The organism is Synechococcus sp. H70.2 (assembly GCF_047462275.1).
Classification (GTDB): domain Bacteria; phylum Cyanobacteriota; class Cyanobacteriia; order Thermostichales; family Thermostichaceae; genus Thermostichus.
In genome coordinates this window covers 1-57,671 of sequence record NZ_JANSIU010000009.1, presented here as the reverse complement: position 1 = coordinate 57,671, position 57,671 = coordinate 1, and the positions used below count along the sequence as shown (strand labels likewise).

Here is a 57,671-nt window from a genome sequence, read left to right as displayed (position 1 = left end):
CCAGCAGAGCTTCCGTTGCCCCCGCAATGGCATTGCGAAACCCTTGCTCAATCCCAGCTGGGCAGTCAATCAACACATAGTCATGGCTACTGGCCAGCTTCTCCATCAACTGCCGCATTTGCTCTGGGTTGATTGCTGTTTTGTTGCGGGTTTGGGCCGCCGGCAGCAAGACCAAGTTGGGGGTGCGCTTATCCTTCACCAGCGCCTGTTCCAGTCGACATTCCCCCGCTATGACCTCCAGCGCTGTGTACACCACCCGATTCTCTAGACCCAGCAGCAGATCCAAGTTGCGCAAGCCAAAGTCGGCATCCACCACCACCACCGAGCGATCCAAGTGCGCCAAGGCAGTGCCCAGGTTGGCCGTTAGGGTGGTCTTGCCCACTCCTCCCTTCCCAGAGGTTATGACGATAACTCGGCCCATGCTCTTCTCCGCAGAAACTCCTGAAGGCTGACAATGCAGATGACACCCTCCTGCAAGTAAACCACCTCCGGCGTGTTGGGGGGGGATCCTCCTTCCGGCGGGCGGGCCACCTGGTCGGCAATGCGCAATTGGGTAGGCTCCAACTGCAAAGCAAGGATCACCGCGCTCCTATCCCCCTCAGCGCCGGCATGCACCAGCCCCCGCAGCCGTCCCCAAACCCAAATGTCGCCGCCAGCAATGATCTCGCCGCCGGGGTTGAGATCTCCTAACAGGAAGACAGAACCGCGGTGGCGTACGGACATGCCCGAGCGCACGGTTGAACGCAGGTACAGAGGGGCAGTGTCGGGGGGAAGAGGGGGAGCCGCCTCTAGAGGGGAAAATTGCTCTACAGAGTAGCCTAAGGTCGCTGCAGCGATGGCGGTTGCCCGGGATCCGGTTTGGACGCGCCACAGCTGCAGCCGATACTGCGCTAACAAGACAGCCAGAGCCTGTAGGGTGGGTAGATCCAGCTCGCGCTCCTGGCACCACAGGGTTAGAGGAGCTATCCCCCTCCAGTAGGGTCGGCGGCTGCGCAACTGCCAAACCAGATCGTCCCAAACTTCTTCCCAAGCTAGGGTGGCAGGCAAGTGCAAATGGATCCCATGGGCATCGGAGCGAAAATAGACCCCCCCTTTGGCTGCTCCTATCCCGGCGGGGAAGATTGGCGAGTTCCACGCTAGGGATCCCATCCTGCCTGCCCAGTCCCCCCTTGCCCAAATAAGGAATCAGTCAAAGTAGAAGAGCGTCACCACCTTGTGTTGCTCCTCGGCGTGTCTGCAGGCCTCCAAAAGCGTGACGCTGTCGTGAAAGGCAAAACAGATCAATTGCTGGCACTTGCTAATGATTTCCAAATTGCAGAGGCGACTGGCCTCCGCTAAAGGCAGGTGGTCGTTTTCAGGGTGTTCCACCAGATGCAGCACTTGCTCCAGACTGGCCCGCGACTCCGCCGGCTGTCGCTCTAAGCTTTGGGGCAGGATCACCGTCAAGGACTTGACATCTGCCCGCATTGCTCCCCGAATCACCGCTAGGTTGGTACCAATAGCGCCGGACGTGAGGATGCGGTTGCCGGTAAGGGCCAGAGCGTAGCTGAGGGTCTCGATGAGGTACTGGTGGGTGATGGGCACATGGCGAGTGCCCAAGATGGCTATCCGCTTAGGCCCCACTTGCTGAATGGCGGCCAGCTCTTGCAAAAACGTATCGACGCTGGTGGGGAGATCAATGGACTGGGTCAAGGGGATCCCTCGGTAAACTGGATGAGCTAGGTTATGCTAGCAGCCTACACTGTTGCTGGGGGATCTAGCTAGAGGGTTGGGCCTTCCCTCTTCAAGTAGCTAGACCTACCAGCGCAGCAGCGCTGCCGCTCCCTGGAACTCCTGGAGGAGGCGATCTTCGGCCTCGCCACGGACAAACTCCAGTTTAGCGCCAAAATCGCGGGCTAGCACCCACACGAGATCCCGCAGGGGCACTGGTTGCGGCTCGGGGCAGAGGAGCTGGGCCATCTCTGGGGTTCCTCCCACCGAGCCGTCTGGACAGCGCCAGATGGTGGCCTCTAGCCTCCAGGGCAAGACCAAGATTGCCACCCGACCTAGCTGGAGGGCGTCTAGCACTGCATCTAGGCCCCAAGCGCCGGGCTGCTCTCGAATCCGCTCCAACAAAGCCAGTTCCCCTCGGCGCTCGGCGGCCTCCAGGACGGGCAGCACCCGCTCGAGGATGTCTTGGGGTGTGGGGGCGTGGAGGTTGGCGGGGTGTCCTACCCGGGCGACGATGCGGTTGCGCAGGCCGCGGTTGAGGTAGCCCTCGAAATGGGATACCTGCCAGACTTCGCCCATGAGCACCAGCCGCTCAATGCCCAGCCGGTCCACAGCTTTGTCGAGGGCTTGGGCCAGGCGCTGGTAGAGCTTGTGCATCCAGAGGCTGACCTTGGCCGCCTCCCGCTCCTTAGGCGAGAGCTTGTCGAAGGTGCCGCCGCTGCGGGCCCGACGCTCGGCAACGGCATTTTCGATGCGGTCGGCTAGCTCCTGGAGTTCTCGCCACTCGTCGGCGCCGATGTTGGCAAAGATGTCCGTGTCCTCCCGCAGTTCTCCCAAAAAGAGTTCGTAGAAGTGCCACCTGGCTCCGGACAGATGCAACACCCCGGCCCGCTCATATTCATCGAAGGCGAAAATCAAAGGGGTCAAGTACGGCTCACCCCAGCGGGCTTCCACCCGCCCATGGGCCAGATCCACTACCGGCAGCTCCACCTGCAGGTCGATGCGGCGCACCACCAGCTTGCCCTCTGGGCTGCGGCTGGCAAACAGAGCCAAGGTACGGGCAGAGGGGCGCTCCTGTTCCACCAGGGCAAGAACTTGTTCGTAGAGGGAGGGATCCTGCTTGCTCTCCTGAAGCTCCGACAGCTCCTTGATGGCGTTTTTAATGCGTCCCACCCAGGCACGGCCGGTATTTTCGGGACGGGCAGGGTTGATGTCGGCATATATCGAGAGCACTGGCGTGCCACCGTCGCCAAAGGCAGCTTGCAGATCCTGGATCAGGGTGTTGAGCTCGTTCATGGTTTTCAAGAAAGGGCTTGGTTAGAGCCAGTAAGATATCACAGCAAGTAGGGAGGCTGACAGGGCTCTCAAGGATCCCCCGACTTTAGCTGCTGGGGTACGGGGGTGGAGTTCCGCCCTGTCCTTGCAGAGTCACGGTCGGGAGGCAGACACCCCTGCGAAGATAGGATGGCCTCGGTTGCAACCCTGCGGTGGGCCATCGGTGCTACAAGCTCCCGTTGAAGCGGGAAGCTCGCCCTCTATGCGCTAGCAGGAGGGCAGGGGGTTGACGGCTGGCCTAGGCGTTGTCCGATCTGGGGAGGGAACCCTTTGGAAAGCTCCCTTGCGGGGATCCCTGTAGCTGTCTCCTGCTCCAGCCACTAAACTGCTCCAGAAGACTGGGTTAAGCTTTGGCTTGAGGAGTTGGGGGGGTGGCGCAGCTTTCCTCTCACTCAAGCTGGACTTGCCCTTCCAGCAAAGCGAGGATTAGTCGGTCAATTGCTTCCAGATCCAATTCGTCGTAGAGCCCCTCCTGGAGGAGGTGGCAGATTTGGGATTCTTGCTGGCGGCTGAGGTAGGTGCTCTGGAGAACCGATTCGACAATGAGGCGGATGGACATGGGGCAGCGCTCTAACCCAACTGCCCCAATGAAATGCGAAACAAGGGGGAGGCAGCGGTGATCTGGGTCAAATGGCCATCCTTAGCCGGCAACCTTGACCTGGGCAGCCTAGCCAAGCAACGTCACGGCGGGCAAGGGCAGTTCAGCTGCCGCCGCCGTATCCAGCAGCCACAGCAGCCGCCCTTGGGGATTGAGGCGCTGGCAGGGCAGGTGGGCCTCCGTTGTCAGCGCCTCCTTGACAATTGCAGCCTTGCCGGCTCCAGTTACCAAAACCACCACCTGCCTGGCCTGGTTGAGAACAGGATAGGTGAGAGTTAGGCGTGGCTCCTCTCCCTTCTGCCCCACGGTTACCCAGCGATGTTGCACCTGCAGGGCGGCTGTGCCGGGGAACAGGGAAGCCGTATGGCCGTCTTCTCCCACTCCAAGCCAGATGAGATCGAAGGTGGGACATTCGTTGCCGAAAATCTGCCGTAGGGTCGCCTCGTATTCCGCCGCATCCCGCAAGGGATCCCCTGCCTGGGTGGGCATGGGAAAGACCTGAGAGGCGGGAACTCCAACCGTCTCCAGCAGGATCCGCCGTACCATGCCGTAATTGCTCTCAGGGTGATCCGGAGGAACGTAGCGCTCATCCCCCCAGAACAGCCAGGTTTGCTGCCAGGGGAGCCCCGGCGTCTGGGTTAAAGCGGCATACAACTTTCGCGGCGTATTTCCCCCTGCCAGCGCCACTGTAAAGCGGCCCCGCTGGCGAATGGCTGCCGCGGCCTGCTCTTGCCAAACCTCGACCGCTCGCCGGAAAAAGGCTGTTCCCTCCGGCCAGACCTCCAACTGGAATCCTTGCATTGCTCGCCCTCTATCGCCGCTTGCCCAACTGCCCCAGCCAGGCAGAGGGATCCCCCTCCAGCAGAGGCAAAGCCTAGGAAGCTACTGCCAGCTTCTTGGCTTCCATCTGGATCTTCTCGTAGAGGGCACGCAGCTTTAGGCCTACGATGACCTGGATAAGGCCAGAGCCGTTGCGGGATCCCGGATACTCTGGGTGCTTGCGCAAAAGCTCTGTCAGCTCGCCATAGTAGCGGGTCGATAGATTACTCAGGTGGTTCTCGATGTAGATAACCTCCTCCAGCTTGTCGAAACTGCCATCCACTTCCAACACCGAGACCGGCTGGTCAAAGTAGGTAGAGGGGCCATAGTGCAGACGAATGCCGGGGTAGGAGCAAGTTAGCTTCTTGCCGCACGGGATCCAGTCAATGGTGGAGCCTTCGTCAAACAAATAGACGTGGTCAAAGTACTTCACCCCCTCCCGCTGGATCATGCGCACCCGCAGCACCTTGTGCTCGGGATCCAGCTCCGGCAGCAGCTTAGTGGGCAGCACCTCGATCACCACGTCGGCATAGCGCTTCTGCACATCGACGTAGGCCTCAAAATCAGGCCGGCGGGCTTCGATGGAGCGCAACACGTCCTCATAGGTGTGGCCCCGCTCCGCCATGTCCCGCTTCACCTTCCAGGCAATCTTAATTTCCGGTGCCAGATCCAGATAAATCTTAAAGTCCAGCAGCTCCCGCACCCGCTCGTCGTACATGGGGTGAAGGCCCTCCAAGACAATGATGGGGGTGGGGTCTACTCGCTCGGGTGGGTCAATGAGCCCCGTCTCGTGGTTGTAGATGGGCTTCATTACGCTCTGGCCATTTTTGAGCGCCTTGGCCTGCTCGTACATTAACTCGAAGTTGTTGGCACGGGGATCCAGCGCCGTGATGCCCTTTTCCTTGCGCTGGTAGCGGTCCAAGGAGTGATAGTCATCCAGACAAATGGTGGTAATGAGATCCCGGCCAAACAAGTCCTCCAACCGCCGCAAGAAGGTTGACTTGCCACAGCCAGAATCTCCAGCAACACCAATCATCACAATACGTTCGGGATTGCTTGCCATGGGAACTCCTTGGGGATAGGCGGGGCAAAACTGCAAGGAGGCTTCTGAAAACGTTATCTTTATGGCTTTGCATGTTACCACAAGACGCTCCATTGCAAGCAATCCTGGGGCTAGAGAAAGACACCAGACCCTTCCCTGCGCGGCGGGGGCGTTTTTCTGGATGGCCGAGGAAGATCCCTGCCAGTTGTTCCCTTCCCAAGAGGCGGCCTGCTAAGGTGTTTGCTATAGCTACGACTCCTAGGAGCAGATCCCAGTCATGGTTGCCAGCGCCCAAAAGCGAGAAGTGGTTGTCAATCTCTACCGCCCCAACGCCCCTCTTATCGGCCAATGTTTGGAAACCTACTCCCTTGTCGAGGAAGGGGCACCTGGCCTAACCAAGCACATCGTGCTTGACTTGCCAGATCCTAACTTCCGCTACCTAGAGGGCCAAAGCGTTGGCATTATTCCCCCTGGCGTCGATGCCCAAGGCAAGCCCCACAAGCCCCGCCTCTACTCCATTGCCTCCACCCGCTATGGTGACGATGGCGAGGGGCGCACCGTTTCTTTGAGCGTGAAGCGGGCCGAATATGTGGATAAGGAGACAGGCCAGCCGGGGGTGGGAGTCTGCTCCGGCTTCCTCACTGATCTCAGGGCTGGGGATGAGGTGATGATCACGGGGCCGGCCGGGAAGACTTTCCTGCTGCCGGAAGATCCGAACGCCAATCTGATTCTGGTTGCCACCGGCACTGGCATTGCTCCTTTTCGGGCCTTCATCAAGCATTTGCTGGAGGAGGATCCCAACTACCAGGGCAGGATCTGGCTATTTTTTGGGGTACCCACCACTTCCAGCCTGCTTTACCGGGGCGACCTGGAAGCCTGGAAAGCCGAGCATGGGGATCGCTTCCGCGTCGATTACGCCATCAGCCGCGAACAGCAAACCTCCGACGGCAAAAAGATGTACGTGCAAAACCGCATGGCCGAGTACGGTGCCGAGCTGTGGGAGATGCTGCAACAACCCAACACCTACGTCTACATCTGTGGCCTCAAGGGGATGGAGGATGGCATCAACAGTGTCATGGCGGCCGTGGCTGAACAAGCCGGCCAGGACTGGAACAAGTTTCAGAGGGAGCTGAAGAAAGCCAGCCGCTGGAATGAGGAAACCTACTGAGGGGATCCCGCCTGTTCTCCTAGAAACCCCCAGGATCCCTGAAGCGGCCAAAGCATGCCAAAATGCTGATGTCTAGACTCCCCAAAGGCAAGAACTGTTTTCCAGGAGTCCTAAACCGTGGAGGCGCGCTACAATCCCCAGGCCATTGAAAGGAAATGGCAGGCCCACTGGCGGTCCATTGGGTTGGATCGCACGCCGGAGCTGACGGCGGAAAGCCGCAAGTTCTACGCCCTGTCGATGTTTCCCTACCCCAGCGGCAGCCTGCACATGGGGCATGTGCGCAACTACACCATCACGGATGTCATTGCCCGCCACAAGCGCATGCAGGGGTACGCAGTGCTGCACCCCATGGGGTGGGATGCCTTTGGCTTGCCGGCGGAGAATGCGGCCATTGACCACGGGATCCCGCCAGCCAAGTGGACCTACCAGAACATTGCCCAGATGCGGGATCAACTGCAGCGGCTGGGGCTTTCCTACGACTGGGAGCGGGAGATCACCACCTGCGCCCCCGACTACTACAAGTGGACCCAGTGGCTGTTTCTGCAGTTTTTCAAAGCGGGCCTGGCCTACCAGAAGGAAGCGCCTGTGAACTGGGATCCGGTGGATCAGACCGTCTTGGCCAACGAGCAAGTGGACGCCGAGGGGCGCTCCTGGAGATCCGGGGCCCTGGTGGAGAAACGCCTGCTCAAGCAGTGGTTTCTCAAGATCACGGCCTACGCCGACCAACTGCTGGCCGACCTGGAGAAGCTCTCCGGCTGGCCGGAGCGGGTGCGCACCATGCAGGAGAACTGGATTGGCCGGTCGGTGGGGGCGAGGGTCGTCTTCAAAACCGAAACAGGGGAGGAGCTGCCGGTCTTTACCACGCGGCCTGACACCCTTTGGGGAGCCACCTTCATGGTGCTGGCGCCGGAGCATCCCTTGGTGGAGAAGCTCACTACCCCTGAGCAACAGGCTGCCGTCAAGGCCTACCAGGCCGAGGCTGCTGCCCGCAGCGAGATGGAGCGCAGTGCCGAAGATCGGGAAAAAACGGGCGTCTGGACAGGATCCTACGCCATCAACCCCGTCAACCAAGAGCGGATCCCCATCTGGATTGCCGACTACGTGTTGATGGGCTACGGTACGGGGGCCATCATGGCTGTGCCTGCCCACGACCAGCGGGACTTCGAGTTTGCCCGCAAGTTTGGCCTGCCCATCAAGCTGGTGGTGCAGCCGCCCCACGCTGAGGTGGAGAGTGCTGAAGATCTGCAGGCGGCCTGGACAGGGGAGGGGGTGTTGATGAACTCCGGCCCCTTGAACGGGATCCCGGTGGGCAAAGGCCCAGGGCAGAGTGTGGAAAGGGCCATCGCCTGGCTGGAGGAGCAGGGGCTGGGAGAACGACAGGTCAACTACCGCCTACGCGACTGGCTCATCTCGCGGCAGCGCTACTGGGGTTGCCCCATCCCCGTGATCCACTGCCCCCACTGTGGCACTGTGCCGGTCCCAGAGGAGGATCTGCCGGTGCTGTTGCCGGAGGATGTGGAGCTGACGGGGCGAGGGGGGTCTCCCTTGGCCCAGCGGGAGGACTGGGTGAAGGTAAAATGCCCCACCTGCGGCGCCGAGGCCCGCCGCGAGACCGACACGATGGACACCTTCATCTGCTCCTCGTGGTATTTCCTGCGCTTTAGTGATCCCCGCAACGACCGCGAGATCTTCCGCAAGGATCTGGTCAACGCCTGGCTGCCGGTGGATCAATACGTGGGCGGCATCGAGCACGCCATTTTGCACCTACTTTACTCCCGCTTCTTCACCAAAGTGCTGCGGGATCTGGGGTTGGTGAATTTTGACGAGCCCTTCTCCCGCCTCCTGACGCAGGGAATGGTGCAGGGGCGTACCTACTACAACCCCAACAAGTCCGGCAAGGATCGCTGGATCCCAACGGCTCTGGTCAAGGATCCCAACGATCCCCGCGATCCCGAAACCGGCGAGCCCCTGCAAGTTATCTATGCTGCAATGTCCAAGTCTAAGGGCAACGGCGTAGATCCGGAAGAGGTCCTGGCCCACTACGGAGCCGACACGGCCCGCATGTTTATCCTCTTCAAGGCGCCGCCGGAAAAAGACTTAGAGTGGGACGACGCCGATGTGGAAGGGCAATTTCGTTTTCTCAACCGCATCTGGCGGCAGGTGTACGAGTTTGTCGTTCGCGCTAGCGGGACGGAGTCCTTGCAAGGCAAAGCCGCTGAGCTGCTGCAGGCCAAGATTGAGGTGGGATCCCTAACCAAAGCGGAAAGGGATCTGCGCCGCGCCATCCACACGGCCATCAAAGAAGTCAGTGAGGACCTGGAAGAGTACCAGTTCAACACCGCCATTGCCGAGCTGATGAAGCTGAGCAATGCCCTAGCTGAAGCTGGGATCCCTGACTCGCCGGTCTACGCGGAAGGGATCCGCACCCTCATCCTGCTTTTGGCTCCCTTTGCTCCTCACATCGCTGAGGAGCTGTGGCAGGCAGTGGGCGGTACAGACTCGGTGCATCGCCAGTCATGGCCCAGCTATGACCCGAGGGCGCTGGTGGCCGACACGGTAACCATTGTGGTGCAGGTCAACGGCAAGCTGCGGGGCTCCTTTGAAGCCCCTGCTGATGTCACGCCGGAGGAGCAGGAGCGGCTGGCTTTGCAGTCGGAGGCGGCCCAAAGGTATCTGCAAGGGGCAGCGCCAAAGAAGGTCATTGTGGTGCCGAAGAAGTTGGTTAACCTAGTTGTGTGACCTACCCCCGTCCTGATGCTGACGCATACCACCAGCCTCGGTGTGGAGTTGGCGCACCTTCCTGGGGGGCGGCCTTCCGGCTTTGGAGCACGAGCACTGGACACTGCCCCACTGGCGAACTAGTTTAAAAGCAACTTCTCTTTCCAAGCTGTTGCGTGGGGGGATCCATGCTGAGATCCAGTCTTTTGTTCTCCGGGTCGGCCTTGGTAGGCCTACTGTCTTGGCTGTGTTTGAGCGGCGAATGTGGCGGGTTGGCCTCGCTGCGCAAGGGACAGGGCGCTGTCTTTGAGCCTTTGCTCCTGCGACAGGCTCAACTGCAGGCCAAGCTTCAACAGCTTGAGCAGCGCTCCCAAGCCCATCAGCAACAAGCCGAACAACTGCTGCTGGCTTCTCGGCAGGCTGGCGAGGGTTTTCACCTAGATCCTGCCTATCTGGTGCAGCTGGGCCAGGCCATCCAACAGGAGCCAGGGAACGCGCAGCTCTATCTGCGGCGGGCGCAGTACCTCTGGGAAGCCCTTGCTTTCCCTGAGCCGGAGCGGTGGTTCTGGGAGCCCCTTGCTTTCCCTGGGGCAGTGCAGGCGGCTGCCCTCAACCCCCTCATGGCTAGGGCGCTGCAGGATCTGGATATTGCCATTGCTTTGGATCCCTACCTCCCAGAGGCCTACTTGCTCAAGGCCAGGATTCAACATGAGTACTTTGGAGAGCAGGAACAGGCTTTAGCAACTCTGTCCCCCCTAGATCGCATTGCCTATCGCAACCCCCAACTCCACCTGTTGCGCTCCCGCATCTGGGCCCAACAGGGACATCAGGAATCGGCGTTCGACGTATTGCACCTGGCCATTGAGCTGGCCAAGCAAAACCAAAACTCTGCCGATCTCTTCGATGCCTACGTTCACCGCGGCATGATGTGGGCTAGCATTTGCGACTTCAACTTGGCCGTTGAGGATTTCAGCCGAGCGATTGAGGTGCAGCCTCAAGAAGCTAGGGGCTACTACTACCGTGGCCTAGCGCGCGCCTATCAGGGAGAGGACCTGGCGGCTGCCGCTGCCGATTTGGAGCGTGCTTTGAGACTGAGGCAGGAGGCAGGCACGGGATCGCCGAAGCTGCCGGAACTGCTGCAGGCTTTGGCAGCAGTGCGAGGGGAACTTTTGCCCCAGCGGTAGGGAGCCTCCACTGCTCCCAGAGCTGCTTCGGGCCGGGAACAGGGCGGCGCCACTAGCTTTCCCGGAGTTGATAGGGAAAGGACTAGCCCGTCCTTTTCGGTAGGGAGTCTGGCTTTAACCGCTCTTGGGCAGCAAGAGGTTCGGAGAGATCCAAGGGGTTAAAGCGGTTCATCGCCGCCCCCAGCCCTTCCTGCAAGCAACACTCCACTGCTTCCACCGCCGCCTTTAGAACCCGCTCCAGCACTGCCTGCTCGGCGGGTTCAAATCTGCCCAAAACATGCCCCACCATGTCTTGGTTGCCCTTGGGCTTGCCCACGCCCAGGCGTAGCCGGGGGAAGGCTTCGCTGCCCAAATGCTGAATAACGGACTTCATGCCGTTATGTCCGCCAGCAGAACCAGATCCCCGTAGCCGCAGGCGGCCTAGGGGCAGATCTGTATCGTCGTACACCACCAGCACCGAGCTGGGAGCCAGCTTGTACCAATCCAGGACCGCCCGCACCGCCTCGCCCGAGCGATTCATGTAGGTCTCCGGTTTGAGCAGGCGCCGCTTGCCCCCCAGGGCAAGCCCTTCTCCGTAGGAGCCCTGGAAGCGCTTTTCCAAAACCAACGGGATCCCCCAGCGCTCCGCTAGCCGATCCACCACCATAAAGCCGCAGTTGTGCCGGGTGTTGGCATACTGCGGGCCAGGGTTGCCCAAGCCGACAATGAGCTGGATGGTAACCTCCTCTGGCGGCTGGCTCTTGATCTGGGTCACTGCATCGTCTTTTGCCTCCACAGGTAAAGTAGGGTAGCAGAGTTACTCTGGATAGGCGAGCCCCAGCCTCCCCCCTCGGGGCGGCGGTGGGAACGCCCGTAGCCCAGTAGAGGATAAGCCATGTCCCTTAGGCCTGCCCCCTTCGAGCTCTCCCTTGGCGAAGCTAAATTCGAGCCTGCTGCTGCCTTGCGCCTGAGTCAGCGGCTGATCCAGGTGGGGATTGCCCTTTCCTCAGAAACGGATTTAAAGCGGCTGCTGGAGCTGATTGTTGCCCAGGCGCGCGAGCTAACCTGCTGCGATGGGGCCAGCCTGTTCCTCCGCGAAGGAGATGAGCTGCGCTTTTTCGTGGTCAAGCGCAACGAGGAGCTGCGGGATCTGCGCCTCCCCCTCAGCCCTTCCAGCATCGTGGGCTATGTAGTGCTTACCGGGGAGAGCTTGAATCTGCCGGACGTTTACCAACTGCCCCCCAATCTGCCCTACGCTTTTAATCCCCAGGTGGATCGGCAGACTGGCTACCGCACCCGCTCTCTGCTCACGGTGCCGCTGCGGGATCCCTCAGGAAACATCCTCGGAGCCTTGCAACTCTTAAACCGCCTCAGGCCGGATCGTCCTGCTGAGCTAGCGCCCAACCAAGTGGCCGAATGGAGTCAGCCGTTTTCTGAGCTGGAAGTCCAGGTGGCCGAAGCCCTAGCTTCCCAGGCAGCTGTTGCTTATCAAAATGTGCGCTTGCGGGAAGAGCTAAAATCGGCTCACCTGGAAACGATTTTTTGTCTAGCTCAGGCCGCTGAGTATCGGGATCAGGACACGGCTTTCCACCTAAAGCGCATGAGCCACTACTCCCGCATCATTGCCCAAGAGTTGGGCCTCTCCGGCCATGAACAGGAGCTGATTTTCTACGCCAGCCCTCTGCACGATGTGGGCAAAATCGGGATCCCGGATGCCATCTTGCACAAGCCAGGTCCCCTCACCCCCGAAGAGCGACAGATCATGAACCGCCACCCTGAGATTGGCTATGAGATCCTCAGCAAATCCGACTCAGAGCTAATGCAAAAAAGCGCCCTCATCGCCCTCACCCACCACGAGAAGTTTGATGGCAGTGGCTACCCGCGAGGCCTCAAGGGAGAAGAGATCCCGCTGGAAGGACGGATCGTGGCTTTGGCGGACGTGTTCGACGCCCTGGCCAGCCGCCGCCCCTACAAAGAAGCCTGGGATCTGGACGAGATCTTTCGCTTTGTGGAAAACCACAGCGGCAGCCACTTCGATCCGCAAGTGGTGGCAGCTTTTAACCGCGGGCGCAGTGAAATCCTGGAGATCTACCACCGCTATCAAGAGCCTCGCTAAGCCCAGCTTCCCCTAGTCCTTGGTTTTATCCCCAAGGAAAGCTGGTCATGCAACACCTCGGGTGGCTAGGCAAAGTAGGGCTCAGTACGGCAGCAAACCAGTCCGAGGGCTGGCCAGGCAGGCTGCTAGGGAGTAACCGCTATTGCTGGGAGTGCTCTAGACAGCGCTGCAGTTGGTGCTGCCAGTGGCCCTCGGTTTGTTGCCATAGACGAAAGCTTGAGCAATGGCCGCTTCCAAAGTAGCTTGGGCTCCAGGGGTAACCTCCACCTAAGCTCCTTCCAGAACAGGGGAAGGATTCCCCGGGCTAGGTGTGCAGGCCGCACTCGGTCTTGGCCATGCCCTTCCAGCGACCCGAGCGGGGATCCTCCCCCGGCTCCACTGGGGCTGTGCAGGGTAGGCAGCCGATGCTGGGATAGTTGCGGTCGTGGAGGGGGTTGTAGGGGATCCCGTGGTCGAGGATGTATTTCCACACCTGACCGCTTGTCCAGTCGGCAAGGGGGTTGAGCTTGAGACGGTTGCGTTTGCCATCCCACTGCACCTTGCCAATGTTGGCGCGGGTGGGGGCTTGTTCCCGACGCATCCCCGTAATCCAGGTGGTGCAGTTGGCTAGGGCGCGATTCAGGGGTTCCACCTTGCGGAGGTTGCAGCAGAGGTCAGGGTTGGTGCGGTACAGCTCTGGCCCGTATTGCGCCGCCTGCTCTTCCGGCGTCAGCAGAGGCTTAAAAACCTCCAGTTGCAAATGGGGATAGCGGGCCAGCACTTGTTGTTGCAGTTGTAGGGTTTCCGGGAAGTGAAAATCGGTATCCAAGAAAAAGGCACGCACCTGCGGGCGAATGGCCGTGAGCAGATCAATCAACACCAGGTCTTCCGGGCCAAAGCTGCAGGCCAGCACTAGCCCATCCCCGAACTCAGACACCGCCCAGGCCAGCAGGTCGCTTGCAGAAAGGGGCTCAAAGTGCTCGCTCAGGGCAGCTACCTGGGACTGATATCGCCTTTGTACCTCCTGGGCTGCCCATTCCCAGGGGGTAGAGGAAGAAAGGGTTGTACTCATAGGGGGAAACGCCGAATCCACCTGCTTTGCCTTCTTAATCTACACTAATTCGGTCGAGCTTTAGGATTTTTATTGGGCAGCAGCGGCTGGCAGGGTAGATCGGGCTCCTCCAGCGCGCAGAGGGATCTGTCCCCAGCGATCCCGACGTGTCCCCATTACCAAGCCATGCCAGAGCGGCCTGGGTCCTGGGTCCAGGGGGTAAACCCAGTGGTAGCGTAGGATCCCTCGCCGGGGGTTGAGATCCACCTCGAACAGCCGCAGGGCCGAGACTGGCCCCACCAGAGGAGGTGCTGTCAGATAGGGGATCCCGTCTCGCACCTGGACCTTGGGCACATGCAGATGTCCACTCAACACCGCCACCACCCGCCCGTGACTTGCTAAGAGAGCATGGAGGGCGGCAGCTGGCTCCCTGTGGAGCCGGTAGTTGCGGAATACAACCGCATCCACTTGCGTAGGGGCAATAAAAGGTGGTTGGTGGATGAGCAGGATCAGCCATTCCTCTGAAACTGCTTGCAGATGTTCGCCCAGCCAGCGCAGTTGGGAGGGGCGCAGCACCCCCTGGGGCAAGGGAAAAGGCCCCAGGCTGGCATCAAGGGCAATTAGGCGGATCCCGGGCAGAGGGGAAAGACTGTAGTCGACATAGCCAGTGGGGGCTGGGAAGAGGGGAAATTGGCTTTGGCACCAGCGGATAAACTGCTCTCGATCAAAGCGCCCCTTTCTCCTCAGAGTGTCGACATCGTGGTTGCCAAGGCTGAGGTAGTAGGGCACCCGCAGTTGGGCAAGAATCTCCCGAAACAACTCAAAGCTTTCTGGGTCGGCCTGGTCCACCAGATCGCCGGTGAACACGACAAAGTCCAGCTCAGGCACCTGGTTAAGGTGGGCAACGGCAGCTTCCAACTGGCGGCGAGGGGAATCGGACATCCACCACCAGCGGCACCCCGTCTCCGGCATTAGGTGAACATCTGAGACTTGGGCAAAGCAAATCCTTTGGGTCGCCATCACCTAGGCACTTATTCACACCTCACGCCCGCATCATAGTCAATAACTAGCTGGAGGGCTATGGGCTTCTCTTAACCTCTGCTGCGATGACCTCACCCCCCGCCCCTCTCCCAGCAGGGGAGTTGGGGTTGCTTTGATTTGGAATCGCCACAAATTGAGTCTGATTCTTGTTCCGGCGCCGCTGCCGAGCAACTGCTAGGGTATAGCGACACGGATCTTCGACAAGAGGATCCCTCAGTTCAAGCAAGGAGAAAAAATCATGTCTGCTACCACCCTTGTTCGTTGCGCCTGTGACCACTGCAACTGCAGCTTCGAAAGCAGCCAAGGCTATCGCTACGAAGGCCAACTCTACTGCAGCAAAGCCTGTGCCACCCATGACCACGCCCACCCCTCCCCTTGCTGCGTGGCCTCTCACTGCTGTCAATAGCAGGTTGGCAGGGATCGCTCACCCCGGCTTTTGCTTTCCGGGATTTTCTCCCTGGGCAGTTTTTGATACGCTCCTAAGGAGCTTTATCCCTGTCGGCCCGGGGGCCGGCCCAACCCGTTGGCATGGAATACCGCTGGGATCTGCTGCCCACTCCACCCCAGTTTGATCCGGAGCTGAGCCGAGAATACGGCAAGTATGCAGCCAAGGTGCTGGCCTTGCGCGGGCTGCACAGCCGGGAACAGGCGCGGGCCTTTGTCGATCCTGACTGCTATTCCCCCACCCCGCCGGGATCCCTGCCGGATCTGGAGCGGGCGGTGGCGCGGCTGCTGGAAGCCAGGGAAAGAGGAGAAACCCTCTGCATTTGGGGGGACTTCGACTGCGATGGCGTCACCAGCACCAGTCTTCTGCTCTCAGCTTTACAACCCTTGGGCTTCCAAGTCCAGTTCACCCTACCGCTGCGCAGCAGCGAAGGCCATGGACTCAATTCCCAGCGGCTACAGCAGGTGCTGGCTCAGGGCTGCCAAGTGCTCCTGACGGTGGATTGCGGCATAGGCAATGCTGCCGAGATTGCTTTGGCCCAAGCCCAGGGGGTGGATGTCATCGTGGCGGATCACCACACCCTGCCAGATCCCTTGCCCCCTGCCTATGCTGTCATCAATCCCTTGCGTCTGCCAGAAGACCACCCGCTGCGCTTTCTGCCAGGGGTGGGAGTGGCCTACAAGCTGGCGGAGGCCCTCTACCAAGCGCTAGGGATCCCGGGCGTAGAGGAATACCTGGATCTGGTGGCGGTGGGGATCGTAGCCGACGTGGCAGTGTTGCAGCGGGAGTGTCGCTACTTGGTCCAGCGGGGGCTACCCGTACTGGCCAAGACGCGGCGCCCAGGGCTACGGGTTCTCCTAGATTGGGTAAGCAACGGCTCCTCTCCAGGAGCGCTAACAGCTCAAGACATTGCCTTTGGCCTTGCCCCCAAGCTGAACGCCATTGGCCGCTTGGAAGATGCCAGCTTGGCAGTGGAGCTGTTGACCACCTCCGATTCGCAGCGGGCCCAGGCCCTGGTGGAGCATTTCCTTGCCCTTAGCGAAGAGTGTCGCCAGCTTACCCAACAAGTGCTGCAGGAAGCCACTCAGCAGCTGGAGAGCCTAGATCTGGCCCGAGAGCGGGCCATTGTCTTGGCCGGAAGCGGTTGGAAAGCGGGGGTTTTGGGAATTGCGGCGGCGCGCTTGGCGGAGCAGTACCGTTGCCCAGCAGTGTTGATTGCCAAAGACGAGAGCACAGGGCTAGGCTACGGGTCGGGCCGCTCGATTCCAGGGGTGAACCTGCTAAGGGCCATTGAGGCGGTGCGCCCCCTCCTGCAGCGGGGAGGGGGGCATCCTATGGCTGTTGGGATCCAAGTAGATCTGGCTTGCCTGGCTGCTGTGCAACTGGCGTTGCGGCGAGAGCTAGCTGCGCAGGTTAGCCCAGTTCAGCAAGCTCGCGTCCTAGCAGTGGAGATCCTCCTCGACTGGGATCGGCTGGCCGCCCAGGGCCGGGATGGGGTGGCGGAGCTAGACGAAGTGTATCGACAGCTGCAGCTTCTCCAGCCCTTTGGCCACGGCAATCCCAACCCTGTGGTAGCCTTGATGAACTTCCGCCCCAGTAGATCTACTCTGAGAGTCTCTCGCGATGGCCGCCATCTTAGGTTTCAACTCCAAGGCAAGGCAGGATCCCGTACCCTCTGGTTTTGGGAAGCTGGCGAAGAGCTGGAGCGTTGGCAGAAGTGCCCGGCTGTAGACATTGCCCTCTGCTTGGAAGCAGAGGAGCGGGGCAGACAACCCTGGTGGGGCAGAGTGCTGGCGGTGCGTCCTGCGGGAGAGTGGCAGGCCCCCACCGTTTCCGCCCCTCGCCTCCAGGTTGAGGACTATCGGCAATGCCCCCTACCGGATGCTCTGGAGAAAGCCCTCTACTACGATGGGCAACCCCTTCCTCTTAGGCAGCAGGTGCTCCCCTCAGCCAAAACAGCTCTTGTACTGGCCCGCTGGCCCTGGTTGCCGCAAGATCTGGCCCAGCTGCTGCAGCAGGTGCAGCCGCAGACTCTGGTACTGGCTGCTTCTGCCCACCCCTGGGAGCACCTCCCTCAGCAACTTGCCCAACTGCGGGAACTTAGCCAGGCAGAGCCCTGGGATCCCGCTGCCCTGGCGGCAGCGACTGGCCTGCCCCAGCAGTGGCTAGCGGCGTTGAAGGGGCCAGAACAGATCCCCACGCAGCTACTTAGCTGGATCCGCGAATCCCAAGCCTTCCACCGCTGGCTGGATGAGGCCAGCCCAGCCCAGATTGCGCAGCTGTGTCAACGGCTGTTGCAAGCGGAGCCCAGGCCCGCGGCTTTTTCCCAGCCACCGCGGTTTCCTGGGGTGCTCGATGGGTGAAGGTAGAAGATAGACTCTTGCAAAGGAGGATCAAGCAATTTTGTCGTTGCTCAAGGCACAGCAATTAACCTGATCCAAGCACACCTTTCCCCACTGCAGCGCCCATCGCACCAACGCAACGCGGTTTGTCGTCCGCGTCTTGCTTAAGATGTTGCTGATGTGATTGTCAACAGTGCGCTTGCTGATTTCCAAGCGCTTTGCAATGTCCTGATTGGTCATGCCAGCTGCGATTAACTCAAGGACCTGCAGTTCCCGTTCCGACAGCAAGTCCGCGGAATGATAGTCTGCGCCCATTCCCAATGCCTAAGGTGCGAACTGTAAGGATTACCTAGAGTAATTCTAGGGGATCGCTTCCCGGCTGGATAGTCCTAGAGGAGGAAATCTCAGCCTTCCCCCTTGGATTGCAAAAAGCAGGGCTAGCCGTTTTCCTTATAAGCCCTCGGGGTGCTGGCGGGGCAATTCCACCTGAACCCACAGCCCACCAGTTTGCGGGTGATTGCGCAGCTGGATCGTGCCCCCATGAAGTTCAACGATCTGGCGCACAATTGCCAAGCCTAGGCCCGTGCCGCCTTTGCTGCGGGCCCGTGCCGCATCGGTGCGGTAAAAGGGTTGAAAGACCAGCTCAAATTGATCCTCCGGCAGGCCAGGGCCATGGTCGTAGACCTCCAGCCGCACCCGGGATCCCTGGTCTGAGACCATCACGTAGATGGGAGAGGCAGGCCCGCTATATTTGACGGCGTTATCCAAAAGGTTGAGGATGAGGCGATAGAGGCGCTGCTCATCCCCCCAGAGATAGAGCTGGGAAGGGCTGGTCAGATACAGTTCCTGCTGGCGGGACTTGGCCAGCGGTTCCAGACTTTGCCAAGCTTCGCGCACCAAAGTTGTGAGATCCACCCAGCGCCATTGGGAGCGGGATGCGGCCCCCAACTTGAGGGTGCTCAGTTCCAGCAAGTCTTGCACCAGCTGGCTAAGGCGCAACGTCTCATTGAGCAATCGTTCCACCCAAACTGCCTGCGCAGCATCGACTCGGCTTTGGAGGGTTTCCGCCAGCAGGCGAATCGAGGTGAGAGGAGTCTTCAGCTCGTGGGCCACATCCGAGGCCCAGCGATCCCTTTGCTGCACCAGTAGAGTTGCCTCCAAGCGGTCTTCCAAAAAGATGGCCACATGGGCCTGGGGTAAGGGCAGACCCCAAGCCCGCAGCGGAACCGGTTTGTCCTCGCCACCGGGAGGGTAGAAGATCCATTCGCGGCTCTGGATGGGCGTGTTGGCTTCCTGGCGGCGGGTGGCTTCAATGAGCTGATCCAACTCGTAGGAGCGCACCCATTCCAGCAGGAGCTTGATGCCCGGCTGCCACTGATGAATGCGCAGTAGGCGCTGGGCGGCAGGATTGCACTCTAAGACAACATTGTTCTCGTCCACCCGCAAATACCCCCAGGGCAGATGTTGGCTGAGATACTGCCAGTCCTGGAGATATCGTTTTTGGCTAGCCCACTCCAGCTCTTGGTGGCGGAGGTGGCGACTAAGTCGGCTGAGCATCTGTTCAGGCGGCTGCAGAGGCAGGGCCACGTGCAGCAGGGATCCCAACTGTTGCAATTGGCGGCTAAAGCGGCGCCGGCTCTGCCAGAGGGAAATCAGCGTAGCGAGTAGGCCAATGCTTAACCCAATGAGGATCCCGCTTTCCAGTCCCATGGGCCCCACCCCCTTTCCCCCATTGTCGCCCAGGGATGGGGGGTGAGGGCCGAACAAGCGAACGGAGAGAGAACCCGCCCTCTGGATCTTTACCCAGCAGAGTAGCTTGGTAACCCTCCCTCCTGCTAGCGCGAAAGGACTCCGTCCCGCTTTGGGATTGGTTGGTGGGAGTGTCAACCCTAGCGGCGATGCACCATTGTCGTGGTGGCCTGGTCAGTGGGTACCAGCAGGACTTCGCTGAGGTTGACGTGGGGGGGACGCGTAACGGCAAAGAGCACTACTTCAGCCACATCCATTGCTGTCAAGGGGGTGAGGCCCCGATAGACCGCTGCTGCCCGCTCCTGGTCACCGCGGAAGCGCACCTGGCTAAACTCAGTTTCCACTAAGCCAGGCTGGATCTCGGTAACGCGAATAGGGGTGCCGAGCAGGTCCAGCTTCAGCCCCTCGGAGATAGCCCGCACAGCGGCTTTGGAGGCGCAATAGACGGCGCCGCCAGGATAGGTCTGTCGACCGGCAATTGAGCCAATGTTGACCACATGGCCCCGCCCCCGTTCCACCATCCCAGGCAAGACGGCGCGGGTAACGTACAGCAAGCCCTTAAGGTTGGTATCGATCATCTCCTCCCAATCTCGCACATCCCCCCTGTGGAGTTTGTCCAAGCCGCGACTAAGGCCAGCATTGTTGATCAAGATGTCAATCTCAGCCCAAGCTGGCGGCAAAGACTGGAGCGCCTGCTGCACGGCTGTTGCATCCCGCACATCCAACGGCAATAGGTGGGAGGAAGTGCCGTAGGCCTGCTGCAACTCTGCAGCCAGCGCCTGCAGCCGCTCCTGACGGCGGGCCACCAGGATTAGTTTGGCTCCAGAACGGGCAAAAAGCGTGGCACAGGCTGCACCAATACCGCTGCTGGCGCCGGTGATTAGCACAATCGCGTTTTCAAGCATAGTCAGCTTGGGATCCCTCCTGGCAGGACTGGTCCCCCTTCTCAGATTGGCCGCCAGGCTCTACTCCGTCCCACCTTGGGTCAGGCGCAGGATCCCATACCCAAGCGCCAAACCTGCCAACGTTAAGACAATGGAGATCCCAGCAATGGTCAAGATCTCGCTAGCCATGGATTTGCCTTAGAAAAGTGCCCTGTCCTTAGGATATCGGATTTTCCTCTTGGACTTTACCAGCAGTTGGGTAGCCCCTCCCAAGCGCAGGAAAGCTGCAAAGATTACGCTTTGTAAAGATCCCGGTCACTATAGACTTGCTAAGAGCGGGCTCCCTGCTTCTATAATGAGAGCAATTTACAAGTCTTTACTGGCCCAGGCTTAGTCCTGCCAAGGGTAGAAGGACTTGTCCGCTGGCTCTGGGGTAGCTTGTGGGGATCCCTGTAGCTCCCCAAGGGTTTAGGTTTTTATACCTAGGCCGCGGTCTTGCCTCTAGGAAGCAAAGTTTGTAGCTTCATTAGCGTTCTCATCAATTTTTAAGGAGAAGATCGTCCTATGACCATAGCAGTGGGACGCGTACGCCAGGAGCGAGGATGGTTCGACATCGTCGATGACTGGCTCAAGCGCGACAGATTTGTCTTTATCGGCTGGTCGGGGCTGCTGCTGTTTCCCTGCGCCTATCTGGCCCTGGGCGGCTGGCTGACTGGCACTACTTTTGTAACCTCTTGGTACACCCACGGGTTGGCCAGCTCCTACCTGGAAGGGTGCAACTTTTTGACAGTGGCCGTTTCCACCCCAGCCGATAGCATGGGGCACAGCCTGCTCCTGCTCTGGGGCCCAGAAGCCCAGGGGAACTTTACCCGCTGGTGCCAGATTGGCGGCCTGTGGACCTTTGTGGCCTTCCATGGGGCGCTGGGCTTGGTTGGCTTCATGCTGCGGCAGTTTGAGATTGCCCGTCTGGTAGGGGTGCGGCCCTACAACGCCATTGCCTTCAGCGCACCAATTGCCGTATTTGTGAGCGTGTTCCTGATTTACCCCCTGGGGCAGAGCAGCTGGTTTTTTGCCCCCAGCTTTGGGGTGGCCGGGATCTTCCGCTTTTTGCTGTTCTTCCAAGGGTTCCACAACTGGACGCTAAACCCCTTCCACATGATGGGGGTAGCCGGCGTTTTGGGTGGAGCGCTGTTGTGTGCCATCCATGGGGCCACGGTAGAGAATACCCTCTACAAGGATGGGGAAGCAGCAAGCACGTTTCGTGCATTTGAGCCGACGCAAGCGGAAGAAACCTACTCTATGGTGACGGCTAACCGCTACTGGAGCCAGATTTTTGGGATTGCCTTTTCCAACAAGCGGTGGCTGCACTTTTTCATGTTGTTTGTACCGGTAACTGGTCTGTGGATGTCGAGCATTGGGGTAGTGGGGTTGGCGCTGAACCTGCGCGCCTATGAGTTCATTAGTCAGGAAACGCGGGCGGCAGAAGACCCCGAGTTTGAGACGTTCTACACCAAGAACATTTTGCTCAACGAGGGGATTCGCGCCTGGATGGCGCCGCAGGATCAGCCGCATGAGCACTTTGAGTTCCCCGAGGAAGTCCTCCCCCGCGGCAATGCTCTCTAAATCCACCCAGTTTGCTTGACTTGAGCTGCAAACGTTCTAGGGACTAAGCACCTGCCCGCGGGATCCTCCCAGTGGGCAGGGATCCCAGCAGCAGGTGCTTATCCTAGTTTTGTTCTGGTCCTGATTATTGGAGGTTGGTCTCTGTGACCTCGACAACACTTGGTTCAGTGGTGGTGCAAGATCGCACCCAAGGCGGGTTTGCCTGGTGGGCTGGGAATGCCCGCTTAATCAATCTCTCCGGTCGGCTTTTGGGCGCCCACGTAGCTCATGCTGGCTTGATGGTCTTCTGGGCGGGAGCGATGCTGCTCTTTGAGGTGGCTCACTTCACGCCGGATCGGCCCATGTATGAACAGGGCCTGATCCTGATGCCTCACGTGGCTACTTTGGGCTGGGGAGTTGGCCCAGGCGGCGAAGTGGTGGACACCTACCCCTACTTTGTCATTGGTGTACTGCACCTCATCTCCAGTGCTGTGCTAGGGTTTGGGGGTGTTTATCACGCCATTCGCGGCCCAGAAACCCTGGAGCAGTCTTTCCCCTTCTTTGGCTACGACTGGAAAGATAAGAACAAGATGACCACCATCCTGGGAATCCACCTCATCCTCTTGGGGTTGGGGGCTTTCCTGTTGGTGGCTAAGGCTATGTGGTTTGGCGGTGTCTATGACACCTGGGCTCCTGGCGGTGGGGATGTGCGGGTAATTACCAACCCCACCCTCAACCCGGCAGTAATCTTCGGCTATCTGTTCAAGTCTCCCTTTGGTGGGGAAGGCTGGATCATCAGTGTGGACAACATGGAGGATGTGATTGGTGGCCACATCTACATCGGCATCATCTGCATTGCCGGTGGCATCTGGCACATCCTCACCAAGCCCTTTGGCTGGGCCCGCCGTGCCTTCATCTGGTCGGGAGAGGCCTATCTCTCCTACAGCTTGGCGGCGGTCTCGCTGATGAGCTTCATTGCCACCTGCTACATCTGGTTCAACAACACCGTCTACCCCAGTGAGTTCTACGGACCCACGGGACCAGAGGCTTCGCAGGCGCAAGCCCTTACCTTTATCGTGCGCGACCAGCGCCTGGGGGCAAACATTGGCCAAGCTCAAGGTCCCACCGGTCTGGGTAAGTACCTAATGCGCTCTCCCACGGGCGAGATCATCTTTGGGGGTGAGACGATGCGCTTCTGGGATGTGCGGGCTCCCTGGAAAGAGCCGCTGCTGGGCCCCAATGGCCTGGACTTGGATAAGTTGAAGAACGACATCCAACCCTGGCAAGCTCGCCGTGCGGTGGAGTACATGACCCACGCGCCACTGGGATCCCTGAACTCGGTGGGGGGTGTGGCGACCGAGATCAACACGGTGAACTTCACCAGCCCCCGCACTTGGTTGGCGGCCCACAACTTCATCTTGGGCTTCCTGTTCTTCGTTGGCCACCTGTGGCATGCCGGTCGTGCCCGTGCTGCCGCCGCTGGCTTTGAGAAAGGGATTAGCCGTGAGGACGAGCCGGTTTACCGGATGAAGCCAATCCGGTAAGGGCATCCGTCTCCTTGGAATAGACCTTTGGCCCCCTCTAGGGGGCCTTTTTGTGGGATCCTCCCCACCAGGATTGGCAAGAACGGAGGGGAGGGTAGAAACTGGGGAAGCCGAATCCTTAGGGAAGATGCACAAAGTCCCGGTTACCGTCATCACTGGCTTTCTGGGATCTGGCAAGACCACTGTCATCCGTCACCTCCTCCTCAACAGTGGCGGTCGCCGTCTCGCGGTGTTGGTCAATGAGTTTGGCGAAGTGGGCATCGATGGCGAACTGCTGCGAGACTGCCAACTCTGCGCGGGAGAGGGTTCCATCCCGATTTTGGAGCTGGCCAACGGCTGCCTCTGCTGCACAGTGCAGGAGGAATTTTTGCCTGCCATGGAGACCCTGCTGCAACGGCGGGCGGAGCTGGACGGCATTCTCATTGAAACTTCAGGATTGGCCTTGCCTAAGCCCCTGGTGCAGGCTTTCCGCTGGCCCACCCTACGCACTGGCGCCACGGTGGATGCGGTGATTGCGGTGGTGGACGGCCAGGCCCTGGCCTCTGGACAACTGGTGGGGGATCTGGCGGCCCTGGAGGCGCAGCGGCAGGCAGACGAGAGCCTGGATCACGAGACGCCCATTGAGGAGCTGTTTGCGGATCAGTTGAGCTGCGCCGATTTGGTGCTGTTGAGCAAGGTGGATCAGATCACGTTGTCAGAGCGAGCGCGCGTGGAGAGCTGGCTGCGGCAACAATTGCGCCCTGAGGTTCGAGTCCTCCCCTGTGAGCGGGGCCAGGTGGCCCCAGAAGTGCTCTTGGGCTTCAACGCAGCCGTGGAAGACCAACTTGAACGCCGCCCCAGCCACCACGATCACGAAGAAGACCACGAGCACGAGGCCTTCGAGTCTTTTTACCTGAGCCTGGAGGGGAGCTATGAGCCGGGATCCCTAGTTGCCCAACTGCGCCAACTGGCTCAAGAGGAATGCCTCTACCGGGTGAAGGGGTTTGTGGCCGTGCCCCACAAGCCGATGCGGCTGGTGCTGCAGGGAGTGGGAGGGCGATTGGAAACCTACTACGACCGGCCCTGGCGCCCGCAAGAGCCGCGGTTGACCCGCCTAGTGTTCATCGGGCAGAGGCTTAACCGGGAGCGCATTGCCGCTCAGCTGCAAGCCTTGGCTATTGGAGAAGTGGCCGCCCCTCCTAGCTAATCCCTTTTGAAGTCCGGTGAACCCCACCTCCTCTGGGAGAGGGAAAAAGCGGCCTAGAGGTAAGCATCCAGAAGAGAGGCTACAGTGGGGAAGTGGCAGGGCAAACCCAGGCCTGCTGGCGAGAGGGCCGGATAGACAAAATGGCGGTGGCGCAGACAGTACTCGTCCCACGCCGAAAGCCGCACCCCAAACAGAAAAGCCAAGCTGCGGAGGAGTCCGAGGGGCAAGGGCAGGCGGAAGTAGATCCGCTTTCTGAAATGGGCGCACACCTGTTCCACGCACTCATCCACAGACAGAGGGGGGTTGCCCAACACCCAATCGCCGCCACCGGGCGGATGGGCTACCCAGTAGGCCACCATCTCTGCCACATCGGCAGCGTGGATGAAGTGGAAGCTGGCGTCTATCCGCAAAAAGCGGATGAGATCTAGCCAGCGGAGCACATCCTTAAGGCCAGCGGTGATGTGGGAATAGGGGTGGTGGGGACTGCCGCCAAACAGTAGGGTGGGGTAGAGCGTCAGCAGCCGATCCGGCCAGAAGCAGCTTTCCCGCCGCCGCAGCAGCATCACATACTTGCTGCGGATGTAATCTGTGCCCACCTGGCCAGCAATGGTCAAGGGTTGTAACGCCTGATCCAAAAGGCTGGCGGTGGAAAAGTAGATCACCTGCTGGCAGCGCCGGGGATCCAACAACTGAAAGAGCTCCAGAGTGTGGGTAACGTTCACCGCCCAGGCTAGGGTGGGATCCCCCCAAGCCGCCGCCATGTGGATCAGACCATCCATCTGCTGCAGCAGGGCAGCGTGCTCGCGGATGTGCAGCAGATCGCCGAGCACCAGGGTGATGGGGGCGGGCAGCCGTTCCAAGTTCAGCCGCAGGCGGCTGGGATTGCGGATAAGGAGGTAGAGGTGGTAGGCGGGCCGCTCTGGAAACTCGGGATCCCTTTCCTGGGCCAGGCGCTCCAACACATAGTGCCCCAGACAGCCGCTAGCGCCGGTAAGAAACAGGTTTCGCAAGAGATCTTCCCAACGGCAACTCATCGAAAAAGCTTTTGACTAGTCTACCGCCTTGGCTTGCGCCTGCCGGAGCGGCCTAACCCCCAATTCTCCTGCTGCACCCTGTTCCAAGCCGGGTAGCAGGCTGGAAATCTGGGCCGAAGAATGGCAGCATAGTTCGACAGGAACTCCACTCCGTTGAGATTTGAACCCCGCTCAACCCGACTTCTGTCTGTGGCCGTAACCTCCTCTTCCCCTGGCGGGCGCGCTTTCGGTCTGTGGCCACCGCTGGCTTTGGTCTTGCAGCGGCTGGCCCAAGCGGTGCCGGTGCTGCTGCTGATCACGGTGCTCAGCTTTTTGCTCTTGCAACTGGCCCCCGGCGATTTTTTGGATCCCTTGCGGGCGGATCTTATTGCCCAGGAAGAGGCACGGCTGGGCTTGGATAAACCCTTGGTTGGGCAGTATTTGACCTGGCTGGGCAATCTGCTGCAGGGAGATTTTGGGCTGAGCTACACATACCGCGTGCCGGTGGCGCAACTCATCCTCTCCCGCGCCGGCGCCACCTTGCTGTTGGCAGTGTGCTCTGTTTTGCTGACTTGGCTAATTGCCGTTCCTCTGGGGATCCTGGGGGCGCTGCGGCAGAACACCCCTTTGGATCGGGCGTTGCAGTTGCTCAGCTACCTGGGGCAGGCCATGCCCAGCTTTGTGCTGGCCATTTTGCTGCTGATTGTGGCTCAAAACGTGGGCTGGCTGCCGGTAGGGGGAATGACCAGTGTTTATTTTGCCGAGCTCGGTTGGGGGGAAGCTGCTGGATCTGGGCCGCCACCTGCTCTTGCCCACGCTGGCCCTGAGCATTACCAGCTTTGCCGGGCTGCAGCGGATTACCCGCGGCAACTTCTTGGACGTGCTGCAGCAGGAATACATCCAGGCGGCGCGGGCACGGGGCATTCCTGAATGGCGGGTGATCTGGCTGCATGCAGTGCGCAACGCCGTCAACCCCTTGATTACGATCTTGGGCTTTGAGTTTGCCAATCTGCTCAGCGGCTCCTTCATTGCTAAGTTTTTCTTCAACTGGCCGGGGCTGGGCAAGCTGCTCTTGGAAGCCGTCCAAAGCTTTGACATCAACGTGGTGATGGCTGGGCTTTTGCTGGGAGCGGTGATAACCTATTGGCCGATCTGCTCTTGATGTGGGTGGATCCGCGGATCCGACCTGAGTCTTTGCTATGAACTACCCCACCGCGTAGGCGGGTGGGGTTTCCTCACCCGCTTGACAGCAGAGCTTTTGTCTCTTCCTCTGCCCCAGTTGCTTCATAGATCCCGTGTACCGGGTCTCTGAAGTAGAGCTGAAGCATCCAAGACTCACGAGGCTGGTTCCCAGCCCCGGTTGCTGATTAGTAGCAACGTTGTACAGTACCATCACCGTTCCCCTGTCCCGCGGTATCGCAAACCCACAGGCAGAACAGACATGGTAACGGTTACTGAGCTCTGCCCACTCCTTGTGAACAGCACCGCACTTGGGACAGCGCTGAGACGGCTTGAGGGTTTGCGTGGGAAGAAACAAGACCAAACCGCCCTTCTGCTCAATTTTGTAGGTCAGCATTTGGTTCAGCGTACCAAACCCCACCGACAAAATAGACTTGTTTAGTCCGGCCTTATGTTTCTTCCCTTTACCTTTAGCTTTATGGGTCATGCCCTTGACGTTGAGTTTTTCGGTTACCCCGATGTCATAACGACTTGCTATCTCTGAGGTAACCTTGTGTTGCCAATCTCTACGCTGACGGGCAACTTTGGCTTTGAGCTTAGCCTCCAGTCGGTTGATTTTCTTCCATCTCCTAGAAGCCTTCACCCCCTTCCTAGGTGCACGCTTCCGCCGTTTGAGCTTGGCAACCTTGCGAACTTTCTCCTCACTCCTCTGCGTAAACCGAGGATTAGCAACCTCATAGAACTCACTCCCGTCATATAAGGTTATGGCCGTTTCGGTACCCAAATCGTAGGCAACGATAGATTCATACTTCAAATCTGACCAGGAACCAAACTTAGACCGAGGTACTTCTACCTCTACGGTGAAGGAAGCATACCACTGCCGTAAAGTTGGCTTGTAGACAATAGTTAGCGTGGTAGGCCTCCCCCACTCCTTGGCTTTGCCCCGCATCCTCAGGGTGAGGCCCAGGTCATTGAGGGTAACGCTACCGTGCTTACCGTTGCTGGCTACTTTCCACCCCGAAGTGCTGGGATAGGTCCAGCCGGAGTACCGCTGGATTGACTTGAACTTGGGCTTTTTACTCAGCCCTTGAAAGAAGCGCTGATAGGCAAAATCTACCCGCTTGACCGTAGCTTGCAGAGATTGGGAGTTGAGTTGTGCAAACTCCGGCCACGCCTGCTTGAACTCTGGCAGAAGGTTCTGCTGCTCAAGGTAAGTAACCGTCCGGCGGTTGCGTCGGTACTCATAGCGCCGATGAGCAACGCAAGCGTTGTAAAGGTAACAGTGCAGACGGCGGGCAGACAACAAAGCCCGCTCTTGGGTTTTGTTGGGGTACAGCCGAAAGGTCTGCCGCCTGATTACCAGTACAGTTTCAGTCACCTTTTGTGACTTAGTCGAAGCCCCAGTAAGTGTAGCATCGAGAAGGGCAGACTAAGAAGCGACGCTGACGCAGTTTTTAGAATTCACCTGCACGTAGTGTTTGTAACAAAATACTGGTCACTAAAGTGTATTGGGAAGGGCTAGGCTTTGGCATGATTTGCTCCCTAGAACCAGAATCAGTCAGAGGGTGCTATCCATCCCCACCGTATAGACGGTGGGGAATTCCGCACCTTACGTTAAGGGCCCTGGATCCTTCCCCAAGAGCTCAGGTTTCCTGTTGTACACTGGGTTCAAGTTGGAAAATGAGGGATCCCCCATGCACTTTCAACCCGACGGCGCTCTGGATGACAGCTTGCCAGGAATAGCTGCGGAGGCGGCGGTTTGGAATGCGCTGCGGCAAGCCCTGGCCTCTGATCCCGGCTACCTCCTCCATCAGTTCAGCATTTATGACCCTCAGGGCCGCCCCAAGGCCAAGCCCGACATTCTCTTGATTCATTTTGAACTGGGCTTTTGGATTTTCGAGTGTAAGGGCTGCAACCTTTACAATATCGAGGCCATCGACGGCAGCGAGTGGCGCATGCGCGAGTGGCACAGGGAAACCGAAACCCCTCTGGCGCAGGCCGATAATCAAATGTTTCAGATTAAGAATTGGCTGCAGCAAAATCTGGAAACTCGGCCTCTCCAAGCGCGCGTTGCCTGGCAATATCGGCTGGCTTTGCCTCGCATTCGGCGCCAAGAATGGCAGGAGCGCTTCGGGGATCCCCCTTTTACCGGCGCGCTACTTTTTGCTGACGATTTGGAAAACCCAGAGCAGTTGCGGCAAACTCTGTATGCGGCCAAGCAGGTCAATGGCGCTCCTCTCAACGCCACAGAATGGGAAGTGATCCTCAGAACGTTGGGGATAAAGCTGGGGGATCCCGGCGAAGACCCCGTATATGACTACGATCCGCAGGCGGTGATCCGGCGCGTCCAAGAAGGGATCTTCAAACTCGATGAAGACCAACGCAAAATTGCCACCCAATATCCTGAGGGGCCGCAGCGGTTGCGGGGCCTGGCGGGGACGGGCAAAACCGTAGCCTTGACTCGCAGGGCAGCCAAGATCCACGCTGACCACCCGGATTGGGACATCGCCGTAGTTTTCTACACCCGCTCTCTCTATGAGCAAATTCGCAGGCAAATCTCAGAAGTCTGTCAGAGCAAGTTTGACATCGAGCCAAATTGGGAAAGGATTCAGGTGATGCATGCCTGGGGATCCAAAGATCAGCTTGGGTTTTATCGCTTGCTCGCCAAAGAATGTGGCTTGCTGCCCAAAAGCTTGGAGCGGGCAAGGGCAGAGTTAAGGGATAAAAATGACCATACAACGGAGCCTTTCGACTATGTCTGCCAAGAGTTAGAAAAAGAAGCCAAGGAGATCCCTCAACTTTTTGACGCCATCTTGATCGATGAAGGTCAAGATTTGCCGCCCGCCTTTTACCGTTTAGCCTATCGAACTTTACGGGATCCCAAGCGGCTCTACTGGGCCTACGACGAAGCCCAGGGCATTGGCTCGCTGACAGTGCCGGGGGCAGCCGAGCTATTCGGGCGGGACGAGACGGGCAAACCCAAAGTGCAGTTGGGAGGGCGAGCCATCGTACTGCGCCATTGCTACCGCACTCCAAACATCATCCTCATGGCTGCCCATGCCATCAACATGGGTCTTCTGCGTGGAGGCCAGCCTTTGCAGGGGGTTACTCAAAAAGACCAGTGGGAAAACTTGGGTTACGAAGTGGTAGAAGGTGATTTTCGTAAGCCCGGATCCCCAATTACCCTCACCCGCAAGGCTTGCCATCCCGTCGATCAAGAAAACTTTGATCCCAAGGTGGATCCCCAGTCGTTGCTGGTCTGGCGTACCTTTCCTTCTGAGGAAGAGGAGCAGAAGTGGATTGCCCGACAGATCGAGCGCGACCTGAAGCAGTGGAGTTTCCGGCCGGAAGATCTTCTAGTGACAAGTGTAGCCAGCTTCAGCGCGAACAAACCCTACTGGGAAAGCCTAAAGGCCAGGCTCAAACAAAGAGGAATTAGCGCCCTCATTGCTGGCGAAGATGCCGATCGGGATATTTTCCGCTTGCCGGGGCATGTCACTCTAGCGGGGATCTTCCGGGCCAAGGGCAACGAAGCTTGGAAAGTCTACGTCTGCCAGTTTCAAAACGCCACCGAGCCGGGGCTAAGTGTAGAGGAGCAACTGCGCCGGCGCAATCAAGCTTTTGTGGCTCTGACGCGCACCAAGATCTGGTGTGTGGTTACAGGGATCTCCCCCAAAGATCAATTGGCTCCCGCCTTCCAAGAGCTGCGGCAGGCCAAGGAGCAGTACCCCTACCTACGCTTCCCGGCTTTTAACAAGGGATCCCTGCGGCGGCTTCTGGATCTGGAGGCAGAGGGTGCCTGAGAAACTCACAAGCTATCGCTTAAGGTCGGCTCTGTCACTATCCCCTAGGTTGCAAAGGTAGCCAAGGTGGAGGTGGCGAGAGGCGAAGGCTTTGACAGCCATGGGCAATTGCTTAGCAAAGTTGCAGGAGCTTGTCGGTTGACGAGCTGGATGTAAGATAGGGGATCTCAGTTTGAGCGGAGCCCATCGAGTCTAGTCATTCATAGCGTGATAGGTAGCCACTGCTGATGGCGATACACGGTTTAAGTAGCGGAAGATCCAGTACTTAAAGAGCGTGTCTAGAAAGACTGGAAAGGTAGCGATAAAGCCGTAGATGAAATTGCGGTTTTCAGGCAAGCCCAGGTGCTCGGCCAAACTACTTAACAAGACTTCCCAACCATGGGGAGAGTGGTAGCCAACAAATACATCGGTGAAGAGAATAATGATAAAAGCCTTGGCACTATCGCTCAGGCCATAGATGAGACGATCTAGGAAGGACTTAAGAACCTCAATTTCCTCACGGCCAACAAAGACTAGCCAACCAAATACCGCCAGAGATAGCAGATCAGCCAAGATATTCTTTAGGCCTTCTGAATTCTTACGGCTGTATTTTTGTAATAGCTCCTCTGCTTTCATGGAAAGTCGATCCTTTAGCTCTAAGTCCATATCTTCTGGGGATTGGTGGTGTAAAGCCCGCTCAAACTCTATTTTTTCCCTGAAAAAATCAAACTCTGAAACAGCTCTTTCTTGAAATTCGTAGCTCAAGGCCAAGAGAGTAGGCTGCTGAGGCTGCAGCCGATCCACCAATGGCCCAAACAGAAATTGCTTCGAGAGAATCTGGACAAGCAGTGGCAAGATGGCCAGTAGTAACAAGAACCGAACTGCCACCAGTGTTTGCGTGCGTTGGCTGCGGTACTCCTGGACCAGCTCTTCTTCTGCCTGCGAACTTAACTCTCGGAGGATTTGCTTAGCTGTGGACAAAATGGAGCGAGGCAGGAGGGCCGTTTTAGAAGCAACTGGGACCCCGTCATCGGTCAGATTGGTCTGAGCGGGGTTAGTCTTGATGCTTTGAGTTGAAGAGATTGACTCAGCTTGCTCTTGAGGTTTAGGTTGGGTGACGCTGGGCTTGGGTTGAGTGGCAGGGCGCTTGTAGCGAGAGATTACCTGATCGATAAACTCTAGTTTCTCCAAAATTGAAGGATCTTGACTTTGCCGTCTATTTTCAGACTCTTTGCCCCTGTATTTTACTTCTGCAGGAAAGTGAGGGCTCCTGCCATCTGATTCGGGATCAGGCAGGCGGGAAAAGATACTACTGGCTCTAAATTCTGCTAGACTAAGGTTAATCTGACGCAGGTTCTGGCGCAGTTGGATTTGGAAGTAGTGGCTAGTAACTTGGCCGTGGCTGCCGTTGCTACCGATGGATCCCCCCTGAAAGTAGCGGTCTTCAATGGCTTTGATGCGGAGGGCAGCCTGATAAGCCCGATCAAGAGAGCGAAGGGGAGTATTCGAGATCCACTGGCCGAGGCTGCTCAATACGGATTCCCTCATTGGTGGTTTTTCTCAGGCTTAATCTAAGTCTATTAAATTGTATAGGCAGGGATCTTTGGATTGGAAACGCATCCAAAGGAGCAGCGTTCAGGATCCCTTGAAGTGCTTGAGGGCAAAGGCACAGATCTGCAGCAGCCGCAAGCCATCCCGCAGATGGTGGATATTGGAGCGGCCATAGGTTCTGGGGAAATAGCGCACCGGGATGTCCAGGATCTTAAGGGTGCGCTTGGCAGCCCCTAGCAACAGGTCAAAATCGCCGAAGGGATCGAAATTCCCCCACTCTTGCCGCAGCTTGGCAATCTGACAGTAGTCCTCCCGCCAGAGGGCCTTGGTGCCGCAGAGGGTATCTTTGATGCGGATGCCAAGGATGTAGGAAAGAAGAGCGGCAAAAAAGCGGTTGGCCCACTGGTTTAGGCGGGGCATTGCCTCCGGCTTTAGAGGGTAAATCAGCCGGCAGCCATTGGCAAAATCACAGCGCCCGGAGGCCACCGCCCGGAAAAACTTGGGGAGGTCTTCCGCTTGGACAGTTAAGTCGGCATCGAGAATGATTACCACATCGCCGCTGGCTGCAGCAAACGCCTGGCGCACAGCATCTCCTTTGCCCTTCCCCTCCTGTTGCAGGGCGCGGAGGGTGCAGCTCCCCTGGTATTCGGCCTGAGTGCGCTGGATCTCGGCCCAAGTATCGTCGCTAGAGTGCCCCTCCACAAAAATAATCTCAGTGTGGGATCCCATCAGGGGCACCTGCTCCACGCAGCGGCGAATGTTGCCGGCTTCGTTGCGAGCTGGAATGATCACTGTGCAAGAGGGCTGTTCCGCAGGAGGCGGATCCCAGTTGGGATCCGGCTGGAGACGGGCAATGGTGTATTCCGTTAGGCAGAGGGCGTTGATCCCTGGCAAGGGGGCAATCAGGCGGTTAACCAGCGTTGAAAGCAGCGGGATCCGCCGCGGCAACAACAACCGCTTGCCCTGCTGGATAATCTCGTACCCCGCTAGGTGGAGCAAATTGGCTACATCTGCTGCCGAGAGCCAGTTGGCTGCCGGCAGGGGCCTGCGCTGCTTCAGAAGGGTTGCTAGGTTCAAAAGTGGCTCCCAAAGGGGATTGTGGTGGGAAAGAATGAGGCGAGTGCGCGGAGTGCAGAAACAGCGCAACTGCTCAAGAACCTGTTGAATATCCCTCAGGTAACTGAGAGTATTGACAAGCAAAATAGCGTCAAAAGGCTGGGCCAGGACGGGATCCCGCCTGTCCAACTTATGGAGGTCCTGCACGCGAAAGTGGAGGTGGGGAAATTGCTGCTGGGCCTGGGCAATGACCTCTACGTCTTGGTCGATCCCTACCCCGAAACTAGGCTGCAAAGCGTTGAGCAGCGCCCCCGTACCACAGCCAATCTCCAGAATACGGAGACCCGGAGGCAAGAAGAAGCGGTGCAGCCGCTCCAGATCCTCGTAGTAGTAGCGGTTCTTCTGTTGCCAGTAGTAGAGAGAGTAACTAGAGGCTGGCAATAGACTCCTTACCACCTCCGCTGCAGCAGTTTGCTGGCCGTCGAGTACGGGGATCAGCAGGGGGATAATCTTTGGCCAAGGCTTTAGCGGCGACGCACCCTATCTCTGTAGCTAACAATCACGATGGCGCCAAAGAGAAGACCCAGCACTACAGCACCGTATACCAGGCTCCAGAGGAAGCTAGCTAGTGAGGGAGTCATAGGAGAGTTTCCTCCGCGGGCAAACAGGCATTTCCAACTGCTTTTCGATTATACCCAGCTTTCTCCTAGCCATTACGGGCTAGGCTCGGTATTCTAGAGGGACCTCCTCTAGGGTTTGGCTGGTGCCGGCCAAGGGGTTGTCCGGAGTTAAAAAGAGCATACAGTGACATTCTTTCCGCTCCCGCATGGGTACGCAGGGACAGTTCCAATAGCCAGCCTTCACCTCTGCTTCTTTATCTTCGTAGAACCGGCAAGGACAGAGGGGAGCGCCTAGTTGCTCTTTGTGTAGAGCTAGGCCCTCAATTACTGCGGTTGTAATTGTTGGGTCAGAGCAGAAAAAGGTGCCGGTACGTCTAGCGTAGGTTTCTGCGAAATGCCGCATTAGATCGAAGGTTTTCTTCGAAGCCTTGTTGTAGCCACGACTTTGACTTTCCATAACAATTCCCAAGAGTGTAACCAGTTAGCTGCTGTCAGCCATTGGGTCTATCCTGCTCTTCGTTGTACAGCAGCCTTCTGGTCAATACAAACAAAAACGGCCCTACCGTTACACAAGGCAACATTTTGAGACAACTTCAACACATTCTCCAGAATAGAGAAGGCCGACTCTTCAGGGCACCACCAGCACAGGGCAGGGGGAGAGGTCGATGACGCGGTGGCTGACGGATTCGTTTTTCCGGCCTTCGGCTAGGGGATTGCCGCGGGATCCCATCACAATCAGGTTAATCTCTAGCTCGTCTGCCACGTCGCAGATGACAAAAGGAACCTTTCCCTCGCGATACTCGCTCTTGACATTTTGGATGCCAATCTGCTGGAGACCAGTCTCAGCCTGCTTGAGCAAGTTGTGGATACTTTGGCGGGCTTGCTCGACTTGCTCAGGGGTTAGTTCTGTAGTGTCTAGGACGGAGAGCAGATATACCTGGCTCTTGTAGCGCTGCGCTATGTCGGCCACCAGTGGCAGGGCGTGGCTGGTCTCCCGCGAGTTGTCGATGGGAAAGAGTACTTTTTCAAACATAACTACAGACCCCCCTTCCCCCTAGCTTCTCTCTGGGGCCGGAACACCTTACCTAATTCTACTTCCACTGGGGAGCTGGGTGGCCTCTTTCTTAGAGAGCCAGGCGGGATCCCTGACGCTCCACCAGCCTGGGCCGAGTCAGCCGTTAAAGTTTTCCGGAAGCCAAAGGGATCCGGGGGCGAAAATCCACTACTCTATTGGCGATCTGACCTTGGCCAGAGCTGTCTAATTGAGGTGCAACTGTGGAAACGGCCATCGAGTGGATTACCGCCCATGAGATCCTCGACTCACGGGGGCAACCGACCTTAGAGGCGTTGGTGGGCTTAGCCAATGGGGCCACCGGCCTGGCCCAGGTGCCCAGTGGCGCTTCGACCGGCACTTTTGAGGCCCACGAGCTGCGGGACGGGGATCCCAAGCGCTACGGCGGCAGGGGTGTGCTGAGGGCGGTGGAAAACATTCTTGGCCCCATCCAGTCGGAGCTACAGGGAGAAGATGCCCTCAACCAGGCCCGCATCGACCAGTTGATGATTGATCTGGATGGCACCCCCAACAAGTCGCAACTGGGAGCCAACGCCATCTTGGCGGTCTCTTTGGCCACGGCTAAGGCGGCTGCTAGTGCAGTGGGTCTGCCCTTGTACAGGTACCTGGGTGGACCCTTTGCCAACCTGCTGCCGGTACCCCTGATGAATGTGCTCAATGGCGGTGCCCACGCCGATAACAACCTCGATATCCAAGAGTTCATGCTGGTGCCTATCGGGGCACCCAGCTTTCGCGAGGCGCTGCGCTATGGGGCGGAGGTGTTTGCAGCGCTCAAACAACTGCTGCGGCAGAAGGGGCTGTCCACGGGGGTGGGGGACGAAGGCGGGTTTGCCCCCGATCTCCCCTCCAACGCAGCGGCTTTGGATCTGTTGATGACGGCTATTGAACGGGCGGGCTACAAGCCGGGGGAAGACATTGCCTTGGCCTTGGACGTGGCCGCCAACGAGCTGCTGCAGGATGGACAGTACCACTTTGAGGGCAAAGCCCGCAGCGCTGAGCAGATGGTGGACTACTACGAACAACTACTGGCCAACTACCCCATCGTCTCTCTAGAGGATGGGCTGGCGGAGGAAGATTGGGCCGGCTGGCAGGCCATGACCGCTCGGCTGGGATCGCGGGTGCAACTGGTGGGGGACGACCTGTTTGTAACCAACCCAGCCCGGCTGCAGAAAGGCATCGACAGCGGCGCCGCCAACGCCATTTTGATCAAGCTCAACCAGATTGGCACGCTGACGGAGACCGTCTCAACCGTGCAACTGGCCGTTCAGGCCGGCTTTCGCACCATCATCAGCCACCGCTCCGGCGAAACAGAAGACACCACCATCGCCGACCTGGCGGTGGCTACCCGCGCCGGCCAGATCAAGACCGGATCCCTCTGCCGCAGCGAGCGCATTGCCAAGTACAACCAACTGCTCCGCATCGAAGACGAGCTGGGGGAAGCGGCAGTCTATGCCGGCCGGGTGGGCCTAGGCCCTAAAGCTCGCTAACTCCCCTTCCATCCCCGGGGATCCCCAGCACCTGCACCAAAAAGGCCCAGCGGTCGGCGGTCTCTTCAATGAGCTTGCTGGTGGGCTTGCCAGCCCCATGGCCGGCTTTGGTGTCGATGCGAATGAGGATGGGCTGGGATCCCCCCTGGGCCGCCTGCAGGGCAGCAGCAAACTTAAAGCTGTGGGCCGGCACCACCCGGTCGTCGTGATCCGCGGTGGTGATCAGGGTGGCGGGATAGGCGGTGCCGGGTTTGAGGTTGTGCAGGGGGGAATAGGCGTAGAGGGCCTTGAATTCCTCGGGGTTGTCCGGGGATCCGTACTCCGAGACCCAGGCCCAGCCGATGGTGAACTTATGAAAGCGCAGCATGTCGAACACCCCCACAGCGGGCAGGGCTGCGGCAAAGAGATCCGGCCTCTGGGTCAGGCAGGCCCCCACCAAGAGGCCGCCGTTGCTGCCGCCGGCGATGGCCAACTTGGAGGGATTGGTGTAGCCATGGGCGATTAGCCACTCAGCCGCGGCAATGAAGTCGTCAAAGACCTTTTGCTTGTTGAGCTTGGTGCCCGCCTGGTGCCAGGCTTCCCCATATTCGCCGCCGCCGCGCAAATTGGGCTGGGCGTAAACCCCTCCCATCTCCAACCAGGCCACCAGGCCCACCGAGAAGCTGGGGGTTAGAGAGATGCCGAAGCCGCCGTAGCCGTACAGCAGGGTGGGGTGATCCCCTGTCCGCGCTAGGCCGCGGCGGTGGACAAGGAACATGGGAATGCGGGTGCCGTCTTTGCTGGCGTAGAACACCTGCTGCACCTCATAGGCGTGGGGATCGAAATCCACCTGGGGCTGGCGAAAGAGGGTGCTCCTGCCAGTGGTGAAGTCGTAGCGGTAGATGGTGGGCGGGGTGGTGAAGCTGGTGAAGGTGTAGAAGGTCTCAGTGTCGTAGCGCTTGCCAGCAAAGCCGCTGGCGGATCCCAGCCCTGGCAGGGGGATTTCCCCCAGGTAGGTGCCGTCTAGGGCAAAGGTCTTGATCTGGGTGTGGGCGTCTTTGAGGTAGAAGGCAACAAATTGATTGTGGATGAGGCTAACCCCTTGCAGGGTCTCCTCAGCCTCAGGGATCACCTCTTGCAGGTGCCCTGGGTTGTCGAGATCAAGGGCCACCAGTCGCCGCCGCGGAGCCTGGAAGTCCGTCAGCAGCCAAAAGCGGGAGCCGTCGTTGCCAACAAAGCTGTACTCGGCCTGGAACTCGCAAATGAGCTCCACCACCGGCGAGTTGGGATCCCGTAGGTCTTTGTAGAAGAGGAGGTTTTTGGGATCCGTGCCCCGCCAGACGGAGATGATGAGGTAGTTGCCATCTTCGGTAACCCCGCCAGCAAAGCCCCACTCTTTTTGGTCGGGGCGGTGATAGATCAAGACATCTTCCGACTGGGGGGTGCCGAGGCGGTGGTAGTAGAGCTTTTGGAAGTAGTTGGTACTTTCGTACTCGCTGCCGGGGGGTGGCTCGTCGTAGCGGCTGTAGAAAAATCCCTGCCCATCCCGTGTCCAGCTGGCCCCAGAGAACTTAATCCAGCACAGGTGATCCGGCAGGTCTTCTCCAGTTTCGATGTCCCGCACCTTCCACTCCTGCCAGTCGGAGCCGGAGCGGGAGAGGCCATAGGCTAGGTAGCGCCCGTCGCGGCTGATGGCAATGCCTGAGAGGGCTACAGTGCCGTCTTCCGAAAACGTGTTGGGATCCAGCAAAACCCGGGCTTCGCCCTCCAGGCTCTCTTGCGTATAGAGAACGCTCTGGTTTTGCAGGCCGTCGTTTTTGAAGTAGAAGTAGCGGCCGCCCTCTTTGAAGGGCTGGCTGTATTTTTCGTAGTTCCAAAGTTGGGTCAAGCGCTCCAGGAGCCGCTGCCGCGCCGGGATGCGTTGCAAGTAGTCAAAAGTTAGCCGGTTTTGCGCCTCGATCCAGGCCCGCGTCTGCTCAGAATCCAGATCTTCCAGCCAGCGATAGGGATCCGGCACCGGCTGCCCATGGTAGACATCGACAACGGTGGGATCCGGATGGCTAGGCGGGTAGTGAAGCATAGGGACGGAGCAACAAAGGGTTAATTCCACTATGGCAGAGAAGCCCAAGACCTTGACCTGGCAGGCCTAGGGGGCAAGCCCCGCTATAGTAGAAGCCAAGTTATAGAATGGGTTCCGTGCTTTCCCCTCCAGTTAGACGGATTGGCGCCTATCCCTGTGGCCAGGGCCACTACCGCTTCTCGGTGTGGGCGCCCTTGGTCGAACACGTGGAGCTCAAAATCATCAGCCCTGTCCAACAGGTCATCCCTCTGGCCCAAGATGAGCAGGGCTACTGGCAGGGTGAAGTGGAGGGGATCCCGCCGGGGCCAGTGGACTACCTCTACCGCCTACACACCTCAGGGGGGGTGGTGGAGCGGCCGGATCCGGCTTCCCGCTGCCAGCCCTACGGCGTCCATGGCCCTTCGCGGGTGGTGGATCCCCACTTCGACTGGCAGGATCAAGCCTGGAAGGGGATCCCGCTCTCCCAGTGGATCCTCTACGAGCTGCATGTAGGCACCTTTACCCCGGAGGGCACCTTTGCCGCCCTGATCCCCCGCCTGCCGCAACTGGTGGAGCTGGGGGTCAACGTGCTGGAGCTCATGCCGGTGGCCCAGTTTCCGGGGGAGCGCAACTGGGGCTATGACGGCGTCTACCCCTATGCCGTGCAGGTTAGCTATGGAGGAGCAGCGGGCCTGAAGGCGCTGGTCAATGCCTGCCACCAGCAGGGCTTGGCTGTCATTTTGGATGTGGTCTACAACCACCTGGGGCCGGAGGGGAACTACCTGCGGGACTTTGGCCCCTACTTTACCGACAAGTACCGCACCCCTTGGGGGGAGGCCCTCAACTTCGACGACCGCTATTCCGACGGCGTGCGGGAGTTTTTCCTGCAAAATGCCGAATACTGGCTAGAGGAGTTTCACCTAGACGGCCTGCGGCTGGACGCCGTGCATGCCATCTACGACTTCAGCGCCCACCCCTTTTTGCAGGAATTGGCAGAGCGGGTGGAGGCCCTGGAGGCGCGCACGGGCTGGCCCAGGGTTCTGGTAGCCGAAAGCGACCTCAACGACGTCCGCCTCATCACCCCCCGCGAGCAAGGGGGCTACGGCCTAGATGCCCAGTGGTGCGACGATTTCCATCACTCAGTTCACACCCTGCTTACTGGAGAAAAGACAGGCTACTACCAGGACTTTGGCCAATTGGAGCACCTGGCCAAGTCCTACCGCGAGAGCTACGTCTATTCCGGCCAGTACTCCCGCTACCGGGCCCGCCGCCACGGCAATTCCGCTCTCGCTAGGCCAGGCTCCCAGTTTGTAATCTGCATCCAAAACCACGACCAGGTGGGCAATCGCCGGCTGGGGGAACGCCTCAGCCAGCTCACCTCCTTCGCTGGCCTGAAGTTGGCCGCCGCTGCTCTGCTGCTGGCTCCCATGCTGCCACTGCTGTTTATGGGGGAAGAGTATGGGGAGGTGGCCCCGTTTCTCTACTTCATTAGCCACGGGGATCCCGACCTGGTGGAAGCGGTGCGCCAGGGACGCCGCCGCGAGTTCAGCGCCTTTGCCTGGCAGGGGGAGGTACCGGACCCGCAAGCGGAAGAGACCTTCCTGCGCTCGAAGCTCAACTGGGAACTGGCCACTGCTGGCCACCACCAGGTCTTGCGGCGGTGGTACCAAACCCTCATTCGCCTGCGCAAGACCCTGCCGCCGCTGCAAAACCTGGAGCGGAGTTCGGTGGGGGTGGAGCTGTTTGCTCCAAGCGGCCTGGCCCTGCACCGCCACCAGAGATCCCAAGCCGTTCTGGCCCTGTTTAACTTCAGCTCCGACCAAGCAGCCACCTACGCTCCATGGCCCAGCGGCCGGTGGGAGAAGCTTCTAGATAGCGGCGACGCCAAGTGGCTGGGCCAGGGATCCTCCCTGCCGGCAAAAAACCAAGGGGATCCCGTTGAGGTGCCGCCCTATGGGGTGGTGGTCTACAGCCAGTAATCCCGACCGCAGCCGTAGCGCCAGGCCTCGCGCCGCCGGTTCCAGAAGTAGTCTTGCGGGGCCCCCTCCAGGCGGTCGGCTAGCCTTTGCAGGAGCTCGTAGAGGCCAAGGGTGGCAAAGTGGCCCGCCCAGGCCACCAGCTCCGGCAGCCCTAGCCGGGGCAAAAGCGCGGCCACCAGGGCTGGATCTTGCCTCATCACCCCCCACAGTGCCTGGGCCAAGCCGCCAAACTGCACCACATCCTGCAAAAAGGGCCGCACCACCTGGGGGCCGGCGGCAACCATGGCTGCAAACACTCTGCTCAACAGGCGGTTAATGCTGTTGGGATCCCAGTTTTTCTCTCCCAAGGGAGGGATCATCGCCTTTTGAAAAAGCCAGGTTACCGCCACATTGGGCTGGTAGGGCTGCAGCAGGGCCAGGGCCGCCTGCTCCAACTGCCGCTGCACCAGCGCCTCGTGGATCCCCTGCTGCAGGCGATCCAGATGGCGCAACATTGCCCCAAAGCCGCCAAAGCTCAAAGGCGACTGGCTGCCGCTGCTGTCTCCTACCGCCAAAAGGCGATCCCAGGGCAGTTGTAGTGGGCTGCGGCGGTAGGCGGGGAAGACGCCACACAGCTTGCGCACCCAGCGGATCTGGGCCAGCTCGGCCCCCTGGTAGGCAGGGAGCAGCCGGCAGTAGTCCTGCCAGAGCTTCTCCAAACTGGGTCGGCGGGGATCCCGGTCGCAGTAGGTAAAGAGATAGGTGGTGCGGCCATCGCGGGCGGGGAAAGCCTCCCAAAAGGGCTGGTAGCCCTCCTGGGCGGGGGTAAAGCTGTAGAACAGATCCCCAGTGGGTTGCTCCGGCAGCCCCTGGGCGCAGGATCCCACCACCAGACAGACACTGTCCGGCGGCTGCCCTTGGCGGGCCTGGGCCGCAATGGGGGAGCGGTGCCCCATGGCATCCAGCAGCAGTTGGGCGCTGAGCTGGCCGGTGGTGGTCTGGATGCGGATCCCATCGGGGTGGACCGTGGCGCCTAGAAACCCGGTCTGCTCCCACACTTGGCCCCCCCAGGCCAGGAAATGCTGCTTGAGGAACTCCAGCAAGCTGACCGGATCCACGCCTACGTTCAGTACCCCTTCCACCCACCAGGTAGGGCCCTCCCCAAAGCCGATGCGGCCGCGGGGGTAGTGGGTCACCTGCACTGCCTCCCACTCGGCCGGCGTCAGCAGCTCCAGCTCCAGCAGCACCTGCAGCTCCTGCCGGGAGGTGTTCCACTCCTGCTCTCGCCCCCGCAGGCTCCCCCGCTCGATGAGGATCACCCGCCAGCCCCGCTTGGCCAAAGCTGCCCCCAGGAGAATCCCCAGGGTGCCGCCGGCAATCACCACATCGGCATCCCGGCTGCCCAGGCGCTCAGAACAGCGGTGCACCACCGCCGGAGGCAACACCGTTGGCCCCTGCCGCAGGGATCCCCACCAGGCCTCCAAGGCAGGCAGAGCTTCAGGGGGGGAGATGAGTTCAGCCATGGTGATTTCCTCCAGGCTAGACCAGCCCGCGGCTGTGGAGGCGACGGTGGATTAAAACCAACGTATCCGCCTCGCCCACGTTGCCCGGAAACAGCACCACCGGCAGGTTGGGAAAGCGGGGGTGATCCGCCGGCGTGAGCACCATGGAGATCCCTGGGTAGATCTGCCCCAGCAGCCGCACGGCCGGCAGATTGAGGCCGAGGCTGAGGGTGTCGTTGGAGGTGATGCCGCCCTTGCTGACGAGATAGCCAATCCCCTCCGGCAGCCCCTGCACAATGGCCACCAACAAACGAGAAACCCTCTCTCCAAAGGCCAGGCGAGCCTCTGGGGGGGCACCGTCGAACCTCACTTCTTCTCGGCTGGTGTAGACCACCGGCGTCAGGCCCTGCTCGTAGGCGCGCTGGACTTGGCTCAAGAGGGCCGGCAGCAGCTCCGCTTCGCGCCCCGGTTCCAACAGGCGCTTTACCTCCACCTCGATGCCCTGGATCCCTGGCTCCTGCAACAGGCGGGCCAACTGCTGGCTGGACTTTTGCACATGGGATCCCACGATCACCACCCCTGGCCGGTCGGAGCGGACAAACTGCCCCATCTGCTCTGGCGGAACCGGCTGCGGCGGCAACTGGGCTAGAGCCGTCAAGAGGCTAGCGGCACTGCGGAACAAAAAGCGCTTCCCCTGCTCCAGAGCCGCCCAAACGTCTTGGGCAAAACGGTCCAGATCCGCTTGAGTTTCTCCATCCACCACACAGCAGACATTCCCCTCTAGACCCAAAAGCTGCTCCAGACAGCCGGCGCGGATCTGCTCCAGCGTCAATCGCACCACCTGCTCAGCCCGGATCCGCCCCTGGGTTTTCTCCTGCACATAGTCGGGCAAATAGCTGTGGTGGTAGCCGAACACCGCATCGCGGGCAAACTCCGTTTCATGCACCGGCACCCAGCGGCCCTCCACCCGCAGGTAGTGGACGCTGTTGCGGGTGATGCGCCCTCCCTCAAAAAAAGCCGGCACCAGAAAATGGGCATCGAAAGGCCCCAGCTCCGCCGCCATGACATCGGTTTCCAAGGGGTAGTGCCCGCGCAGCGTCGAGTCGGAGCGGCTGACGAAGAGAGCCCCCTCCCACCCCAGCTCCCCCATGGCCTGCTTGAGGGCCCGGCAGACCGACCGCGTCACCTCGGCAGCCTTGGCCGGCGGCAGGGAGCGCGTGTTGGTGAGGATGAAGCGAATTGGCGAGCTATCCTGCAGCCCTAGCTTGAGCGTTTCCGCATCCCAGCGGGTCAGCAGCAGGCAACTGTGCATAGTCTGGGATCCGGTGGGATCATCATCCAGCACGACAATGGGGGGACGGGTCATCGGAGTCTCTCAGTCGAGAACAACAGCACAGCCCTCTGCCTCCAGACGGAGACAGCCTTGCAACCCCCCCACCCGCCTGCAACTTCTCTCCCAAGTTGGCTGCTCCCGCGATCCCTGCTCTGTTTTTTCTCTAACTTTTTCAATTTTTTTCCAGTCTAAAAGAATTTGCCATGATCGAGATCTAGGGGTGAAATCCACGGGCTTTGGGCGCTGCCAACGGCAGCAGCCCTCCTCTCCCATCTCCATCCATGGGGCAAGCTGAGCTGCAACTTCAGATCAAGCGGATCCAGCAGGACGTGCTGCGCATGGGGGCGCTGGCGGAAAAATCGCTGATCTTGGCCCAGCAGGCCCTGTTTGAACAGAACTTGGCCGCCGCTGAGCAGGCCATTGCCCAAGACAAGCAGATCGATCGCTTCTATCGCCAGATTGAGAAAGACTGTATTGACCTCATTGCCTTGCGCTCACCGGTGGCGCGGGATCTGCGCTGGATTAGCACCCTGATGCAACTGGTGCGGGACCTGGAGCGAATTGGCGACTACGCCAAAGACCTGGCCGAGGTGGCCCTGCGCCTAGCTCTCTACCCGCCGCCGCCGGAGCTAGGCCGCATTCGCGTCATGATGCAGCGCTGCCAGAAAATGCTCAGCCATAGCCTGGCGGCCCTGACGGAGTTGGATGCCGAGCTGGGCCGGCAACTGAAGCGGGAAGATGACGCCGTTGATGAAGACTACACCAACCTCTACAATACGTTGGCGCAGCAGTCTGACATCAGGGGATCGATCGAGCCTATCCTGTTGATGTTGCTGGCAATCCGCTACCTAGAGCGTCTGGCCGACCACTGCACCAATATTGGTCAGCGCGTGGCTTTTATCGTTACCGGCCATCGCGACTAACGCCGACGGGTTGGCTCTTGTGATGTCTTGCCTCCCTTTTGCTAATACCCCCGATGGACTTCTCGCGGATTTTTCATCATTTTCTCTCTCAACCTGCCGAGCAATGGACCGACAAGGATACGTTGCTGGCTCTCTTGCCGTCCTCTGATCCGGAAGCGCCGGAAATGCTCGAGATTGCCCTAGACGGCCTAGTGCGGGCGGGGTTTCTCGAACAGACAGGGGATCCGCCCCGCTATCGGCGTAAGCCGGATGAATCTTTGGTAGTAGGGCGCCTGCGCTGTTCCAGCAAGGGCTTTTGCTTTGCCGTTCGGGATGAGCCGGGGGCAGAGGATGTGTACATCCACGGCAGCAACCTCAGCGGCGCTTGGAACGGGGATCAGGTGGTGGTGCGGATCACCAAACCAGGCAATCGCCGCCGCAGCCCGGAGGGGGAGGTAGTAGCTGTGGTGGAACGGGCCAATCGCACGCTGGTGGGCCGCCTCAAGCAGACGGAGGAAGGTTTCCGGGTAGTGCCGCTAGATGATCGGCTGCTGTTCGAGCTGGCTCTAAGCGAGCCGCGCCCTTCCGCATCAGGGCTGGCAGAAGGTCAGGTGGCCTATGTGGAAGTGGAGCGCTACCCCCTGGGGGATTTGCCCCCCCTGGGCAGGGTTCGCAAGATCTTGGGCCATGGGCCGGAGGCCTCCATCGATGTAGATTTGGTCTGCTGCAAATACGACCTGCCGCAGGAGTTTCCTCCAGCCGTGCTAGAGGCGGCGGCAACTCTGCCCAAAAAGCTGAGCCGCTCCGACCAAAAGGGCCGTCGCGATCTGCGGGATTGGTTTTGCATCACCCTGGAGCCGCTAGACTTGCAGCACCCCCACGGCCTCGAGCCCAACGTGGCTGTTTCCTTGCAGCGGCAAGAAGAGGACAGTTGGCTGCTGGGGATCCACATTGCCGACGTGGCCTACTGGCTGGATCCGGATCACCCGCTGGAGCAGGAGGCCCAGCGGCGCACTGCCACCGTTTACCTGGATAGTGCGGTGCTGCCGCTTTTCCCGCCGGAAGTCCACAACCGCCTAGCTCTGTTACCGCACCAGGAGCGCTTGGCCTATTCGTTGCTGTTGACCCTCGACGCTGAGGGAGCGGTGCGGAGCTTCGAGATCCACCCCAGTCTGGTGCGAACGCGGGCTCACCTCTCCTACGGCCAGGTGCAGGCTCTCCTAGCCACCGCCGCGGATCTGGACCCCGATGAGAAAGTGCCAGAGTTGATGGTCCTGCTGCAGAACCTGCTCCGCCTCAGCCAAGTCCTGCGGGTTAGGCGCCACCAGGCAGGCGGGTTTGACCTGCCCCTGCTGGATTTGCTTACCCCCTACTCTGCTGATGAAAGCGGCTATGGGCCCCTGCTCATTAGCGATCGCCTGGGCGCCCACGCCCTCATGACGGAGGTGCTGCTGCTGGCCAACCAAACCCTGGGCCACCACCTGCGCCAATTGGGGATCCCTTCTTTAGCTCGCGTGCAGCCGCCCCCTACCGCCGAGGCCCTGCAAAACTTTTTGCGCCTGGCCAACGCCATGAAGCTGGATCTGCATTTGCAGGATCCGGAAGCCGTAAGCTTGGCTGATTGGCAGCGAATTTGTGTTCGCATTACCGCTCCTGACGTGCTGGCTTCGGGGAATAGTCCAGCCTTGGTGGCCCAGTTGTTATCAACTTTGCCCCCCGTCGAGTATCGCCTCCAGCCTCTGCAGGAACCCCTGGGGCACTTCGGCCTTGGCCTCCTAGAGCCCTATGCCACCTTTACCGCCCCCTTGCGCCGCTATGCTGACCTGCTCAACTTGCGGGCTCTGGATCTGGCCCTGCGCAAAGGGCGCAATCGGCGTAGCCCCCGCTCCAAAACCGTGGTGGATCTGCACGGCCCCAGCGGCTACGGCCACATCGACTGGCAGGTATTGCCGCCAAAAGTGCATGAGGAGTGGCAGGCCTTTCTCCAGGCGCAACTGCCCAAGATCCAGGCGGGGTATCAGCTCCATCAACAGGCAGAGCGGGAGCTGATGGGCTTGAAGCGGTGCGAGTTCCTGCAGAAACACCTGGGGGAGACCTTCCCCGGCCTGATTGTCAGCGTCCAGAACTACGGCTTTTTCGTGCTGGTGGACCCGATTTTGGCAGAAGGGCTGGTGCGGGTGAGCACGCTGAAAAACGATTGGTACGAATACCGAAAACAAGCCCTGGTGGGGCGAAAAACCCGACGCCAGTTCCGCCTGGGAGATCGGGTGGAGGTGCAGGTTAAGAACGTGGATTACTACCGCCAGCAAATTGACCTGGCGGTGATTGGTGAGGGCCGCCCCTCCGAAGAGGAGGAATAAGGCGGGGATCCACCCATCAATTGCGGGGGGAGAGGACGGTTGTTGCGAACTCTGGCGCTGGCAAAATAGGCGATACCTGGCTATAGGAGGCCAGGAGGGCTTCCTCAATTCGGCAGCAAGGGCTAAGGGCCTCTTGCCTGCCCTCTGTGTGGTCTTCCTGTACACTAAGAAAAAACTTCTGCCAAACCCCTATGCAGCCCACCAATCCCAACCAATTTACCGAGAAAGCCTGGAGCGCCCTTGTCCAATCCCAAGATGTAGCCCGGCGGCACCAGCAGCAGCAGCTGGAAACCGAGCACCTGCTGATTTCCCTCCTGGATCAGGAGGGCGGGCTTACCCAGACCATTTTGCAGCGGGCTGGCATCGATCCAAGGCTGGTGCGGGATAGAGTGGAAAGCTTTATCAACCAGCAGCCCAAGCTGGCGCGGGTGGATCAGCTCTACCTGGGCCGCGGCCTGGAGACTACGCTGGATCGGGCTGAAGAGTTTCGCAAAGAATACAAAGACGACTTCATTTCGGTAGAGCACTTGCTTTTGGGATCCCTGGACGACGAGCGGGTAGGCAAGCGGGTTCTAGCGCCCCTCGGCCTCACTGTAGAGCGCCTCAAGCCCGTCATCCAGCAGGTGCGGGGCAAGCAGCGGGTTACCGACAAAAACCCCGAGTCCCGCTACGAGGCCCTAGAGCGCTATGGCCGCGACCTCACCAAGGCTGCTCGTGAAGGGAAGCTGGATCCGGTGATTGGGCGGGACGACGAGATCCGCCGCGTCATTCAGGTGCTCTCCCGCCGCACCAAAAACAACCCCGTGCTCATCGGCGAGCCGGGTGTGGGGAAAACTGCCATTGTTGAGGGCCTGGCCCAGCGCATCAACCGGGGGGATGTGCCAGAGTCCCTGAAAAACCGGCGGGTCATTGCCTTGGACATGGGCGCCTTGATTGCCGGCGCCAAGTACCGCGGTGAGTTTGAAGACCGCCTCAAAGCCGTGCTCAAGGAGGTTACCGAATCAGAAGGGCAGATCATCCTCTTCATTGACGAGCTGCACACGGTTGTCGGGGCGGGAGCTGCCGAGGGGGCGATGGATGCTGGCAACCTGCTCAAGCCCATGCTGGCCCGGGGTGAATTGCGCTGCATTGGCGCCACCACCCTAGATGAGTACCGCAAACACATCGAAAAAGACGCCGCTCTCGAGCGCCGCTTCCAGCCGGTGTATGTGGATCAGCCCTCTGTGGAAGACACCATCTCCATCCTGCGCGGCCTCAAAGAGCGCTACGAGCTGCACCACGGGGTCAAGATCAGCGACTCGGCCTTGGTGGCGGCAGCCGTTCTCTCCAACCGCTACATCTCCGAGCGCTTCCTGCCCGACAAGGCCATCGACCTGGTGGATGAAGCGGCGGCCAAGCTCAAGATGGAGATTACCTCCAAGCCCGTTGAGCTGGACGAGATTGACCGGCGCATCATGCAACTGCAGATGGAGGAGCTCTCCCTCAAGAAGGAAGACGACCCCGCCTCCAAAGAGCGCCTGGGCAAAATTGAGCAGGAGCTGGCCAACCTGATGGAGCGGCAGCGGGAGCTGAGTGCCCGTTGGCAGATGGAAAAAGACGCCATCGAGCGGCTGCAAAGCCTCAAAGCTGAGCGGGATGCCGTCAAGCTGCAGATTGAACAGGCAGAACAAAAATATGACCTCAACCGCGCTGCCGAGCTCAAATACGGCAAGCTGATGGAGCTGGAGCGGCAGATCCAAGAGCAGGAGGCCCACCTGGCCAAGCTGCAGGCCAACGGCGAGCCCTTGTTGCGGGAGCAGGTGACGCCCGAAGACATTGCCGAGATCGTCTCCCGCTGGACCGGGATCCCGGTCACCAGCTTGATGGAGTCGGAAAAGCAAAAGCTGCTGCGCCTGGAAGCCCACTTGCACCAGCGGGTGGTGGGCCAGGACGAAGCGGTAGCCGCCGTAGCCGCTGCCATTCGGCGGGCCCGCGCTGGCCTTAAGGATCCCAATCGGCCCATTGGCTCCTTCCTGTTCATGGGGCCCACCGGCGTTGGCAAAACGGAACTTGCCCGCGCCTTGGCGGAGTTCCTCTTCGACACCTCCGAGGCGATGGTGCGCATCGACATGTCCGAGTACATGGAGAAGCACGCTGTCTCTCGCCTCATCGGCGCCCCGCCAGGCTATGTGGGCTACGAAGAAGGCGGGCAGCTCTCGGAAGCGGTGCGGCGGCGCCCCTACTCGGTAGTGCTCTTTGACGAGGTGGAGAAAGCCCACCCCGATGTCTTCAACATCCTGCTGCAGGTGCTGGACGATGGCCGCATCACCGACTCCCAGGGGCGGACGGTGGACTTCAAAAACACCATCATTATCATGACCAGCAACATTGGCAGCGAGCTGATTCTGGAAATCGGGGGCGATGAGAGCCGCTACGAGGAGATGAAAAGCCAGGTGCTGGCCATGCTGCGGCAGCACTTCCGGCCAGAGTTCCTCAACCGGGTGGATGAAATCATCATCTTCCATGCCCTCACCAAAGAGCAGATTCGCCAGATCGTCAGCCTGCAGATGCGGCGGGTAGAGCAGCTGCTGGCGGAGCAACAAATTGAGATTGTCCTCACCGAAGAGGCCAAGGACTACCTGGCCGAGCTGGGCTACGACCCCCTGTTTGGAGCTCGCCCGCTGAAGCGGGTGATCCAGCGGGAGATTGAAAACCCCCTCGCCACCAAGCTGCTGGAAAACGAGTTCCTGCCCGGCGACCGCATCCTGGTGGATGTGGCCAATGAGCGGCTGGTCTTCCGCAAGATTGGCTCTCAGCCCAGCCAAGAGCCGCCTGCTGCCGTAGCCGTCAGCTAAGTCGGTTAGAGGCTAATTACCTGGTCAGGTGGGTTGTCTTTTAAGGCCGCGTAGAGGTCGGGAAAGCAGCCCACCTGTACGCCTTTGACCACATTCTTGGGAACGCAATAGCCTGGCTCCTTGCGCCCCTGGCCCTTTGAGTCGCACCACTTGGGTTCCCCTTCCGCCAGGTTGCGCTCCAGGGCGCACATGTCACACATCATCAGCAAAATCTTTTGCGCTTCGGCAATCTTGGCCAGACGCTCGCCAATGGGATCCCCCTGCCGCAAGACAAAGCAGTTGTCGTCAAAAAAGAACATGCCCACCACTTCCGCGCCGTGTACCCCTGCTTCTAGCTGCGGCAGGATCATCTGGCCCAGCTTGTAGGTGCCGCCGCGAGGGGTGATGAAGACGTAAGCAACTTTCATACCTGTCTAAAGCTGCAATTATCACTGATTATCACTTTATCACTCAGGTAAACTCCCCACACTGAGGCCAGCCCAGAGAGCCCAGTAGCCTCCTGGTGCCCTGGGTTGACTCCCAACTCCAAGCGCCCATAGAGTCTGCCTCCCTCTGCCAGCTTCGCCTTAGAGGGCGCCCAACTGTTGAGTTGACGCTGCTCAGTCTCAGTCAGGGCTGCCTTTCCCCCAGGCTTGCCCTCAATCGGCAGCCGCTTTTGGCTGGAGGAGAGAGGCGCTAGGGCAGAGATCGGCCAGGAAGCACTGCTTGCAGAGAGGCTGGCGGGCGGTGCAGATGGCTCGTCCGTGGTCGATAAGGCGAAGTGACCAATTCTCCCAATCCCCCTGCGGCAACAACTGCATGAGATCCCGCTCAATACGCAGGGGATCCTCGTGCTTAGTAAGGCCAAGGCGGCGACTGAGGCGCTTGACGTGGGTATCGACCGTTACGCCAGCGTTGATGCCAAAGGCGTGGGCTAGGACCACGTTGGCCGTCTTGCGGGCCACTCCTGGCAAGGTCAGCAGCTCCGGCATGGTGCGGGGCACCTGGCCGCCAAAGTCTGTCAAGATCTTGCGACACGCCTCCTGGATGTGTTTGGCTTTGTTGCGGTAGAAGCCGGTGGGTCGGATTAGAGCCTCAATCTCCTCCCGCGGGGCGGTTGCCAGAGCCTGGGCATCGGGGAAGCGGCGGAACAGCTCGGGTGTTACCTGGTTAACCCGCTCGTCAGAGCACTGGGCTGACAAAATCGTGGCCACCAGCAGTTGCAGCGGCGTCTGGTAGTGGAGGGTGCACTTGGAGTTGGGGTAATGGCGCTTTAGGCGAAGCAAGATCTCCAAGGCCCTTTGGCGTAAAGCCCGCTTACCGCTCATTGGCAACTAGCCTGACCCGGTGACAATGGCAAGGGTATCTTTGAGGATCAGCACCACCCCTAGTCCCAGGAGAAGCACTAAGCCTGTCTGCATCACTCGTTCTTCAACCTCCTTGGGTAGCCGCTTGCCGCGGATGGCTTCCAAGAGCAAAAAGGCAAGGTGCCCTCCATCCAAGGCAGGCAGGGGCAACAGGTTAAGAACAGCTAAGTTGATGCTAATCAGGGCAGTGAAATTAAACAAACTGGCAAGGTCATCTCGCGCCAGATCGGCGCCAATCTTAACGATCCCCACTGGCCCCGATATCTGCGCGGCTGTGTTTTGGAAGTTCCGCAGAAGTTCCTGCAGGCCAGTGAGATTCATCATCACCAAGCGCTGGTAGGCGTTCCCAGCTTCGGTCAGGATCTCTCCCAGGTTTTGGGCTGGGCGCAGCCTCACCTCCTGATTGGGCGCTAGACTGACCCCAATGGCTACCCTTTCCCCTTGCCGCTCCGGGACTACTGTAATCTGCAGCGGCGCCTCTTCCCCTTTTCGTTGCACTTGTAGGGGAAGGGGCTGGTTTTCGCTACTGCGGATCAGCGTCTGAAAGTCGTTGAGAGCGGCCAAGGCCGAGGCTGCATCGGCAAGAGTGCTGTAGTCGCGGTCAGCTGCCCGCAGCACCACATCCTCTGCCTGCAGGCCCGCCCGCTCGGCTGGGCTGTCTGGGGTTACCTGAGTAATGAGAATGCCAGGCTGGATGCGCGTAACTGAGGGGATCCCCAGCAGAGCAAACATCAGCACCAGCACCAGGTAGGCAAAGGCCAAGTTGGCCAGTACCCCCGCACTCATCACCACCAGGCGATCCGCAACGGGGCGGTTTTTCAAGAGATCCGGGTCATCGGGCGGGTAAGGGGAGTGCTCGTCATCGTCAGGAAAGCCGACATAACCCCCCAAGGGCAGAGCACGAATGGCGTACTCGGTTTCTTTGCCCTGGTAGCGCCACAGCACAGGGCCAAACCCCAGCGAAAAGCGGTTGACGTGGATCCCTTGCAGTTTGGCTGCCAGAAAGTGCCCCGCCTCGTGCACCAGAATGAGCAGAGCCAGGATGGCAATGGAAAGGAGAACTGGCATGGGCTGGCAACGAGATAGGTGCCGTCTTAAGAGAGGGGAGTCAAGCCCAAGGTTTACTGGCAGGGATCCTCAGAACACCTGCTCCACCTCGAGGATGTCGGGAATGCTCTCCCGTAACTTGCGCTCAATGCCCATCTTCAGGGTCAGGGTGGAACTGGGGCAGGCGCCACAGGCCCCCTGCAGGCGCAGCTTCACCACTGGGCCATCGATCTCCACCAGCTCTACGTTGCCGCCATCAGCTTGCAGGTAGGGGCGTAGCTCGTTGAGGACTTTTTCCACATTTTCGGCAGTCAGTTCTAAGGTTTGGGCCATGGTTCCTTTTACCTTGCTTGGTGACGTTTTAATTAGGCGGGCAAGGGAGTGCTCTCCTTCAGCATAGCCTCCTTTTTCTGGCGTTTGGGAAGGAGATCTGCCTCCAAACCCAAGACTAGAATAAGGGGCAGGCTCGCCCATTGCCGAGAGCCTACTCCCCCCAGCAAGGGCACTTTCTACAGTATGTTGGACGTCATCCTGATTGCAATCTTCATCTTAGCGGGGTCAGGTCTTGGGTTCTACGGCCTGGATTTGCTTCCCCCTGCTGCTCTTGAAGGAGCCAATGTCGAAGGGGCGCGCGTGGTTACTGGCGGCTTCGGGGCCTTGGCAGGTTTGGCGCTGGGAGCCCTGGTGCGCTGGGGCTACCGCCGCTTCGAGGCCAACGTCCGCTCGCTGCCACCAGATGTGTTAATTAGCCGCTCGGTGGGATTGGTGATTGGCCTAGTGATTGCCAACCTGGCTATGGCTCCGGTTTATTTGCTGCCCCTACCCCAGGAGCTGAATAATTTTCTGGAACCGCTGGCATCTGTCTTCTTTAGTCTCTCCTTTGCCTACTTGGGAGTGAGTTTGGCCGACACCCACGGCCCGGCCCTGTTGCGCCTATTCAACCCCAACTATGCCCTACAAGCGGCAGCAGAAGGGAGTGTGGTGGCAGCCAGCCCCAAGGTCTTGGATACCAGCTCCATCATTGACGGACGCGTGGCCCAGTTGATTGAGAAGGGCTTTCTGGAGGGAACGCTGGTGATCCCCCGCTTTGTCATCTCCGAGCTACAGACTATTGCCGACAAGGCCGATCCCCAAAAACGGGAGCGGGGTCGTAGAGGGCTGGATACGCTGCAAGCCCTGCGCCAGGCTAACCCCGAGCGCTTTGTTATCCACGAAGCCAACTATCCTGACCTAAACACGGTCGATGAGAAACTGGTGCGCCTTGCCCAAAGCGTGGGCGGGACACTGGTAACCACCGATTACAACCTAAAGAAGGTAGCCCTGCTGCAAGGAGTCAAGGTGCTCAATGTCAACGAGTTGGCTGAGGCTTTGCGACCTATCTACCTTGCTGGCGATAGCTTTGATATCAAAATTACCCGTGAGGGCAAGGAGCCAGGCCAGGGGGTAGGCTATCTGGAAGATGGCACGATGGTGGTGGTGGAAGAAGGACAGCGCGCTGTAGGCAAAACTCGCTCGGTAGTGGTTACCGGCTCCATTCAGACCTCGGCAGGGCGGATGCTCTTTGCCCGCCTCAACACTAAAGACTCCGACCCCACCACCTCAGCCTCCTCGGCAAAAACCTAAGTTCTGGGTCCAAGGAGCTTGGTTTTTTCAAGGCAAGGTGGGCGTGTTTCCAGCGGATCTCATTCTCTACACGCAGGATCGCCAGCAGCGTTTTCAAAGTTTTTACTGGGAAGGGGCTGAGAGCTATGGTATCCACCCCCCGCAGATTGTGGCCGGGCAGCAGAGCTGGGAGGTGGTCAATGGGGAGGAGTACCAAGCCAAGCTAAGCCAGGTGTTTGCACAAGGGGATCCCTTGCAGCACGAATGCCAAGTCCTCTCGCCCCGCTACAAGCTGCATTTGCATCTTTGCCTCAACCCCGTGCGGGATACGGAGGGGGAGGTGGTAGCAGTTGCGGTGGTGGGCAAGGTGTTGGGGGCAACGCCTTTCAATTTGGCTGGAGGGACAAGCAAGCCCCCCAGCTTGCCGTACTCCTTTCTCAGTGAGCCGCTTCAGGCGGTTACAGCTCAGCTCATGCGCAGCATTGGCCACTCTGCCGGGATCCGCGAGCTGGGCCAGCAGACGGTGGAGCAGTTGGGGCAGCTGTTTGGGGTGGATCGCTGTCTGCTAGCCCTCTACGAGACAGGGCAGGATTCCCTAACAGTGAATGCTGAGTACCGCCGCTATCCGGAAACTCCCTCGCTGCTTAACCAGACTCTGCGGTTAGGGGATCACCCCCATTTGCTCCAGGCCCTTAGACAGGAAGAGCCAGTGGTAACAGAACGCCACCTGGCTGTGGCCATGTCCTACCGCGGCTACCCCAACAGCTTGCTTTGGCTAGAGGTGCTGCCCCCCAAGACTGCGCCTGCCTGGCAGAGCGGCCACCTCCAGGTGCTGCAGATTATTGCCACCTACTTGGGTACTGCCATCGCCCACGCTAGCTTGCTGGAGCAAAGTCGCCAACTGGCCACCCGTCTGCAACTGGCCAACCAAACCTTGCTTCAGAAAAACAAAGAGCTGGAGCAAGCCCGTGCCCAAGCAGAATCGGCCAACCAGCTAAAAAGCCAATTTCTGGCCAACACCTCCCACGAGCTGCGTACACCTTTAAACAGCATCATTGGCTTCATTAAGTTGGTGCTGGACGGGCTGGCCGAAAGCCGAGAAGAGGAGCTGGACTTTTTGCAGGAAGCCTACCGCTCTGCCCTGCACCTGTTGGCTTTAATCAACGACGTACTGGATATTGCCAAAATTGAAGCAGGCAAGCTGCAGTTGCACTTTCAACCCTGCGACCTGCAAGCCCTCTTCAAGGATGTGGAGGCCAAAACCAGTTTGCAAGCTAGTCAAAAGGGACTGCAGCTTAGCTTCCACCTGCCCCTTACGGAAGAGCCAATTTTGCTCTATGGCGACTACCAGCGCCTGCTGCAGGTGATGCTGAATCTAGTGGGCAATGCCATTAAGTTTACCCCCAAGGGCTCCGTGACGGTGCGAGCTGACCTCCTACCTGGCGAGCCGGGGATGGCCCGCATCCGCGTGATTGACACTGGGATCGGTGTGTCGTTGGAAAAGCAGCAGAAGCTGTTTCAAGCTTTTACCCAAGTGGATGGCTCCACTACCCGCCAGTACGGGGGGACTGGCCTAGGCTTGGCCATCAGCCAACGCCTAGTGGAGGCCATGGGGGGCGAGATCAATTTCTACAGCCTGGGGGAGGGGTTGGGCTCGACCGTTACCTTTACCGTGCCGCTCTACCGCCGGCCCATCCTAGCCAGGGATCCCCATCCGCCCCAGGAGAAGATGCGGATTTAACCATGCCCTATCCCCGCAAACGCTTTGGCCAGCACTGGCTCAAGGATCCTGCCGTCCACGCGGCAATTGTGGAGGCTGCCCAGTTGCCACCACCCCAAGAGGGCAGGGATCCCCCCTGGGTGCTGGAGATTGGCCCTGGCACAGGGCAGTTAACACGGCGCCTGTTGGCCCGGGGCGTCCAGGTGGTGGCAGTGGAGATCGATCGGGATCTGTGCCGCTTGTTGCGCAAGCGCTTTGCCAATGAGCCCCGCTTTCAGCTGTTGGAGGGGGATTTTCTGCGCCTGCCGCTCCCGCCTCAGCCCCGCCTACTGGTGGCCAATATCCCCTACAACCTCACCGGCCCCATTCTAGAGAAAGTTTTGGGATCCCCCGCCCAGCCAGTGAGGCAGTTTGAGCGCATCATCTTGATGGTGCAAAAAGAGCTGGCTGAGCGCCTGCAGGCCGGCCCTGGTAGCAAAGCCTACGGTGCCCTAAGCGTACGGGTGCGTTACCTAGCCGAGTGCGAGCTTATCTGCCGCGTGCCCCCCAGCGCCTTCCAGCCCCCTCCCCAAGTGGAATCGGCGGTGGTTCGCCTTACCCCCCGCCCCGCCCCCACTCCCGCCCGCGATCCCTGCTGGTTCTCCCAGCTGGTTTGCCGGGGCTTCTCCAGCCGCCGCAAGCAGCTGGTCAATGCTCTGCAGGGCCTGGTGGATCGCCAGGTTGTTGCTGCGGCCTTGGCCCAGCTCCACCTCAGCCCCACGGCCCGCGCCGAAGAACTGGATCTGCCGGATTGGCTGGCCCTGAGCGATCTGCTACTGGAGCAGACCCCTAAGCTGGCTGCCGTTTCTGGCAGGGAAAACGCGCTAGGGTGAGGAAGAAGTTCCCAAAGCTTCCCAGGAACCCATGCTCAACAACCAAGGCAAGCAAATCCTTGTAACTGGCGGTACCGGCGGGCTGGGGTTGGGAGTAACCCCCGTGCTCTTGGACACAGGGGCAGAGCTGACCTTGACCTACCGCCAAGAGGAGGAGCTGGCGGGCTTGCGGCAGCGCCTGCCAGCCCAGAGCCTAGAGCGGGTGCGCTTTGTGCAGGTGGATCTGCTGAATGAAGCCGCCGTAGCCCAACTCGTTGACGATCTGCCCCGCGTCGATGGCTTGGTGCACCTGGTGGGCGGCTTTGCCATGGGCCCCACCCACGAGTACAGCTTAGAAAATTGGCGACGTGACTTTGACCTCAACCTCACCACCACGTTTTTGGCCTGCAAGCACAGCCTGCGCAAAATGCGGCAACAGGGCTATGGGCGGATCGTGACCGTGGCCTCCCGAGGGGCAGTGGAGCCCGGATCCCAACTGGCCGCCTACTGCGCTTCCAAAGCCGGAGTCGTGGCCCTGACCCGCACCATTGCTGCCGAGACCAAAGGGATGGACATCACGGCCAACGTCATCTTGCCTAGCATCATCGACACCCCCGCCAACCGCGCTGCCATGGGCTCCGAGCAGGCGGAGCTGTGGGTAAAGCCGGAGTCGATTGGCCGGGTGATTGCCTTTTTGGTTTCCGAAGCAGCACGAGATCTCAGAGGAGCAGCGATCCCAGTGTACGGCAATATCTGAGCTGCTTGGTTGACCCAGCTGCCAAGCACCTTCCATGATAGGAAGTACAGGCTTATTCTTGTGCCGCTCTTTATCTATGCTGAAGCAATGGTTCTCGGGTGGCTTACGTCGGCAAATTGGCCGCATTGAGGTAGCAGGAGTTATCGATAGCAAAACCCGGGAGCGGGTTCTCAGAGCCTTGAAGGAGGTGGAGGAAAAGCAGATCCCTGCTGTGGTGCTGCGCATCGATAGCCCAGGCGGGACAGTGGCGGACTCGCAGGAAATCTACAACGCCCTTGTGCGCCTGCGAGAGCGAAAAGGTATTCCTATTGTGGCCAGCTTTGGCAACATCGCCGCCTCAGGGGGAGTTTACATTGCCATGGGAGCGGAAAAAATTGTCAGCAACCCTGGCACCATCACCGGCAGCATTGGTGTTATCATTCGCGGCAACAACCTCGAACGGCTGCTGGACAAAATTGGGATTTCTTTTAAGGTGATTAAGTCCGGTCCCTACAAAGATATTCTTTCCTTTGATCGTGAGCTGACTCCCGAAGAGCGCAACATCCTCCAAGAGCTAATCGACATCACCTACAGCCAGTTTGTGCACACCGTTGCAGCGGCGCGACGACTGAGCGTGAATGTGGTCAAAACCTTTGCTGATGGCCGCATTTTCAGTGGCGAGCAGGCTCTGCACCTGGGGGTAGTTGATCGTTTGGGAAGCGAAGAAGATGCTCGCCTTTGGGCAGCCGAACTGGCGGGGCTGCCGCCGGAGACTAAGTTCTACGATCTACTGCCCCGACGCAGGGGCTGGGCTCGCTTCCTGCCTGCGGCAGAGGCCCTGGAGCGGCTACAGTTTGAGGTCAGTACCTCTGGCTTGCCGCTGTGGCTCTACACCGGTTTATGAACTACCCCACCGCGTAGGCGCGTGGGGTTTCCTCACCCGCTTGACAGCAGAGCTTTTGTCTCTTCTTCTGCCCCAGTTGCTTCATCGATCCCGTGTACCGAGCCTCCGAAGTAGAGCTGAAGCATCCAAGACTCACGAGGCTGGTTCCCAACCCCAGTTGCCGTTCGCGGCAGCGGGACGGAGTCCAATTAACGGCAACGTTGTACAGTACCATCACCGTCCCCCTGTCCCTCTCTATCGCAAAACCACAGGCAGGGCAGACATGGTAACGGTTACTCAGGTCTGC

The 57,671-nt window shown here is 59.5% G+C and carries 49 protein-coding genes and 1 pseudogene (1 of these 50 running past the window's edge); 21 read left to right on the top strand and 29 right to left on the bottom strand.

From position 1 onward, the window contains the following. From minD to NW822_RS09595, 7 genes are all read right to left on the bottom strand, one after another. Positions 1-421: the 5' portion of a septum site-determining protein MinD gene (gene minD, locus NW822_RS09625; RefSeq protein ID WP_414362953.1), read on the bottom strand. 386 nt of this gene lie to the left of the window's left edge; only the first 421 of its 807 coding nucleotides appear in the window; it begins with the start codon at positions 419-421; its stop codon lies off the left edge, out of view. Beyond that, complete coding sequence (minC, locus tag NW822_RS09620) at positions 400-1,149, bottom strand: septum site-determining protein MinC (RefSeq protein WP_414362951.1); 750 nt, start codon at positions 1,147-1,149, stop codon at positions 400-402. Before minC ends, minD begins: the two co-directional genes overlap by 22 nt. Before the next feature lie 36 nt (positions 1,150-1,185). Beyond that, positions 1,186-1,692 carry a DNA recombination-mediator protein A gene (locus NW822_RS09615; protein WP_414362949.1) on the bottom strand — a complete coding sequence of 169 codons (507 nt, stop codon included), beginning with the start codon at positions 1,690-1,692 and terminating at the stop codon, positions 1,186-1,188. Positions 1,693-1,797: 105 nt separating this feature from the next. Continuing rightward, complete coding sequence (locus NW822_RS09610; protein ID WP_414404286.1) at positions 1,798-3,006, bottom strand: VLRF1 family aeRF1-type release factor; 1,209 nt, start codon at positions 3,004-3,006, stop codon at positions 1,798-1,800. Positions 3,007-3,433: 427 nt separating this feature from the next. Further along, the gene (locus NW822_RS09605; protein WP_414404285.1) at positions 3,434-3,604 is read right to left on the bottom strand and encodes a hypothetical protein; all 171 of its coding nucleotides are present in this window, start codon (positions 3,602-3,604) and stop codon (positions 3,434-3,436) included. 108 nt (positions 3,605-3,712) lie between these two features. Further along, entirely contained in the window at positions 3,713-4,444 is a 732-nt protein-coding gene (gene pgl / locus NW822_RS09600) for a 6-phosphogluconolactonase (RefSeq protein ID WP_414404284.1), read from the bottom strand. A gap of 73 nt (positions 4,445-4,517) precedes the next feature. After that, complete coding sequence (locus NW822_RS09595) at positions 4,518-5,525, bottom strand: phosphoribulokinase (protein ID WP_414362943.1); 1,008 nt, start codon at positions 5,523-5,525, stop codon at positions 4,518-4,520. Positions 5,526-5,781: 256 nt separating this feature from the next. Between NW822_RS09595 and NW822_RS09590 the strand changes: the two genes are divergently transcribed. From NW822_RS09590 to NW822_RS09580, 3 genes are all read left to right on the top strand, one after another. Continuing rightward, positions 5,782-6,672, top strand: a complete 891-nt coding sequence (locus tag NW822_RS09590; RefSeq protein ID WP_414404283.1) for a ferredoxin--NADP(+) reductase — start codon at positions 5,782-5,784, stop codon at positions 6,670-6,672. 117 nt (positions 6,673-6,789) lie between these two features. Continuing rightward, positions 6,790-9,411: a leucine--tRNA ligase gene (gene leuS / locus NW822_RS09585; RefSeq protein WP_414404282.1), complete on the top strand. Its 2,622-nt coding sequence runs from the start codon at positions 6,790-6,792 to the stop codon at positions 9,409-9,411. 167 nt (positions 9,412-9,578) lie between these two features. Beyond that, the gene (locus tag NW822_RS09580; protein WP_414404281.1) at positions 9,579-10,574 is read left to right on the top strand and encodes a hypothetical protein; all 996 of its coding nucleotides are present in this window, start codon (positions 9,579-9,581) and stop codon (positions 10,572-10,574) included. 82 nt (positions 10,575-10,656) lie between these two features. Here NW822_RS09580 and pth read toward each other — a convergent pair whose 3' ends face one another. Beyond that, positions 10,657-11,328 carry an aminoacyl-tRNA hydrolase gene (pth, locus tag NW822_RS09575; protein WP_414404280.1) on the bottom strand — a complete coding sequence of 224 codons (672 nt, stop codon included), beginning with the start codon at positions 11,326-11,328 and terminating at the stop codon, positions 10,657-10,659. A gap of 120 nt (positions 11,329-11,448) precedes the next feature. On the opposite strand from pth, the gene NW822_RS09570 reads away from it, so the two are divergent. Beyond that, on the top strand, positions 11,449-12,669 hold the full coding sequence (locus tag NW822_RS09570) for an HD domain-containing phosphohydrolase (RefSeq protein ID WP_414404279.1): 1,221 nt from the start codon (positions 11,449-11,451) through the stop codon (positions 12,667-12,669). 304 nt (positions 12,670-12,973) lie between these two features. Here the strand turns inward: NW822_RS09570 and NW822_RS09565 are convergent, their stop codons facing one another. Together NW822_RS09565 and NW822_RS09560 are read right to left on the bottom strand one after the other, a co-directional pair. Next, positions 12,974-13,720 (bottom strand): phosphoadenylyl-sulfate reductase, encoded by a 747-nt coding sequence (locus tag NW822_RS09565; RefSeq protein ID WP_414362933.1) that lies wholly within the window; start codon positions 13,718-13,720, stop codon positions 12,974-12,976. Between the two features lie 69 nt (positions 13,721-13,789). Continuing rightward, on the bottom strand, positions 13,790-14,719 hold the full coding sequence (locus NW822_RS09560) for a metallophosphoesterase family protein (RefSeq protein WP_414404278.1): 930 nt from the start codon (positions 14,717-14,719) through the stop codon (positions 13,790-13,792). A 259-nt stretch (positions 14,720-14,978) separates the two neighbouring features. On the opposite strand from NW822_RS09560, the gene NW822_RS09555 reads away from it, so the two are divergent. After that, positions 14,979-15,146: a hypothetical protein gene (locus tag NW822_RS09555; protein WP_414404277.1), complete on the top strand. Its 168-nt coding sequence runs from the start codon at positions 14,979-14,981 to the stop codon at positions 15,144-15,146. A gap of 122 nt (positions 15,147-15,268) precedes the next feature. After that, positions 15,269-17,548 (top strand): single-stranded-DNA-specific exonuclease RecJ, encoded by a 2,280-nt coding sequence (gene recJ / locus NW822_RS09550; RefSeq protein WP_414404276.1) that lies wholly within the window; start codon positions 15,269-15,271, stop codon positions 17,546-17,548. Between the two features lie 30 nt (positions 17,549-17,578). On the opposite strand, the gene NW822_RS09545 is transcribed toward recJ, so the two are convergent. The 4 genes from NW822_RS09545 to NW822_RS09530 all read right to left on the bottom strand — a co-directional run bounded on the left by NW822_RS09545 (position 17,579) and on the right by NW822_RS09530 (position 20,349). Next, positions 17,579-17,842 (bottom strand): helix-turn-helix domain-containing protein, encoded by a 264-nt coding sequence (locus tag NW822_RS09545; RefSeq protein WP_414362925.1) that lies wholly within the window; start codon positions 17,840-17,842, stop codon positions 17,579-17,581. Positions 17,843-17,977: 135 nt separating this feature from the next. After that, positions 17,978-19,237, bottom strand: coding sequence for a sensor histidine kinase (locus tag NW822_RS09540; protein WP_414404275.1), 1,260 nt, complete (start codon positions 19,235-19,237; stop codon positions 17,978-17,980). A 179-nt stretch (positions 19,238-19,416) separates the two neighbouring features. Then, the gene (locus tag NW822_RS09535) at positions 19,417-20,181 is read right to left on the bottom strand and encodes an SDR family oxidoreductase (protein WP_414404274.1); all 765 of its coding nucleotides are present in this window, start codon (positions 20,179-20,181) and stop codon (positions 19,417-19,419) included. 60 nt (positions 20,182-20,241) lie between these two features. Further along, the gene (locus NW822_RS09530) at positions 20,242-20,349 is read right to left on the bottom strand and encodes a PetM family cytochrome b6-f complex subunit 7 (protein ID WP_414362920.1); all 108 of its coding nucleotides are present in this window, start codon (positions 20,347-20,349) and stop codon (positions 20,242-20,244) included. A 375-nt stretch (positions 20,350-20,724) separates the two neighbouring features. Here NW822_RS09530 and psbD point away from each other — a divergent pair, with 375 nt between their 5' ends. From psbD to cobW, 3 genes are all read left to right on the top strand, one after another. Next, a complete protein-coding gene (psbD, locus tag NW822_RS09525) occupies positions 20,725-21,783 on the top strand; it encodes a photosystem II D2 protein (photosystem q(a) protein) (RefSeq protein WP_414362918.1) in 1,059 nt (352 codons plus the stop codon). Between the two features lie 143 nt (positions 21,784-21,926). Then, complete coding sequence (gene psbC / locus NW822_RS09520) at positions 21,927-23,306, top strand: photosystem II reaction center protein CP43 (RefSeq protein WP_414362916.1); 1,380 nt, start codon at positions 21,927-21,929, stop codon at positions 23,304-23,306. Positions 23,307-23,433: 127 nt separating this feature from the next. Beyond that, positions 23,434-24,492 carry a cobalamin biosynthesis protein CobW gene (gene cobW / locus NW822_RS09515; RefSeq protein WP_414404273.1) on the top strand — a complete coding sequence of 353 codons (1,059 nt, stop codon included), beginning with the start codon at positions 23,434-23,436 and terminating at the stop codon, positions 24,490-24,492. A gap of 53 nt (positions 24,493-24,545) precedes the next feature. Here the strand turns inward: cobW and NW822_RS09510 are convergent, their stop codons facing one another. Next, positions 24,546-25,502, bottom strand: a complete 957-nt coding sequence (locus NW822_RS09510) for an NAD-dependent epimerase/dehydratase family protein (protein ID WP_414404272.1) — start codon at positions 25,500-25,502, stop codon at positions 24,546-24,548. 213 nt (positions 25,503-25,715) lie between these two features. Here NW822_RS09510 and NW822_RS09505 point away from each other — a divergent pair. Then, positions 25,716-26,708 (top strand): annotated as a pseudogene (locus NW822_RS09505) (ABC transporter permease). Between the two features lies 1 nt (position 26,709). On the opposite strand, the gene NW822_RS09500 reads toward NW822_RS09505, so the two are convergent. Further along, on the bottom strand, positions 26,710-28,062 hold the full coding sequence (locus NW822_RS09500; RefSeq protein ID WP_414404271.1) for an RNA-guided endonuclease InsQ/TnpB family protein: 1,353 nt from the start codon (positions 28,060-28,062) through the stop codon (positions 26,710-26,712). 316 nt (positions 28,063-28,378) lie between these two features. On the opposite strand from NW822_RS09500, the gene NW822_RS09495 reads away from it, so the two are divergent. Then, positions 28,379-30,487, top strand: a complete 2,109-nt coding sequence (locus tag NW822_RS09495; protein WP_414404270.1) for a DEAD/DEAH box helicase — start codon at positions 28,379-28,381, stop codon at positions 30,485-30,487. 192 nt (positions 30,488-30,679) lie between these two features. On the opposite strand, the gene pxcA is transcribed toward NW822_RS09495, so the two are convergent. From pxcA to NW822_RS09470, 5 genes are all read right to left on the bottom strand, one after another. Then, positions 30,680-32,014: a proton extrusion protein PcxA gene (gene pxcA, locus NW822_RS09490; RefSeq protein ID WP_414404269.1), complete on the bottom strand. Its 1,335-nt coding sequence runs from the start codon at positions 32,012-32,014 to the stop codon at positions 30,680-30,682. Between the two features lie 87 nt (positions 32,015-32,101). Then, positions 32,102-33,514, bottom strand: a complete 1,413-nt coding sequence (locus NW822_RS09485; protein WP_414404268.1) for a glycosyltransferase — start codon at positions 33,512-33,514, stop codon at positions 32,102-32,104. Positions 33,515-33,597: 83 nt separating this feature from the next. After that, the gene (locus NW822_RS09480) at positions 33,598-33,714 is read right to left on the bottom strand and encodes a photosystem II reaction center X protein (protein ID WP_414361544.1); all 117 of its coding nucleotides are present in this window, start codon (positions 33,712-33,714) and stop codon (positions 33,598-33,600) included. A gap of 79 nt (positions 33,715-33,793) precedes the next feature. Continuing rightward, the gene (locus NW822_RS09475) at positions 33,794-34,150 is read right to left on the bottom strand and encodes a ferredoxin-thioredoxin reductase catalytic domain-containing protein (RefSeq protein WP_414361546.1); all 357 of its coding nucleotides are present in this window, start codon (positions 34,148-34,150) and stop codon (positions 33,794-33,796) included. A gap of 171 nt (positions 34,151-34,321) precedes the next feature. Then, entirely contained in the window at positions 34,322-34,726 is a 405-nt protein-coding gene (locus tag NW822_RS09470; RefSeq protein ID WP_414361547.1) for a universal stress protein, read from the bottom strand. A gap of 242 nt (positions 34,727-34,968) precedes the next feature. Here NW822_RS09470 and eno point away from each other — a divergent pair, with 242 nt between their 5' ends. Beyond that, on the top strand, positions 34,969-36,252 hold the full coding sequence (eno, locus tag NW822_RS09465; protein ID WP_414404267.1) for a phosphopyruvate hydratase: 1,284 nt from the start codon (positions 34,969-34,971) through the stop codon (positions 36,250-36,252). Here eno and NW822_RS09460 read toward each other — a convergent pair. Next, positions 36,239-38,311: a prolyl oligopeptidase family serine peptidase gene (locus NW822_RS09460; RefSeq protein WP_414404266.1), complete on the bottom strand. Its 2,073-nt coding sequence runs from the start codon at positions 38,309-38,311 to the stop codon at positions 36,239-36,241. The two genes, eno and NW822_RS09460, sit on opposite strands and share 14 nt — an antisense overlap. A 107-nt stretch (positions 38,312-38,418) precedes the next feature. On the opposite strand from NW822_RS09460, the gene treZ reads away from it, so the two are divergent. Then, a complete protein-coding gene (gene treZ / locus NW822_RS09455; RefSeq protein ID WP_414404265.1) occupies positions 38,419-40,269 on the top strand; it encodes a malto-oligosyltrehalose trehalohydrolase in 1,851 nt (616 codons plus the stop codon). Here treZ and NW822_RS09450 read toward each other — a convergent pair. Further along, positions 40,257-41,771 carry an FAD-binding oxidoreductase gene (locus NW822_RS09450; RefSeq protein WP_414404264.1) on the bottom strand — a complete coding sequence of 505 codons (1,515 nt, stop codon included), beginning with the start codon at positions 41,769-41,771 and terminating at the stop codon, positions 40,257-40,259. The two genes, treZ and NW822_RS09450, sit on opposite strands and share 13 nt — an antisense overlap. A 16-nt stretch (positions 41,772-41,787) precedes the next feature. Further along, complete coding sequence (locus tag NW822_RS09445; RefSeq protein ID WP_414404263.1) at positions 41,788-43,116, bottom strand: four-carbon acid sugar kinase family protein; 1,329 nt, start codon at positions 43,114-43,116, stop codon at positions 41,788-41,790. A 248-nt stretch (positions 43,117-43,364) separates the two neighbouring features. On the opposite strand from NW822_RS09445, the gene phoU reads away from it, so the two are divergent. From phoU to clpB, 3 genes are all read left to right on the top strand, one after another. Beyond that, positions 43,365-44,006, top strand: coding sequence for a phosphate signaling complex protein PhoU (gene phoU, locus NW822_RS09440; protein WP_414404262.1), 642 nt, complete (start codon positions 43,365-43,367; stop codon positions 44,004-44,006). Positions 44,007-44,059: 53 nt separating this feature from the next. Further along, positions 44,060-46,345, top strand: a complete 2,286-nt coding sequence (locus tag NW822_RS09435) for a ribonuclease R family protein (protein ID WP_414404261.1) — start codon at positions 44,060-44,062, stop codon at positions 46,343-46,345. A gap of 191 nt (positions 46,346-46,536) precedes the next feature. Continuing rightward, a complete protein-coding gene (gene clpB / locus NW822_RS09430) occupies positions 46,537-49,179 on the top strand; it encodes an ATP-dependent chaperone ClpB (RefSeq protein WP_414361560.1) in 2,643 nt (880 codons plus the stop codon). A 5-nt stretch (positions 49,180-49,184) separates the two neighbouring features. On the opposite strand, the gene NW822_RS09425 is transcribed toward clpB, so the two are convergent. From NW822_RS09425 to NW822_RS09410, 4 genes are all read right to left on the bottom strand, one after another. Continuing rightward, complete coding sequence (locus NW822_RS09425; protein WP_414361562.1) at positions 49,185-49,586, bottom strand: SaoD/DsrE family protein; 402 nt, start codon at positions 49,584-49,586, stop codon at positions 49,185-49,187. Between the two features lie 231 nt (positions 49,587-49,817). Next, positions 49,818-50,486, bottom strand: coding sequence for an endonuclease III (gene nth, locus NW822_RS09420; protein ID WP_414361564.1), 669 nt, complete (start codon positions 50,484-50,486; stop codon positions 49,818-49,820). A 6-nt stretch (positions 50,487-50,492) separates the two neighbouring features. After that, entirely contained in the window at positions 50,493-51,593 is a 1,101-nt protein-coding gene (gene rseP, locus NW822_RS09415) for an RIP metalloprotease RseP (RefSeq protein WP_414361566.1), read from the bottom strand. A gap of 69 nt (positions 51,594-51,662) precedes the next feature. Beyond that, positions 51,663-51,905, bottom strand: a complete 243-nt coding sequence (locus tag NW822_RS09410) for a NifU family protein (RefSeq protein ID WP_414361568.1) — start codon at positions 51,903-51,905, stop codon at positions 51,663-51,665. Positions 51,906-52,088: 183 nt separating this feature from the next. On the opposite strand from NW822_RS09410, the gene NW822_RS09405 reads away from it, so the two are divergent. From NW822_RS09405 to sppA, 5 genes are all read left to right on the top strand, one after another. Next, positions 52,089-53,195, top strand: coding sequence for a PIN/TRAM domain-containing protein (locus NW822_RS09405; protein WP_414361569.1), 1,107 nt, complete (start codon positions 52,089-52,091; stop codon positions 53,193-53,195). Between the two features lie 37 nt (positions 53,196-53,232). Then, positions 53,233-54,915: an ATP-binding protein gene (locus tag NW822_RS09400; protein ID WP_414404260.1), complete on the top strand. Its 1,683-nt coding sequence runs from the start codon at positions 53,233-53,235 to the stop codon at positions 54,913-54,915. A 2-nt stretch (positions 54,916-54,917) separates the two neighbouring features. Further along, complete coding sequence (gene rsmA, locus NW822_RS09395; protein WP_414361573.1) at positions 54,918-55,766, top strand: 16S rRNA (adenine(1518)-N(6)/adenine(1519)-N(6))-dimethyltransferase RsmA; 849 nt, start codon at positions 54,918-54,920, stop codon at positions 55,764-55,766. Positions 55,767-55,797: 31 nt separating this feature from the next. Beyond that, the gene (fabG, locus tag NW822_RS09390) at positions 55,798-56,502 is read left to right on the top strand and encodes a 3-oxoacyl-ACP reductase FabG (RefSeq protein ID WP_414361575.1); all 705 of its coding nucleotides are present in this window, start codon (positions 55,798-55,800) and stop codon (positions 56,500-56,502) included. 76 nt (positions 56,503-56,578) lie between these two features. Continuing rightward, positions 56,579-57,385 carry a signal peptide peptidase SppA gene (gene sppA, locus NW822_RS09385; RefSeq protein ID WP_414404259.1) on the top strand — a complete coding sequence of 269 codons (807 nt, stop codon included), beginning with the start codon at positions 56,579-56,581 and terminating at the stop codon, positions 57,383-57,385. 1 nt (position 57,386) lies between these two features. Here the strand turns inward: sppA and NW822_RS09380 are convergent. Then, positions 57,387-57,671: hypothetical protein (locus tag NW822_RS09380; RefSeq protein ID WP_414404258.1), on the bottom strand; the 285-nt coding region annotated here is incomplete at its 5' end.

Coding starts and splice junctions, on each gene's coding strand:
- minC (WP_414362951.1), bottom strand. CDS start 1,149: ATGGGATCCCTAGCGTGGAACTCGCCAATCTTCCCCGCCGGGATAGGA.
- NW822_RS09610 (WP_414404286.1), bottom strand. CDS start 3,006: ATGAACGAGCTCAACACCCTGATCCAGGATCTGCAAGCTGCCTTTGGC.
- NW822_RS09605 (WP_414404285.1), bottom strand. CDS start 3,604: ATGTCCATCCGCCTCATTGTCGAATCGGTTCTCCAGAGCACCTACCTC.
- pgl (WP_414404284.1), bottom strand. CDS start 4,444: ATGCAAGGATTCCAGTTGGAGGTCTGGCCGGAGGGAACAGCCTTTTTC.
- NW822_RS09595 (WP_414362943.1), bottom strand. CDS start 5,525: ATGGCAAGCAATCCCGAACGTATTGTGATGATTGGTGTTGCTGGAGAT.
- NW822_RS09590 (WP_414404283.1), top strand. CDS start 5,782: ATGGTTGCCAGCGCCCAAAAGCGAGAAGTGGTTGTCAATCTCTACCGC.
- NW822_RS09580 (WP_414404281.1), top strand. CDS start 9,579: ATGCTGAGATCCAGTCTTTTGTTCTCCGGGTCGGCCTTGGTAGGCCTA.
- NW822_RS09570 (WP_414404279.1), top strand. CDS start 11,449: ATGTCCCTTAGGCCTGCCCCCTTCGAGCTCTCCCTTGGCGAAGCTAAA.
- NW822_RS09565 (WP_414362933.1), bottom strand. CDS start 13,720: ATGAGTACAACCCTTTCTTCCTCTACCCCCTGGGAATGGGCAGCCCAG.
- NW822_RS09560 (WP_414404278.1), bottom strand. CDS start 14,719: ATGGCGACCCAAAGGATTTGCTTTGCCCAAGTCTCAGATGTTCACCTA.
- NW822_RS09555 (WP_414404277.1), top strand. CDS start 14,979: ATGTCTGCTACCACCCTTGTTCGTTGCGCCTGTGACCACTGCAACTGC.
- recJ (WP_414404276.1), top strand. CDS start 15,269: ATGGAATACCGCTGGGATCTGCTGCCCACTCCACCCCAGTTTGATCCG.
- NW822_RS09545 (WP_414362925.1), bottom strand. CDS start 17,842: ATGGGCGCAGACTATCATTCCGCGGACTTGCTGTCGGAACGGGAACTG.
- NW822_RS09540 (WP_414404275.1), bottom strand. CDS start 19,237: ATGGGACTGGAAAGCGGGATCCTCATTGGGTTAAGCATTGGCCTACTC.
- NW822_RS09535 (WP_414404274.1), bottom strand. CDS start 20,181: ATGCTTGAAAACGCGATTGTGCTAATCACCGGCGCCAGCAGCGGTATT.
- NW822_RS09530 (WP_414362920.1), bottom strand. CDS start 20,349: ATGGCTAGCGAGATCTTGACCATTGCTGGGATCTCCATTGTCTTAACG.
- psbD (WP_414362918.1), top strand. CDS start 20,725: ATGACCATAGCAGTGGGACGCGTACGCCAGGAGCGAGGATGGTTCGAC.
- cobW (WP_414404273.1), top strand. CDS start 23,434: ATGCACAAAGTCCCGGTTACCGTCATCACTGGCTTTCTGGGATCTGGC.
- NW822_RS09495 (WP_414404270.1), top strand. CDS start 28,379: ATGCACTTTCAACCCGACGGCGCTCTGGATGACAGCTTGCCAGGAATA.
- pxcA (WP_414404269.1), bottom strand. CDS start 32,014: ATGAGGGAATCCGTATTGAGCAGCCTCGGCCAGTGGATCTCGAATACT.
- NW822_RS09480 (WP_414361544.1), bottom strand. CDS start 33,714: ATGACTCCCTCACTAGCTAGCTTCCTCTGGAGCCTGGTATACGGTGCT.
- NW822_RS09475 (WP_414361546.1), bottom strand. CDS start 34,150: ATGGAAAGTCAAAGTCGTGGCTACAACAAGGCTTCGAAGAAAACCTTC.
- NW822_RS09470 (WP_414361547.1), bottom strand. CDS start 34,726: ATGTTTGAAAAAGTACTCTTTCCCATCGACAACTCGCGGGAGACCAGC.
- NW822_RS09460 (WP_414404266.1), bottom strand. CDS start 38,311: ATGCTTCACTACCCGCCTAGCCATCCGGATCCCACCGTTGTCGATGTC.
- treZ (WP_414404265.1), top strand. CDS start 38,419: ATGGGTTCCGTGCTTTCCCCTCCAGTTAGACGGATTGGCGCCTATCCC.
- NW822_RS09450 (WP_414404264.1), bottom strand. CDS start 41,771: ATGGCTGAACTCATCTCCCCCCCTGAAGCTCTGCCTGCCTTGGAGGCC.
- NW822_RS09445 (WP_414404263.1), bottom strand. CDS start 43,116: ATGACCCGTCCCCCCATTGTCGTGCTGGATGATGATCCCACCGGATCC.
- phoU (WP_414404262.1), top strand. CDS start 43,365: ATGGGGCAAGCTGAGCTGCAACTTCAGATCAAGCGGATCCAGCAGGAC.
- NW822_RS09435 (WP_414404261.1), top strand. CDS start 44,060: ATGGACTTCTCGCGGATTTTTCATCATTTTCTCTCTCAACCTGCCGAG.
- clpB (WP_414361560.1), top strand. CDS start 46,537: ATGCAGCCCACCAATCCCAACCAATTTACCGAGAAAGCCTGGAGCGCC.
- NW822_RS09425 (WP_414361562.1), bottom strand. CDS start 49,586: ATGAAAGTTGCTTACGTCTTCATCACCCCTCGCGGCGGCACCTACAAG.
- nth (WP_414361564.1), bottom strand. CDS start 50,486: ATGAGCGGTAAGCGGGCTTTACGCCAAAGGGCCTTGGAGATCTTGCTT.
- rseP (WP_414361566.1), bottom strand. CDS start 51,593: ATGCCAGTTCTCCTTTCCATTGCCATCCTGGCTCTGCTCATTCTGGTG.
- NW822_RS09410 (WP_414361568.1), bottom strand. CDS start 51,905: ATGGCCCAAACCTTAGAACTGACTGCCGAAAATGTGGAAAAAGTCCTC.
- NW822_RS09405 (WP_414361569.1), top strand. CDS start 52,089: ATGTTGGACGTCATCCTGATTGCAATCTTCATCTTAGCGGGGTCAGGT.
- rsmA (WP_414361573.1), top strand. CDS start 54,918: ATGCCCTATCCCCGCAAACGCTTTGGCCAGCACTGGCTCAAGGATCCT.
- fabG (WP_414361575.1), top strand. CDS start 55,798: ATGCTCAACAACCAAGGCAAGCAAATCCTTGTAACTGGCGGTACCGGC.
- sppA (WP_414404259.1), top strand. CDS start 56,579: ATGCTGAAGCAATGGTTCTCGGGTGGCTTACGTCGGCAAATTGGCCGC.